Origin of the sequence: Rosettibacter primus (assembly GCF_036860675.1) — a bacterium.
GTDB classification, from domain to species: domain Bacteria; phylum Bacteroidota; class Ignavibacteria; order Ignavibacteriales; family Melioribacteraceae; genus Rosettibacter; species Rosettibacter primus.
Window position 1 is genome coordinate 1 of sequence record NZ_JAYKGK010000005.1, and the last position, 57671, is coordinate 57671.

The window sequence follows — 57671 nt, forward strand, 5'->3', positions numbered from 1 at the left end:
ATTGACCACATTATAGAAAAAATCTACTTTTTAATGTCCTATATCGGATTTTAGAGTTGAACATAAGATATAAAATTGGAATTCTTCTTGGAGTAATTATTTACTTCTTTTTAGACCCACGGGAATTAAAAGTATTTATGGTCTTTAATTTACTGCAGTTATTAATAATAGGTTATTTTGTTAATTTAATTATAAATGATATCTGGAATAAAAAAGAAATAAAATATTATTTACTAATCCTTGTTGTTTATCACTCTATTTTTATAATATCCCGTTACATTTACTATACAGATATTACTCTCCACCTTAAAGTATATAATTACAGATTAATGTTTGTTAATTTTCTTGTTCTTCTCAATACAGTTTTAGGACCTGAAAAAGGTTTTGTATTAAAAAGTAAACTTATCGACAAACTTATTAGAAAAAGAAAAGTTGTTGTATATGGTGACAGTGGTAATATTTTCAGTGTTAATGATTTGAAAAAGTATGGTTTAACAGATAGAGAAATAGAAGTACTCAAACTTATAAGCAGGGGTTATACCTCAAAAGAAATAGCCGAGCAACTTTACTTATCCAAAAAAACAATTGATTACTATCGCAGCAACATCAAAGCAAAATTAAATCTTTCCAAAAAGTCCGAAATAATCCATTTTCTTAAAGAAAAGAATCTTTTCTTTGAGCCAAATGAAATTTATAACACAAAGTAATCCTCTTTACTAACTTTAAAAATAACATAGAATTTTTTGTCAAGTCTTAAATGGACTTCTTTTGACTTTTCCATTCGATTTTTATTCAATTAGTATTTTTTTAGTATTAATTTCGCTTCAATTAGTATTTTATCCTAATGCGCAAGTGTCCTGCAATAATTAATTTTGCACCCAAGTTTTGAGGGCACCAATTGACCGGTCGAAAGCTAAGCAAGTAGACCGGTCTTTAATTGGTTAATTTCTAAACAACAACTATTATGCATAATACTTTTAATAATTTACATTTCATAAAATTTATCTATAGGCATATAAAACCTTTTAATATAACTAATTCAATACTTTACTGGTTATTGATAACGTTTTTGCTATACCAGGGAGTATCAAATCTGGCTTATCCTGAAAGTATCATCGAAAAGTTAAAATCTACTATTACTTTTAGTGATGATACATTAATATTAGTATCAATTTTTATCAATTTGCTACAAATCGTTATTGCATTAATGCTAATATTTAAATTACACTTTAAAGCATCTTTAACGACTACAATAATTTTATTAAATTTAATAAGCTTTATTTACTTTTATAATTCCGTTGAAATTATTCCTGTTGTTGAGCTTCTTCCTAAAATTATTATATTAAATTATAGCGGTGTAATTGAATCATTACTAAACATTTTATTCTTTATTATCGCTTTATTACTATTGAGAACTATAAAGAATAGCTAATATTTTGATAACTGATTTTTACTCCTTCTTCAATTTGATAATGAAATAAATAAAACCAAAAATGATAAAAAATTCTCCAATTAATAAAAATTCCCAGTGATACTTTACAGGTGAAATCGAATTAATACGAGTTTGAAAGTCCCACATAAATGAAAATAAAATAAATGCAACCCCAATTACGGATGCGATTATACTTAGTTTATTTGTTCTTAAAGAAAATCCTTTTTGCTGTAAATAAATACTTATAATTGAAAACACTATCATACTAATTGAAATAATAACAGGTGCATAGATTGGCGCAATCCATGGAACAGGAATTAAAAATAATATATCATCTGTTAAAAGAGAGACAGGCCAGTTCAGAAAAATTTTAAGCCATACATAATAAAAAATATCCCATGTTCCAAAAGCATAAATGAAATAGAAAAATCTTTCTAAAGATGATTTACCGCACAGATAAGCAATACATAAGAGCATTACAATAGTTGAAATTTCCCTGATAATTTCTATTAACAATATTTTATCAGAAATTAATTTTAATGGGAAAGCAAATCCTTCTGGATAGAAAATTTCTCTTAGATAAACAACAACAGCAGCTTCTAAGTTTGCCATAGCAATTGCAAAAATCATAAGTAGAATAAACTTTACGATTGGTTTCATATTAATACCCTCCATTAAATAATAGTTGAAAACTTCATATATAATTTTTATTTTTTCAGTGCCACTGCAATGCGGTGGCAATTTTTTTGATTTACACAAAGCGAAATCTTATTTCGCTTTTTTTAGCAACAAATAAGGAGTAAGTAAAGTGTCGAATTTTGTTTATCTAAGTAAAGAACGAATTAGAGAACTCGAAAAAGAATTAGCAGAACTCAAAAATAATGGTCGCAAAAAAATGGCAGAACGAATTGCAGAAGCAAGAGCACACGGCGACCTATCCGAAAATGCAGAATATGATGCTGCAAAAGAAGAACAGGGATTACTCGAGTTAAAAATTAGTAAACTCGAAGACCTACTTTCAAGAGCAAGAATTATAGATACATCAAATATGCCAAAAGACCAGGCTCATATTCTTTCTAAAGTTAAAGTAAAAAATCTAAATAACAACAAAATATATGAATATATTCTTGTATCTCCAGAAGAAGCTGACTTAGAAAAAGGGAAAATTTCTATAACTTCACCAGTTGGCCAAGCTTTAATGGGTGTAAAAGTTGGTCAAACAGTGGAAGCAAAAGTTCCAGCAGGCATAATAAAATTTGAAGTGCTGGGGATTGAGTAAATTGTTAGATGAATCTTACATACAAATTACATTAGAACTTGCAAAGAAAGGAAAAGGTAAAGTAAGTCCTACGCCTCTTGTTGGTACTTTGCTTGTTAAGAACGATAAAATTATTGGAGCAGCTTATAGAAGTTCTCCAGACGAAATTAGCACAGAACTTTTAGCTATAAAAAATTCTAAAGAAAATCCTGATGGTGCAACTCTTTATACAAATTTAGAGCCCTGCTCGCTATCAACTGATAAGCAGGATTGCATTGAGTCAATAATCAAATCCAAAATAAAAAAAATTGTAATAGGAACACTCAATCCTCAGCCTGAGCACAATGGTCAGGCAGTAAAAAAATTCAGGAAAGCAGGTCTGGAAGTTAAAACTGGCTTGCTGGAAAAAGAATGCATTGATATAAATAAATTTTACTTCAAATACTGCACTAAATCATTGCCTTATGTTACTCTTAAAATGGCAATAACTATTGATGGTAAAATTGCTGATAGCAGTGGTAATTCAAAATGGTTAACTTCTGTTGAATCAAGAAGCTTGGTGCATGAACTTCGTTCTGAATATGATGCTGTTATGGTTGGTTTTAATAGCGTAAAAATTGACAATCCCGAATTAACAGTAAGATTGGTTGAAGGAAGAAATCCAAAAAGAATTATACTTGATACAAATCTTCAGTTAAGTCTTAATTCTAATCTGGTCAAAAAAAATTCTGATAAAAATTTTATAATAATTACTTCTACAAAGAATAAAAATAGAAAAAGAAAAATTAATACATATCTAAAGAAGGGCATTGAAATTATATTTGTGCCTGAAGAAAGAAACGGGAAAATTGATTTACTCAAAGCATTGTCAATTCTTGCTGAAAGAAAAATTATTTCTGTTCTTGTTGAAGGAGGCAGTAAAGTATTTTCAAGTTTTATAAAGCAAAAACTTGAAGATGAGATTTTAATATTCTTATCACCAAAAATTTTAGGAAATGGATTGCCTCTTTGTTCCAATCTTGGAATAAAAAGTTTATCAAAAGCTATCAATTATTCGATAAAAGATGTAGATAAAATTGGTGATGATGCACTTATAAAATTTGTGAGAAGATAATATAATTGGGCATTCCTGCATAGATGAAAAAATTAGAACAAAAAATCATTAACTTCATTAATCAACATAATCTAATTGATAAAAACGATAGACTTCTAATTGCATTCAGCGGTGGACCTGATTCAACATTTGCACTTTATTTCTTAAATAAATTCAAAAAAAAATATAAAGTAGAAATTGCTGCTGTTCATTTTAATCATCAATTAAGAGGAAAAGAATCAGACGACGACGAAAAATTCTGCTATGAATTTTGTCAATCATTAAACATTCCTTTTTTCTCATGTAAGTTAAATGTTAATGAATATGCTAAAGAAAATAAACTTTCGATTGAAGAAGCCGCAAGAATTCTACGTTACAGTTTTCTTGAGAACTTTTCGAAGAAGAACAATTTTAATAAAATAGTCACAGCTCATAATTTATCTGACAATACCGAAACTGTATTAATTAATCTTTTCAGCGGAACTGGTTATACAGGCATTTCAGGAGTTCCAATAAAACGGAGAAATATTATTCGTCCTTTTCTTTTTATATCGAAAGAAGAAATTTTAGATTATCTCAACAATAATAATATCAACTATCGAATTGATTCTTCAAACCTTAAAATTGACTTCAAAAGAAATTTTATTCGTAATAAAATTCTTCCTTTAATACGAGAAAGGATTAATCCAAAAGTTGATGAGGCAATATTTCGTTCATCAAAAATTTTAGAAGTTCTTGCATCAATAATTGATAATTATATTAATGGATTAATCACTAAGCACACCCGCATCTCTAAGGATTGCATTTTCATCAAATCATCTGCAAAAAAAATTGAAAACGAAATTTTTGGTGAATTCACTAAAAAACTTTTAAAAGATAATTTTAATTATCATATTGAATACAACGACGTATACAGAATAAAATCTTTATTTGAAAAACAAAAAGGGAAAAAAATTTTTCTTACAAAGAAAATATTTGCCTTGAGAGAAAAAAATGGAATTGAAATTTTTTCTTATAAAAATGATAACAGCTCAATAACAATTATCAAAGTCGGGGAAAGTGCTGTATTAAACAGCAAGACTTTAAAAATTGAAGAAGTTAGCAGAAATGAGATTAAATTTGGTAAATCCAAAAATGTAGAATACATTTCTGCTGATAATTTAAGCGATGAATTTATTTTAAGAAAATGGCAGCCGGGTGATAAATTTATACCACTCGGAATGAAAAAACCTAAAAAAATTTCTGATTTTTTAACCGATGCAAAAGTTAAATCTTCAGAAAAAAAAGATAAATTTGTTCTTGAGAATAATAAATTTATTGTCTGGCTTGTGGGCTTAAGAATAGATGATAGATTTAAAATTACTTCACAAACAAAGAGGATATTAAAGCTGTGGATAAAATAGGCACACAAAATACTGATGAATTGTGGATAGGAACAGAAAAGTTTATTCCTTACATTACTGAAGAGCAAATACAAAAAAGAGTAGCTGAATTAGGAAAAGAAATTTCGCATGACTATAAAGCTAAACTCCCAATTTTTATTGGCGTGCTAAACGGCTCGTTTATGTTTATGGCAGATTTAATGAAACATATCACAATAAACTGCGAGGTCGATTTTTTCAAGTTATCAAGCTACGGAGATGCAAAAATAAGTTCCGGAAAAGTAAAATTAGTAAAAGATTTGAATGCTGATATAACAGACAGACATTTAATAATTGTTGAAGATATTGTAGATACAGGTCTATCAATTAAGTATATTGAAAAGTTAATTGAAGAGCATAAACCAGCAAGCATGAAAGTGGTTTCACTACTGGTGAAAGAAGATAGTATAAAATATGATGTTAAAATTGATTATATTGGATTTCGAATTCAGAATAAATTTGTTATCGGATATGGCCTTGATTATGCTCAAAAATACAGAAATTTAAAATCCATATATGTTTTAAGTGAATAAAAAGGAAGGTGAAATTCTATTTTATGGCAAACAACGAAAATCGACATAAAAACAACAAATCCAAGCCGCCATTTGGAAATGGTCCTCAAAAACCAGATGGAGATTTTGATTGGTCGAGAATCATTAAAAGTGTTATAAGCTGGGGGACTGTAATAATTGCCGCAGTAATCATTATGCAATTCATGAAATCTGGTTCTCCTAATGTTGTTGATGTTCCATATGATGTATATGAAAAATTTCTTGACGGCGGGAAAATAGCAAGTGCCAAAATTATTAAAACTGATGTAAATGATTATAGATTCGAAGGAAAATTAATTCAAAAAGAAAAAATTTTCTTAAACGGTGCTTTCATTGATGTTCAAAATTTCAGTGTAACACTTATAGAACCCGTACTTCAGGATCAAGTTAAGATTTGGAAAGAAAAAAATATCAAGTTCACATTTGTAAAAGAATCAAATGAATGGACTTCAATTTTATTTGGACTTTTGCCATGGCTGATAATTTTTGGAATTTGGATATTAATTTTCAGAAGAATGCAGGCTGGTGCTGGGGGAACTAAAGGAATATTTAATTTTGGAAAAAGCAGAGCTAAGTTAATAACAGAATCGGCAGTTAAAGTTACATTTAAAGATGTTGCTGGTGCTGATGAAGCCAAATTAGAACTTCAGGAAATAATTGAATTTTTGAGAGAACCAGCAAAATTTCAAAGACTCGGTGGAAAAATTCCGCGTGGTGTTTTATTGTTAGGACCTCCTGGTACTGGTAAAACACTTCTTGCCAGAGCTGTAGCGGGCGAAGCAGGTGTTCCATTCTTTTCTATTTCTGGAGCTGATTTCGTTGAAATGTTTGTCGGTGTAGGTGCAAGTCGTGTTCGTGACCTATTCGAACAGGGCAAGAAGAATGCTCCATGCATAATTTTTATAGATGAAATTGATGCTGTCGGAAGGCATCGTGGCGCAGGTTTAGGAGGCGGACACGATGAACGCGAGCAAACTCTAAATCAACTGCTCGTCGAAATGGATGGATTTGAACAAAACAGTGGTGTAATTATAATTGCTGCTACCAATCGTCCTGATGTTCTCGACCCCGCATTATTAAGACCCGGAAGATTTGATAGACAAATCGTTGTAGACCGACCGGATGTAAAAGGAAGAGAAGGAATCTTAAAAGTTCACACAAGAAAAATTCCTCTCGATTCAGATGTTGATTTAGAAGTTCTTGCTAAAGCCACACCAGGACTCGCAGGAGCTGAGTTAGCCAATATGGTTAACGAAGCTGCTCTTCTTGCAGCACGTAAAAACAAAAAGAAAGTTTCTATGGAAGACTTTGAAGAGGCAAAAGATAAAGTAATGATGGGAATGGAAAGAAAAAGTTTAATTATTTCAGAAGAGGAGAAAAAGATTACTGCTTATCACGAAATTGGCCATGTTCTTGTAGCAAAAATGCTTCCTGAAGCTGACCCTGTTCACAAAGTAACTATTATTCCTCGCGGAAGAGCACTTGGTGTAACAACATATCTTCCTGTTGATGAAAAACATACCTATTCAAAAGAATATCTCGAAGCAATGATTACTTATGCACTTGGTGGAAGAGCAGCTGAAAAAATTGTATTCAAAAGATTTACTACTGGTGCTGGCAATGATATTGAAAAAGCTACAAATATAGCCCGTAAAATGGTATGTGAATGGGGAATGAGTGAAAAACTTGGTCCGCTTGCTTATGGTTCAAAAGAAGAAGAAATATTTTTAGGACGTGAAATTACCAGACACAAAGACTATAGTGAAAAAACAGCTCAAGAAATTGACGAAGAGGTTAAAAAAATTGTTATGACCTGTATGGAAAGAGCTGAAAAGATTTTACTTGAGAATGTTGACTTACTGCACAAACTTTCAAAAGAACTGCTCGAAAGAGAAATTCTTGATTCTGAAGAAATTGATAAAATTATTAAAGGAGAAGAACTACCCCCTGTTAAACGAAATGGCTCTGGAAATAATTCTAACAAAGATCAGGAAATACCAGAGCATGTTCAAAAATTATTAGAAGAAAGAAAGAAAAAAGAATCCTCCAAAAATTCCGATAAAGCTGATGGTAGCAAGTGAACACGCAACTATTGATTATCAAAGTGAAGTTTTAAGAAAAGCAATTCACCTTTGTTCTCTTTCTATTCCTGTTATCTATTATTTTATTACAAAAGAACTAGCTCTAAAAATTTTAATTCCGCTACTAATCTTATCCCTGATAATAGATTTAGGAAGATATTATTTCAAACCAATTCAGGATTTCTTCTACAGCATTTTCGGTTTTCTTTTAAGACGACATGAAAAAGACCATAAGAAAAAAAATTTAAATGGTGCTACTTATGTATTGATATCTGCTGTAATAGTTATTCTTATTTTCCCCAAAATTTTTGTTGTTACATCATTTTCAATACTTATAATAGGAGATATTGCTGCTGCTCTTGTAGGCAGAAAATTTGGAAAAAGAAAATTTCTACTAAAAAGTCTTGAAGGAACCATAGCATTTTTTCTGTTTTCCTGCATTGTAATTCTTTTCACACCCAAAATTGAAGGAAATTTAATTGAATTTATAATTGGATTTGTTTCTGCAGGAATTGGAGCGATAGCAGAAAATATATCAATTGGCTGGGCTGATGATAATCTTGTAATACCTATTACTGTGGGAATCTCAATGTGGATTCTTTATACAATTTTTTTACCTCATATGCCCCTTGTTCTTCCAAATGTCCCAAACTAATGAAACAAAAAAAATTACTTAAAGTATAAAAACCAACAATTAAGATGAATAAGATGAAACTACAAAAATACTTTTTAAGCTTTTTGTTATTAACATTTATAATTTTTCTTGCTGGATGCAATGCCAAAAAAACTGCAACTGGAAATGAAGATGATATTTATGTATTTGCTGATTCAACAGAATATTATAATCTCGAAGGTGCTTTGCTAACTGTATTCAATAAAATAATTTACACTCCTCAGCCAGAAAATCTTTTTAACCTCATAAGAAAAGATATTTCTTCGCTCGAAAAGTATAAAGAAAGAAAGAATATAATTATTATTGCTCCTTTAAACTCTCAATCAGAAGTTGCTAAATACATAAACAGCATGCTAACCAACGATGTAAAGAAATTGGTTTATGCTGATTCAATTAGTGTTATTAATAAATATAATCTCTGGGCTAATGACCAATTGGTCATGATAATTACTTCTCCTACTATAGATCAATTAAACAAAAATATTCTTAAGGAAAGTGAAAATCTTCTCTATTATTTTCAAAAAATATCGAATGATAGACTTTATAAAAGTCTTTATAATTCCAGATACGAACAAAAAAATATTGAAGCAAGATTTTTGAGAGACTATGGCTGGATGATTTATGTTCAAACAGACTTTTTGCTTGCAATTGATAAACCTGAAGATAAATTTGTATGGTTAAGAAGAGCTCCCGGGACAGACATGGAAAGATGGATTTTTGTTCATTGGATTGATAATGCCTCGCCGGCTCTTCTAAATCGCGATTCAATTTATGCAATTAGAAATAAATTAACAGAAAAATTTTATAGAACATCCGACGATTCAAGTTATGTTGAAATTTCTGATGACTATAGAACAACGAAAGAAGTTAATTTCTTAAATCGCTATGCTTTAATGACACAAGGCTTGTGGCGTATGAAAGACGGCTCGATGGGAGGTCCATTTATCAATTATACATTTTATGATGAACCAACTAAAAGAATTTACATGCTCGATGGTTCTGTCTATGCACCAAAATATTATAAGAAAAAATTAATTCAACAGCTCGATGTTTTATTAAGGTCATTCCTCACAAAAAGAGAAGTTGACAAAGAAAGATATGAAGAATTAATGGAGGAACTTGAATAATTAGTTGATAAACTTAAGTATACTTTCTGGAATGTGAAAATTTTTTAAATCACTTTTTATTTTATCGATATACATCTTGGCTTTATCAATTTTACCATATTGAATTTCATACATTGCTCTATATGTCAACATTGTTCCTATAACATTCTCAATAAAATCAATGTATTTATTTCTTTTCTCAGCAATTCTAATTTTAAAATCAGGAACTGGAGCCGGCACATATTCATTCCCCTTCACAACTTTGAACATAAAAAGATGAGGCACTATTTGATAATTTTCTGGTAGCTGTAATTCCCCTCTTTGCATTTCATTCTGAAATAATTCTAACCCAATGTAAACATTTTCTTTATTCTTGGATATTAAACCTGTTATAATTTTTCTATAGTATTTTTCAAGTATCTCAGAATCATATTCTTCAGAGCGTTCAAAAGGTCTTAATGCTATTAAAAATTTATTAACATCTTCTTTTACATTTTTAATTACATCAGGATAATTTCTTTCAAGCTGATTGTAATACCACGACCGTCTGAGTAATTCCTTGTCGATAACAGCAACATCTCTTCTAAAATTTTCAACATATTGATAATAGTAAGAAGGCGAGACAAAATAGTCCCATTGATAAGTTAATATTATTGAATTCTTTTCCACACTTTTAAGAATGGATTTCGTGTAATCTTCAAATGTATATATATCTGATTGATTAACTTGAGAATAATTTGAAACAAAAACATAAATCAAAATCATCAGAGTGAAAGAAATTGAGTAATAAATTTTACCAGCTTTTTCGATTATGAATTTAATTCCATAAGCTCCAAAGAAGGATAACATTATAAAGGAAAGAAGAAAGTAAGAATCAATATCAACAATATCATAATTAATTACATACAGAAGAGAAAATAAAAATGTTGTAAAGAATAAATAAAAAAATCTTTTTGAAACTTTTAGACTACAAAATATTCCAGCAAGAATAAAAATAAAGTAAGCATAAGTAAACTCATCTGGTAAATTTTGTAAATAGTAATTAAACTGCTTTTTAGCTGAATCAAATGAGGAAAAGAGCCACACCTGATATTGTTTTCCTGTAAAATGTCTCCAGAAGTTTTCAAAGTTTACTGGATTTCCCCAGTTTATTACTGGATTTGAAAAAGCACGCAATGGGAGATAAAGATAAATTAATATCATTACACAAACAGAAATAAGAAATGTAATTATGATTTTTTTAAGAGCAATGCGATTGAAATTTTCTTTCATAAAAAATAAAATCATAACAAAAGGCAAAACAAGAAGTGTAGTCATATGATTACAAAAGCCCAATGCTATTGCTATGCCAGCTTTTATCCATTCATACAAATTATTTTTGATTTCATAAAATGTTTTCAGTGTCAAATAAATTATCAAATTGAAAAGAAAAACTTGAAGTGAATAAACTTCGACAGATGTAGATTGAAACCAGTAAGTTTTGCTAAATGCAAGAAATAATCCGCTGATTGATGATGCTAAAATATTTTTATAATCAAGAATAGAAATTTTATTTAAAGAATTATTCTTAAACTTTCTTTTCCGAACAAAATTTATATCATTCTTTATATTACTTAAAAGCAAATTAACAGACTTAACAAAAAACACAATACCAGCTGCACACCATATTGATGCCAACAAATTAGCCTGAAATATTTTTGTAAATGGCAGAGGAATTCTAAGAAATAAATAACCAATCAATGTAAATAGTGGATAACCAGTTGGATGAGCAACTCCAAGTGTTGATTGAACTGCTGCTAATTCTCCTGAGTCAATTTGAATTACTCCTGGAGCTATAGTAGTCAAATAAAATATGAAAGCTACTACACCGGTAATTTCAGCATAGAATTTTTTTAGAAAATCAAATTTTGCCAACATATTTTTCAAAAAGTAATATGTTCGATTTTATGACTGATGAAAGTTTTTTCTGAAGTTCTTCGGTTGTTATTTTGAAAAATGATGCAACCATTGACTTTCTTTCTTCTGTCGCAGGAAATATTGCACTTGTTGTGTTAAAAATGCACTGTAGTGCAAATTCAATTTTCCTCAAAAACAAATAATTATCAAGTATTAATTCATAATCTTCTTTCGGAAAAATTTTTTTAAGATTTTTAATGATATTAATCGTCTTCTTCCCTTGCAATCTAGGATTATTAAAAAATTGTGATTGAATCAAAAAATCAATTGTAACTAATCCACCATTTTGCTTTTTAATATTAAAAGTGGAATCATAATGCGAAATATTTTCTTTCATTATTAATCTATACATGTGAAGCATTTCTTTTGTAACATAAGTCATATCAAGTGATTTAATATGATTAATCAGAATTGATTTGAATTTCTTAAAAAGATTTTGATTGCCAGAGATAAATCTTATTTTTGATAATGACTGAAATTCCCAAATTCTTGCTCTCGTTTGAAGATAATTCTTATAGCTTTCTACACCCCAGACAAGCGGAGAACTTTTTCCTTCGGGTCTTAAGCGAACATCAATATCAAATGGCTTTAATTCATTTTGCAATAATTTCAGCAGTTTCTGAAAATCATCCTGTATTTCTGAATATTTATTTACATTGTCTGTTATTATAATTAAATCAATATCAGAAGAAAAATTAAGCATGTATGAACCATAACTTCCTAATCCTCCAATAAAATAATTATATTTTGAATTGTATTGTGATGACAACTTACTGATTCTTAAATCAACATATTTACAAATTAAACTGGAAATTTTTTCAGTTGAAATTAAACCCAGCGTGTACTGAACTGAAAGTAAAAATATAATTTGATTGATTTTATAGTTAGAAATATAATCTTCAACATTTTTTATCAATATATCATGTGATAAAAAAATTTCTTCAACCGATTTATCGAGTATCAAAATGTCTACAGCTTTTGAGCAGAACTCACATACTTTTAGAAAACTTTTGAAATAATGTTTATTCAAAAATTCTGAATACCAGATAGAAGGAAATTTTGATGCTCTTATTACCTTAACAAAATTATCCAGTGTAACATCAGGCGACGAACATTTTTCTAAATATTTTATGAGTTCAGGTTCAATATGATTAAATAACTCAATTGTTTTGGAATCAAATTCTTTTTGTTCAAAATATCCCAATCCGCTTCTTAAATATTTCAGATTTTTTTCAGCACGGTTATAATCCTTAAAATGAATTTTCCCTAAATCTATCTTTTCATTTTTATCATCGCCTCCCAATATATTATTGTAAATATTTCTAACTCGTTTTCTTATTTCACTTAATTCTTTTTGAAATTTTTTTTCGTCATCGTATCGAAGGTAACTGCATAATTTATAAAGCAGCTCCCCTTCTGATGGAATAAGATGTGTTTGAGTATCATTCATTAATTGAAGGAAATGTTCTATTCTTCTGTAAAAAATATATGCTTTAATTAATAAATCTTTTTCATCCTGTTTAAGAAGATTTTTTTCATAAAGCAGTTCAATTGCCTTTAATGTATTTCCTGTTCTAAGTTCTTTAAATCTCCCTCCATTTAACAATTGCAATGCCTGTACAGTAAATTCTATATCTCTTATTCCACCTTGAAACAACTTAACATTTTCTTTTTCTCTGTTATGAAGTTCAATGTTATATTTCATTTTTTTTATTTGTTCCTTAAGAGATGTGGAGAAAGATGCCGGAAAAATATACGGCTGAAGAAATTGATAAAATTTTTGATACAAATTATAATTGCCACAAACATAATTTAGCTTTATTAGCATCTGTCGTTCCCAATCTTCGCCTCTTGTTTCGTAATATTTTGTATAATCACTGTATGCTTTACACAAAGGAGAATACTTACCATCAGGTCTTAATCGAAAATCTATTCTGTAAATGTAACCTCTGTCTGTAATTTCGGTAGACGATTTTATAAACAATAGTGCGGCTTCGGAAAGTATTTCGTGATATTCTTTTTTAATTTCTTTTATGTATTCATTTTCATCATAAAATAGAATTAAATCAACATCTGAACTGTAGTTTAATTCATTTCCCCCCAATTTCCCTAATGAACATAGACAGTATTCTCTACAGGTCTTTAAATCATATTTCAATAAAGTTTCCTGATAACACAATTCGAACAGAACAGAAAGAATTGAATTTGCAAGATAGCTTAATTGTTCTGTGATAGTTTTAAGGTCGCTAAGATAAAGTATATCATTAACCCCGATTTTCAAGATGTATCTTTTTTTGAACTGTCGTATAAAATTTAATTTTGCATTGAATGTAGAATATCGATTAATTCCATTTTGAAGTTCTTTTGTTAAAGACTCAGAAGAAATATTTAGAGCAAGATATTCCTGGTCAAACACTTGATAAAGATACTCCGGATTTCTTACAACAATATCTGTTAAATAATTACTGCTTGCAGTAATTGCTATTAAAATCTCTGCATGATGAGGATATCTTACAAGCTCGTGGAAAAAAGTGTGTTTATCATAAAGAGAGTTAAATATTCTAAGCAAGTTTGCTTCTGAAGAAGAAGAAAAATGGTACTTGCCTGCTTCTAGCTCCATCACTCTAAGAGCTTTATCAAAAACATCAGAAGAAATTAATCCCTGAGTAAATTCAATCAATTTCGAAACAAAATTCTCTGAAAAAGAAAAATGATTTTTTTGCACCTTATTTTTTCAATTGTTTAATTGACAAAAATAAATTAACTAATAATAAATAGCATAATTTTTATTATTGGTATATTTGCATTACAAATTATTATTGAAACTATAATTAATCACAATTTTATAAGTTACAGCAAATTATGATGTTCGTTGAATTTCAGAACCTCATTAATTAACTTTCAAACCTGAAAAACTGGAGAGATAAATGATTAGCACACTGCTTAAAAAAATATTTGGTGATAAGAATACTCATGCATTAAAGGAACTCTGGCCTATTGTTAACCAGATTAATGAAGAATTTGAAAAACTGAAAGAACTTACAGACGAAGAATTAAAAGCCAAAACAACTCAGTTCAAAGAATATATTCAAAACGAAACAGCAGAGTTAAGAAATAAAATTGATGAATTAAAAAATCAATTAACTCAAATTCAATCTGCCGAAGAAAAACATAAAATTTATGATGAGATAGAAGGACTTGAAAATGAGCTTGATGAAAAATATGAAGAAATATTAAATGAACTTTTGCCTCAAGCATTTGCTGTTGTAAAAGAAACATGCAGACGTCTTGTTGGTAAATCGTGGGAAGTTGCTGGAAATAAAATTACATGGGATATGGTTCCCTATGATGTTCAACTGCTGGGGGGAATTGTACTTCATCAAGGCAAAATTGCAGAAATGGCAACGGGAGAAGGTAAAACACTTGTTGCAACTCTACCTTTGTATCTCAATGCTTTAACAGGCAGAGGTGTTCATCTTGTAACTGTGAATGATTATCTTGCCAAACGTGACAGTGAATGGATGGGTGAAATTTTTAAATTCCACGGCTTAACTGTCGGCTGCATCCTTAATACAATGGATACAGAAGAAAGAATTAAGCAATACCAATGTGATATAACTTATGGAACAAATAATGAATTTGGTTTCGATTATCTACGCGATAACATGGCAGTATCTAAAGACCAATGTGTTCAACGAGGTCATAATTATGCAATTGTAGACGAAGTTGATTCTGTTTTAATTGACGAAGCAAGAACACCGCTTATAATTTCAGGACCAGTTGAAAAGACCGAACACAAATTCGATGAAATGAAGCCAAAAGTTGAAAGACTTTTCAGAAAACAAGCTAACCTTGTTGCATCAATCGTAAAGGAAGCTGAACAACTTTTACAATCAAATGACCCAAAGGACAGGGAAAAAGCAGGGATTCTATTGCTTCGTGCACACAGAGGATTCCCTAAAAATAAAGCTTTGATGAAAATCTTAGCTGAGCCAGAGAATAAAAAACTGCTTCAACAAACTGAACTTGAATTCTTGAGAGAAAATGCCAAAAGAATGCCCGAAATTGATGAAGAACTTTATTTTGCAATTGATGAAAAACTCAATCAAATAGATTTAACAGAAAAAGGAAGAGAAGAACTTGCGCAGGGCTCTGGTGAAGGAAAAGAATTTTTTGTTATTCCGGATTTGGGAACCGAAATAAGTAAACTTGAAAACGACCCGAATCTCACATCTGAAGAAAAACTTCGTAAAAAAGATGAACTTTATCATTTATACTCAGAAAGGTCAGATAGAATTCATACCATCAATCAATTACTAAAAGCGTACACATTGTTCGAAAAAGATGTTGAATATGTTGTAACAGAAGATGGCAAAATTGCAATAGTTGATGAATTCACTGGTCGAATTTTGCCTGGACGAAGATATTCCGATGGATTACATCAAGCCATTGAAGCAAAAGAAAATGTTAAGGTTGAAAGAGATACTCAAACACTTGCAACAATTACTCTACAAAATTATTTCCGTCTTTACAAAAAACTTGCAGGAATGACAGGAACAGCTGAAACAGAAGAAGCAGAATTTTATGAAATTTACAAACTCGAAGTCGTTGTTATTCCCACAAATAAACCTGTTATAAGAGTAGATGAGGATGATGCAATTTACAGAACTAAGCGCGAAAAGTATAATGCAATTATTGAAAAAATAAAACAACTCAGAGAACAACGCCGCCCTGTACTTGTTGGTACTACAAGTGTAGAAGTTTCAGAAACATTGAGCCGAATGTTAAAACGACAGGGAATTCCACACAACGTATTGAATGCAAAACAACATCAGCGAGAAGCTGAAATAGTTGCACATGCAGGTCAACCTGGTGCTGTTACAATTGCTACAAATATGGCTGGTAGAGGAACCGATATAAAATTAGGAGCAGGAGTAAAAGAACTTGGTGGATTATATATTCTTGGAACAGAAAGACATGAATCAAGAAGAATTGACAGACAATTAAGAGGACGAGCAGGGCGACAGGGAGACCCCGGAACATCTAAATTCTTTATTTCACTTGAAGATGATTTAATGCGTTTATTCGGTGGTGACCGAATCACTTCTATTATGAGTCGACTTGGCATGCAGGATGGCGAAGCAATTCAACATCCTTTAATTAGCCGTTCTGTTGAAAGAGCTCAAAAAAAAGTTGAAGAAAATAACTTTGCTATCCGTAAACGTCTGCTTGAATTTGATAATGTAATGAATCAGCAACGTGAGGTAATTTATTCGAGAAGACGTCAAGCACTCGAAGGTGAAAGACTTAAAGGAGAAATTTTTGAGTATCTCGATGAATTTGTTCAAGATGTGATTGATAAATACTTTGATGATGGTAACTTTGAAAAAATTAAAGAGGAAATTTTTCAGCATACACTTGTAGATATCAAAATTGATCCTGATGTAATTGACAAAATCGGAAAGGACGGATTTAGAGATAAAATTCTTGAGGCTGCAAAAGATTTCTATAATCGAAAAGAAGAAATGCTTGGTTCTGATTTAATGGCAAGACTTGAAAGATATGCAGTGTTGAGTGTAATTGATGAAAAGTGGAAAGAACATCTCCGAGAAATGGACGATTTAAAAGAAGGAATAGGCTTACGTGCTTATGGTCAAAAAGACCCATTGCTTGAATACAAAGCCGAAGCTTATAATCTTTTTATTCAATTGCTCGAACATATTAGAAATGAAGTAATTTCATTTGCATTTAAATTCTGGCCACAAGCTCCTGTTGAAGTTCAGGGAAGAAGACCAACTCCTCAACAAAGATTACAAACAATAAAAGATAGTGCAGATAATCTTGGATTGAGAGCACAACCGCAGGAAAAAGTTGCACAGGTTAAACAAAAACCAATCCGTGTAGAAGAAAAAGTAGGAAGAAATGACCCTTGTCCCTGCGGTAGCGGAAAAAAATATAAAAATTGTCACGGAAAAAATGTATAGAGGATTTTATGAAAAAAATCGAAGCAATTATCCGTCCTTTCAAACTCGATGAAGTCAAAGAAGCTTTGCTTGAAATTGGTGTTCATGGAATGACAATTACTGAAGTCCGAGGATATGGCAGACAAAAAGGGCATAAAGAAACTTATCGCGGTAGTGAATATCAGATTGAATTTGTCCCAAAATTAAAAATAGAAATTGTTGTTGATGATTCTATTCTTGAAAAAGTTGTAGATGCAATTCTAACTACTGCTAAAACTGGACAGGTTGGTGATGGCAAAATTTTTATTTCAGATATCTCTGATGCAATTAGAATTAGAACTGATGAATCAGGGCCAGAAGCATTATGAAAATTTATAAATCAATACTTATATCAACTCTATTTATAACTCTCATTATTTTCCTTTCGGGCTGCGGTCTGTGGAGAGATTTCACTACTTATTTTAATACTTACTATAATGCAAAAACAATTTTTGATAGAACTGAAGAAGAAATTCTAAAGAAAAGAACTGATTTATTTGCCTTTCGACTTGATGCATTAACTTCTCAGCAAATGAATGATCTCACAAAAGTAATTGAAAAGTGTTCGAAAATTCTGCAGTTCGATAAAGAATCCTCATTCTTTGATGATGCAATTTTTTTAACTGGGAAAGCATTTTATTATCAACAGGAATATGCAAGAGCACAAAGAAAATTCTTAGAACTTTCGAGTCTTCCAAAATCAAAGTTTGCACTTGAGAATAAATTATGGCTTGCAAAAACTCATCTTCAACTTCGAAATTTTGATGATGGAATTAAACTTATAAATGAAGTTCAAGCCGAAGCATTACAAAAAGATGAAGAAGATGTTTTCATCGATGCTTCTATTTTTAAAATTGCATTTTATCTTTTTAGACAGGAATATCAAACTGCTGTCGATGAATGCAAAAAATTCTTAAGCAATCTCAAGAATGATGAAACTGCAGCACTTGTTTTCTATCAAATGGGGAAAATTTATAATCTTCTTAATGACTCGGAAAATGCATTAAATGCATTTGCATCAGTTCTCAAACACTCACCTACTTTTGAAATTGAATTTGAAAGTCGTCTTGAATACGCAAAATTACTAAGTGAGACAGGCAAGGTTAATGAAAGCGAAGCTGTATTAAATGCATTGTTGTATCAGGGTAAATTCAAAAATCAAGAAGACAGAATTTTACTTGAGCTTGGACAAATATACGACACCAAAAATGAGACGGATAAAGCAATCAGTATTTTTATGCAAATAGATTCAACTTACAAACAAAAACCTACAGCTGGTTTTGCCGATTTATTTCTTGCAAAAATTTATGAATACAAAAAACGTGACTACGATAGTTCATATAAATATTACAATAAAGCTGCTTCATCAATTATAAATAGAGATATAAAAAGTCAAGCAGCATCCCGTAACAGAATTTTCGATAAATTTTTTTCCTACAAAAAGAATCTTGCCGACCTCAACCTTCAATTAACTTATTTAACTGATAACGATAAATTTATACGCGACTCAGTTGATTACGATATTGCATATAATCAATATCTCGAAGAAACAAAGAAAAAGCAGGAACAAGCTGCACAGTTTGGAAACCTTCCTTCTTCTCAAAGACCATTTCAAAGAGATGCTGAAATTTCTCAACAGAAATCTCAAAAGCAATCTGCAGATACCTCAAAGTTCTCAAATAAAAAACTTTCTCTTGTTGAATTGATTGCTCTTGGCAAAGTAAAAAAACCAGTTAGACCAAAAATTTCAGTGGATTCTATAGGGACATTAATTTCTCAAAATCTTTATAATATTGGCAATTTGTTCTTAACCGAATTAGAAGTTCCTGATTCTGCTACTTTTTATTTTAATGAAGTAATTAATAAATATCCAGATAAGCCTTATAAGGCAGATGCTCTTTTTGCATTAGGCACTTATTATGAAACTAACAATCAAAAAGAAATTGCTGATAGTATCTTCAAAATCATTTATGAGAATTATCCAAATCACAAGCTTTACACAGAAGCCGGCAAAAAGTTAGGATTAATAAAATCTGAAGATAAAAAACTTACTGCTACTGATCCTGCAGAAAAATTGTATATCGTGGCAGAAGAAAAATATTACAATAAAAAATATAAAGAAGCTATCAATGAATTCAGAAATATTTATCTAAATTATCCTCGTTCTAATTTTGCCCCGAAATCAATTCTATACATTGGAATGATATACGAAGAACAAAATCAAAATGATTCAGCTGCATTTTTTTATGGGATTCTTTCTTCTAAGGAATATGCATCAACTCCTTACGGCAAGGCTGTTCTTGCAAAATACACTGAGTATAAAAATGAAAAAGAACGCATAGAAAAAGAAGAGGCAGAAAAGAAAAAAGCAGAAGAAGAAAAACGAAAACAGGCTGAGATGGAAAGTGCAAAAGAAGAAAAACCATTAATAAAAAATGAAACTAAAGTTGATGACAACATTTCAAATCAAAAAACTAAATTAGATTCTACAACTCAAAAAACAATTGAAGAGTTAAAAAGAAATTCCGATAGAACGGACACTTTAAAAACAGATTCTTCAAAAAAGAAAAATGTCAGATTAGAATAATTTTTTGTTCTTAAAACTATGAACCGCAAAAAAGTTCTGGAACTGATAGAAGAAGGCGAAAATGTTCATGTTGAATTCAAACAAAGATTTTCTTCTTACGAAAAAATTGCAAAAGAATTAATAGCATTTGCAAATACAGGTGGTGGGTATTTGCTCCTTGGAATTGACGACAATAAGTCAATCTATGGAATCGAAAGTGAAAAGTCTGACTATGAATTAATAAAAGAAACTGCAGAAAAATATTGTGAACCTCCCATAGAATTCAAAACCTATCTTTATGAAATAGAAAACAAAGAAATAATGGTTGTTCAAATTGAAGAATCAAAAAGAAAGCCGCATCGTATTCAAGATTATAAAAAGTATCTCGATATCAACACCGCACAGGTTTATTTGCGTGTAAACGATAAAAGTGTTCTTGCAAGCAAAGAAATGATAAAAATATTGCAAACACAAAGCAGCGAAAAATCATTAATAAATTATACAATAGGAAAAAATGAAAAAATTGTTTTTGATTACCTCGACAAACATGAAAGTATCACGGTAAAAGAACTGAGTCGCATTGCTAATATTTCAGAAAGAAGAGCTTCTAGAACTCTAATTAAACTTGTAAGAGCTAATATTCTTTTTATACATATCAAAGATAATGGCGAAAGTTATTTCACTTACAGAGGAAATCACTGAGTATCATAAATTCTTCTCAAATCAAAAATTGCTATACCGTAAGCTACAGCAACATTCAAGGATTGTTTAATTCCATACTGAGGAATTTCTATTGAAAAATCACATAAATCAAGTAAATCCTGAGAAACCCCAGTAATTTCATTCCCAATTAAAAGGCAAAGAGGAAAATCATTTTTATTGACTTTGTAATAAGGAAAACTTTCGTCAGTTAATTCTAATGCACAAATTTTAATGCCTTTCGATTTTAATTTTAGAATTATTTCTTTTGGGTCTTTTATATATTCCCATGAAACACTATCCTGAGAGCCAAGAGCAGTTTTTAAAACTTCTTTTTTTGGTGGATGTGGAGTATAGCCACAGAGATAAAGTTTTTCTATCATTGCTCCATCTGAGGTTCTGAAGATTGAACCAACATTATAACTGCTTCTAATACTGTTGAGTACAACATAAACTGGTAATTTTTTTACTGTATGAAGTGTTTCAAGAGTACTTCTATTTTTAGAAATTTCTTCGTGTGAAAGTTTTTTCATGTCCCTAATTACAGATTGGTTTTATATGTAAGTCTTAATCCAACAATTCCAATAATTATTAGCACTATGAAAGATATGCGGATTAATTCTTTTGGTTCATTAAAAAATAGAATTCCGTATAGAGCAGTTCCTGCAGTCCCTATTCCTGTCCACACTGCATATGCTGTTCCAATTGGAATATATTTTACACCAAGCGATAAAAAATAAAAACTAAGCAGCATTGTAATAATTGTAAAAATGCTTTCTTTTAATTGAGTTAAACCCTGACTGTATTTTAATCCAACAGCCCAGCTAATTTCAAATATTGATGCAATTAAAATATAGAGCCAGCCCATAATTTTTCTTTTTTTTTGTTTCTGCAAAATTAACAACATTTTATTTAAGAACTTTGATATAAACTGTATCGGCAATGTAAGAACCAAAAATACCAATTCCATCATCTGTAAGATTTAATCTTGGTTCATGGAAATTGCCATCCTGTTCTTGAATATTTCTATAAGTAAGAGTAAATAATCTAAAATTTTCATCTCCTGCATAAGCAATTAAACGATAATAACCATAAAACCAGATATGAAACCATTCAATTTCATAATTAATTTTATTAACAGTTGAATTTACATTTTCAATCCATAATGCTCGATAACGGTAATAATCAAAATTCTTTTTAAGGTCTTCTAATTCTATATCAAAATAAGGATTATCAAAAATAAATGTGTTCTCAGAAGCATTTTGAGCTACAAGAGAGAAAACATAAAAAGTTGTTCCCTCAGAAGGCTTAAAAGCAATCTTAAACTTCTTTAGATTATTATTACCTGTCTCCCGATATTTCAAGGAATCAAGAATTGATTCTTCTTTAATGATTTTAAATCCATATTTAGGTGTGTGTGTAATTCCTGTGGTTTTTAATTTTTTACCATCTACATTTACTTCAACAAATAATTTGTATGATTTGTCATAGTCAATTATCAATTCATTACTTTCGTAAGAAAATTTTTCTGGATTATATTTCAAATTATATTCTCTATTAGTTTGAATGTCGATTATTTTAACCAGTGCATCTGTAATTAAAATTGACATCGGATTTGGCTTTGAATTAATCGGAAAGTTTTTTGTAACTCTTATATTTTCAACTTTCTTGCCAGGTACGAGATAACCTTCCACAACTATCTTAGGAGAATATGTATTTTCTCCAATTTCAACTGTGCCTTCCCCGCAGGATAAAAGAATATAGGTTAATAATATTGTAAATATTTTATTCATTGTTTTCATATTAAAATTTTGCACTTATTCCAATACTTGGAATTATAGGAAGCATATTAACATTCTTTACTTCTAACTGAATAATACCATTATCTTTAATCTTCTCATCATAATAAATGAACCAAACATTTTTTCTATTCAGCAGATTAAATATTTGCAAGTAAGGTGAAAGTGACCAACTTTTGTATTGAATTTCATAGTTAATACTCAAATCTAATCGTGCATAATATGGCAATCTATATTTATTTATAGAAGATGGATAAAGAGCAATGCTGTATAAATTTATATTCCAATCTGGAACTGGATTTGCGATGTAAATTGATGATGGAAGAGTAATTGGTTGTCCTGAAAAATATGTAAGGTTAAATCCAATTAACCATTTTTTATTTGAGTAATTTGATTTTCCATTAATTTCATTTAATAAATCATTTACATTAATATTTGCAACAAAGTTTATGGCATGAGTTCTATCATGTCTTGGCGGATATGGATTGCCTTTATTTGTATTATCAACTTTATATTTTGTTTTAGAAAAAGAATAAGCAAACCAGCCTGTTAAAGCCCCTACATCTTTTCTAATTAACAATTCAATTCCGAATGAATTTCCATCGCCTCTGAAAAATATATTTTTTTGTGAGCCATAAACTGGATAGTTTTCTTGTGTATAGCCGATGGGCTCAATATCAACATACAAATTGGGATTAAGTGAATAAATATTATGATAAGTTTTATAGTATGCTTCAATTTCTAATTCTGCTTTACCAAAAATTTCTCTTTGATAGCTAAAAATATAATGCAAAGAATTCGAGCCTTTAATATATTCATCTGCACTTGTCCAGATACTTGTCATAAAAACCCTTGGAATTCTGTGTGCATACTGATGATACAAGCCTGTGGAGAATTTAACATTACTTTTACTGTCGATTCGATATTTAACAGAAAATCTCGGGTCAAAACTATCATAGTTTTTTGTTGAAATATAATGGTCGTATCTCAATCCGGTTTCAAGATTCAGCAATGGTGAAGGGCTCCAGCTATTTGTCACATAAAAAGAATAAAGTTTAGGATGCCTCGATACATCAATTTTATTTCTGAATATGGTTTCCTTAAAATATCCTGAAGCATTTTTCAATTCAAATCCGAACTTAAAGTTAAGTTTATCATTGTGAAAATATTCAAGTGCGCCTTTCAGTGTTATATCATCGATATGATTTTGTTCATTCAGTTCGGCTTCATTAAAATCAAAATCAGAAAAAAATTGACTGTATGTTAACCAGAAATTCCCAAAAAGTTTGGGATTAATTATAGTTCTCCAATTTATGCTACCTGTTCGATTTCCCCATTTGTAATTAAATCCAAAAGATTCAGAACGACTTTTATCAAAAACAAAATTGAGATTATCAACACCACCATAAAAACTTATGCTCAGTTTATTAGATTTATCAATATCAAAAAAAGCTTTCAGGTTTCCATCTAAAAAATAATAATCAGGAATATCATCAAATATTTTTGCCACTGTCTGGTCAAGATAAGTTCTTCTCAAAGAACCAGAAAGCGAACCAAAATTCCCAAGCGGCGTTTGAAGTGTTGTATTTAATGTTAACAAACTTATTGAGGCTTTCCCTTCAAAATTATTTCTGTTGCCATCATTATTGGTAATGTTTATAACAGAAGATAATCTGCCTCCGTATTCTGCACCAAATCCACCTTTGTATACTTCTACTTTTTTAATTGCATCTGTATTAAAAGTTGAAAACAAACCGAAAGCATGTTCGGGATTATAAACATCAGTTCCATCTAAGAGAAAAAGATTCTGGTCTGGTGTTCCACCTCTTACATAAATTGCTGACGAAAAATCTGATACAGGCACTATACCGGGTAAACTCTGCAATGTTCTAAGTAAATCAGCTTCAACTACTTGCGGCACTTTACTTATTTGAACAGGAGTTATTTCAATTTTTGAAACAGGCTTGTTGTATAATTTATCTACAATATTTATAGAATCTGCAGACACAACAACTTCTTCGCTTAATATTGCAGTTGGAGTTAATTTTATATCAAGTCTTTTAGATTCATTAGCCCTGAACAAAATTTTTTGACTATAAGTATTAAAACCGACATAACTTACTATCAATTCATAATTCCCTGGTATGATACGAGGAATTACATAATAGCCGCTCAGATTTGTACTCGTTCCTAGATTAACTCCTTTGAGATACACATTAGCACCAATTAATGCTTCGCCGGTAGAAGAATCATAAACAAATCCGCTCAAAGAAGCATAACCAGCTTGAGCAAAAATATCATTAAATATAAAACCACATATAACAAAAACAAATATGAACTTTTTCATAGATGAAAATCTTAAAATAAACGACTTATAAAATAATAAATTAATCACAAAGCTTGGTGAGGTCAATTTTATTACAAAAAGTTAATAAATATCTAATGCAAAAAATCTAAAATTAATCTCTTTTTTGTGCAAAAAATATTTGTAATTTATACAGGCTGATTAATATCATAATGGAATTAAAATATATAGTTCTTTTATAATTACTTTATTAGGTGAAATATGAAAACTATAATTGAACCTTTCAAAATCAAATCTGTTGAACCAATTAAATTTACTACCAAAGAAGAGAGAGTAAAAATTTTACAGGATGCTGGATACAATACTTTTTTAATTCGTTCAGAAGATGTGATAATTGATTTACTTACCGACAGCGGAACTTCTGCTATGAGTTCAGAACAATGGAGTGGAATAATGAAGGGAGATGAATCATATGCTGGTGCTAAAAGTTTTTTTCGATTCGAAGCAGCGGTAAAAAAAATTACAAATCATAAATTTATAATTCCTACTCACCAAGGAAGAGCAGCAGAAAAAATTTTATTTTCTATCCTTGGCGGCAAAGGAAAATATTTTATAAGTAATACTTTTTTTGATACAACAAGAGCAAATATCGAATTCACTGGAGCTGAAGCTGTTGATTTGTTATGCGAAGAAGGAAAGCACCCAGAATTAAAAGCACCTTTCAAAGGTAACATGGATGTTAATGTACTCGACGAATTTATTCAAAAAGTTGGAAAAGAAAATATTCCACTTGTAATGCTTACAATTACAAATAATTCGGGTGGCGGACAGCCTGTATCAATGCAAAATATCAAAGAAGTAAGAGCAATTTGTAATAAACACAACATACCTTTCTTTTTCGATGCATGCCGTTTTGCTGAAAATGCTTACTTCATAAAATTAAGAGAAGAAGGTTATAAACAAAAATCGGTTCCTGAAATTGTTCAGGAAATGTTTTCTTATGTTGATGGTTCAACCATGAGTGCAAAGAAAGATTCACTTGTAAATATTGGCGGCTGGCTTTCATTAAATGATGAAGAATTAGCGATGAAATGCCGAAATCTTTTAATTGTAACTGAAGGTTTTCCAACATATGGAGGTTTAGCAGGCAGAGATTTAGAAGCTATAGCTCAGGGTTTAGAAGAAGTTGTAGATGAACATTATCTTCAGTATAGAATTCGAAGTATTGAATATCTTGGTGAAAAATTATTGAATGAAGGCGTCCCGATTATTGAACCACCAGGCGGTCATGCCATTTATCTTGATGCAAAGAGATTTACCCCGCACATTCCTCCAGAACATTATCCCGGACAATCAATTGTCTGTGAACTTTATATTGAAGGAGGTTTAAGAACAACTGAAATTGGTTCTGTTATGTTTGGCAAATATGACAAACAAACTGGGAAATTAATTCCAGCAATGATGGAACTGGTTCGTCTTGCAATTCCAAGACGAGTTTATACTCAAAGTCATATTGATTATGTCGCAGAAGTTGTAACTGAAGTATACAAGATGAGAAATAAATTAAAAGGATACAAAATTGTTTATGAAGCACCAATACTCAGGCATTTTACTGCAAGATTTCAGCCTCTGTAATTTAAGATGGAGTTATAATGAAAATAATAAAATATTTTTCACAGGATTTTCAAAATCAAATATGGAGATTATTAATTTCTGACAAAGATAAATTAATTATCGAAACCCGTAATCCAAATACAAAGGAGGCTTTCTTCGATTGCTTTGATATTAATGATAAGAAATTCTTGTTTTCAGATTTTCAACTTGATGAAAAATATTATGTTGGAATAGAAACTATCTACAAAGAAATTATTTACTTCCATAAATTTCCTAAACCTGATTTACCAAATCACAAAGAAATAATTGCTTTCGATATTAAAACTCAAAACATTTTATGGACAAACAATGAACTTAGTTTTCTGTTTGCTTATGATGATAAAATATTTGCATACAAACAGGGATTTGAAGAAAGATATTTCTTTGCACTTAATTATCTTGAAGGAAATATAGTCAATGAATATGGAGCTGATTATATAAAAATAAATTCGTTAAGACATGAATCCGAAAATTTAAAAGATTATAGTCATTTCATTTTCCCTCAAGTGTATTTAAGTGAAAACCAAAATATTTCTAAAATTATTAACGATTATTTCTCAAGAATAAAATTGATTGGAGATATTGAATATGGAGTTTATAATAATTTACTTCTTTTAAGTTATCACTCACAAAATCAATTTGGAAATCTAAAAAATAATTTTGCTGCTATTGACATGCTTAATAATTCGACTAAAATTTCAGTAGTTCTTAACGAAAATACAAAATCGTTTATGACGGATTCATTTTTTATGTATAAAAATTTTTTAATTTTATTAAAAGAAAAAAATGGATTGATTATTTATAAAATGGAATAGCAAAAATGGAACTATCATTAGAAGAAAAGAAAATTCTTCTTAAAGCAGCTCGCACAGCAATCAATTCTATTTTCACAGGCGAAGAAATTCCACAACCTGATTATGAAAAATATCCCAAGCTAAAAACGCATGCTGGGGCATTTGTTACTCTAACAGAATTAGGAAGACTGCGCGGTTGCATCGGTTATATAGTTTCTGATAAACCTCTTTACGAAACAGTTTGTGATGCAGCTGTAAGTGCAGCTTTAAATGACCCAAGATTTCCACCTGTCCGTCAACCCGAGCTTGACAATATTGATATTGAAATATCTGTCTTATCAGAACCATTTCAATTGAACAGTTACGACGAAATAATTGTTGGTAAACATGGCTTAATACTCGAAGAAAAAGGGAGACGCGGATTATTATTGCCTCAGGTTCCAATTGAGCATAATATGAACAAAGAGCAATTTCTTGATGCTATTTGTCAAAAAACCGGTTTTCCTGCTGGATACTGGAGAACTAAACAATTAAAATTAAGTGGTTTCACTGCTCTTGTATTCAACGAGAAAGAACTGGAGGAAAAATGAAACAGGTAAGAGAACCATCAGTTGCAGGTATGTTCTATCCTTCATCACCTTCTAAATTAAAAGAAGAGGTTCAAATTCTTCTTGATACATCCAAACCTTCAGAAAATATCGATAATGTCATAGGCATAGTTTCGCCTCATGCAGGATATATTTATTCAGGAAAAACTGCCGCTTATGCATACAATGTTATAAAAAATAAAGATTACAAAACAATTATAATTATTTCTCCAAGTCATCGAGAATATTTCGCTGGAATTTCAATTTACAATGGTGATGCTTACAAAACACCCCTTGGAGAAGTTGAAATTGATAAAAATATGGTGTCACAATTAATAAGTGAAAGCAAAATAATTTTTGAAGGGATTCAAGGGCATCGTGCCGAACATGCAGTAGAAGTTCAAATCCCCTTTCTCCAGATGGTACTTCATGATTTTAAAATCGTCCCGATTGTTATGGGGGATCAAAACCGCATATTTGTATATGAACTTGCTGAAAAACTTTCCAGAGTTATTAACAACCAAACATTAATTGTAGCAAGTTCAGATTTATCTCATTACTATTCAAAACGCACCGCAGATGAATTAGATTCAGTTGTTGAAAAACATATACAAAATTTTGATTACGAAGGATTACAAAGAGACCTGGAAAATAACAGATGTGAAGCTTGCGGTGGAGGTGCTATTGTTGCATTAATGAGAACAGCAGATTTAACTCAAAAGAGGAAATCAAAAGTCCTTCATCGATCAGATTCAGGTGATGTATCGGGCGATTATTCTGAAGTAGTGGGTTACTTATCTGCTGTAATTTATAATTAAATATATAATCATTTTCATTTTCTACTGATTTAATTAAAGGGGTAAATATGAGCAAACTTGAACATTTATTTACAAGAAATCTTAAATGGGCTGAAAGAATTAAAAAATCAGACCCTGACTTTTTCAAAAAGCTTTCAAAACAACAAAAACCGGAATATTTATGGATTGGCTGTTCGGATAGCCGTGTTCCTGCTAATCAAATTGTTGATTTATTACCGGGCGAAATTTTTGTCCATCGAAATATTGCTAATGTAGTGGTGCATACAGATTTAAATTGCCTATCAGTAATTCAATATGCAGTTGAAGTACTTGAAGTAAAACACATTATCGTGTGTGGACATTACGGTTGCGGAGGTATCAAAGCTGCTCTTGGAAATAATGAATTTGGATTAATTGATAACTGGCTAAGACATATCAAAGATGTATATCGATTTCATCAAAATAAATTTAATGATATAACCGATGAAAAAGTTAGATTTGACTTATTATGCGAATTAAATGTAATCGAACAAGTGACAAATGTATGTAACACAACGATAGTTCAAAATGCATGGAAGTCAAAAAAAGAGCTTACAGTTCACGGCTGGATTTACAGTATTGAAGATGGATTATTGAAAGATTTGAATGTAAGCATTTCAGACAACAATCAATTAAGTCCACTATATAAAATTTGATAAACAAAGGAGTGTTGTAATGGAGCAATTTGAAGGAATTAATCTCGAATCACAATCCGCTGAATTTAAACCAGTTACACCATTTCAGATGATTTTTGATAAGATGGTCAAGGATATGCGTTTTGTAGGAATGTTTACTATTATTTATGGTGCTATTACTTGTCTATCAATAATTGGTGCAATAATTGGAGTTCCAATTATTATAATTGGTTTAAGAATACGCGAAGCTGCTGACCAATTTGCAATCTTTAAAGCCACCAATGAAGCTGCTGCACTTAGAATGGGATTTGAACTGCAGGGAAAATTTTTTCGCATTACAAAAATTTTAATAATTATTGGAATAATACTAACATTAATCTGGATAGCATTAATTATTATATTTTTAGCTTCTGGGTTGAATACTTTGATGCAAATGAGAGAATTTGAATATAACACAATATAATTTGTTTTATTAATTAATAGAATCATTCATTTTATTTTGGAGTAGTTATGAAAAAAATTATAGCAGTTCTTTTTATACTTGCAACTGTAATAAAAGCGCAAGATCAACAGCAAATAATGAATGCATGGATGGAGTACATGACTCCTGGAAAAATGCATGAATTATTATCAAAAAACATTGGCAACTGGAATGTAGAGATGACAATGTATGATGTATATACCTCATCAGAAAATAAAACAGAAGGAACCGCTACAACAGAATCTCTACTCGACGGAAGATATTTTAAAACAACCTATAGTGCAAATATGATGGGAATGCCATTTGAAGGAATTGCAATAGATGGATACGATAATAAAGAAAAAAAATTTTACAGCTTCTGGATTGATAATATGGGAACCGGGATGTTAATTATGAAAGGGAATTATGATGAAAATACCAAAACCTTCACATATACCGGTGAATCTTTTGACCCTATAACCGGAAAAACAGTAACCATGCGTTCAATTACAAAGATTATTGATGTAAATAAATTTACAAACGAAATATATTCCACTATTGATGGCAAAGAATACAAAATGTTTGATGCTGTTTATACAAGGAAGTAAGTTCAATTCATAAATAAAATTTATGGAACACAGATAAAATACTTAAACAGAATTTCCCCAAATTTAACTTATGATAATTTTTTATCCGTGTTCCATTAGATAATTTTATTTCTGATTAAAAGTGGCAGTTTATAAAAGGAAGAACTTTCGATATTCCACTATTATTTTTTGCAATATTTATTAATCCAAGCTGAATACCTTTTAACTCCTCAGCAACATTCAGAATACCAATGACCAATCCTTTTTGAGTTCCTTCAATTCTATTATAAGATGCGATTGAAATTCCAAAGAGATTATTAACCTCAATCCAGCCTGGTGTAATATTTAAGCCATAAAATTCTTCTGCTTCCATCTTGTATCCAGAAAAATTAATTCCTTTAATCGCTCCTTTAGAAAATGTGGCTAAAATTGCTTGATTTAATCCATAAATATCACCTTTGCTAACTAAAGCTAAACCTCCGACATTAATTCCTTTGATACCTTCCTTTGATACAATCGCAAGTCCACTAATGTTAATTCCATTAACGCTTCCATTTGATACAAGTGCCAGACCACCAATGTTAATTCCATTAACATTACCTTTCGAAACCAGAGCAAGTCCGCCAATACTAATTCCATTGATATTTTTACTATTAACAAGGGCAAAACCACCAAAGTTAAATCCAGATATATCCCCTTTTGATACGGCTGCAAAACCGCCAAAATTAAATCCTGCCATTTTATCTTTTGATACAATTGCAAGACCACCAAAGTTAAATCCTTCTATTTTGCCACCAACTGTTGCAATAGTTCCAATATTAATACCTCTTAAATTTTTCTTACCTAATAATGCAGCTAACCCGAAAGATAAACCATTCAAATTTTTTGCAGCTGGTGCAAGTCCAATGGAAATGCCATTAATAGTTGATGATGAAATTTCTTCTGGTTTCCACAAAGTAATATTAATCCCATTTATAATTCTAACATCACAATCTGAAATATTAATTCTGATTCCATTCCAGCATTCAGAATTCCCAAAACTAATTCCAGTTGATTTAATCCCGATATCTAAACTTTTGTGTGAACATTCTACTTCTGTTGTGTCTTCATCACTAAAAAATTCCTGTGCATTATTACTTATTGAATACATAAAAAAAATTAATATAAGTATGGCCGCTTTTTTCATCTCTCTATCTCCAATTTATTTGCAATGCTTTAGACTGACAAAACCCTCAAAGAGTTACATTAATGTGTTATTTCTTTTTTAAGAAGCCATACTTTTTTAAATGAAGATATGCAAGGTATCCTACAGCACCAACTTGTACTGATTGAAGGACCATTTTTAATGGAGCATATTTTTGTGATTCATAATATTTTGTGAGTAAATGAGAAGTTATTTGTTCGATATAATTTTCTGAATAAAAACTGCACTCGTCAAAATTACCAAGTAAATATTTTGTTCGCATCCAGACAATTGATGAATCATATAAAAAATTTTCATTTAACTTAATTCCATTCAATCGCTTAAATAAAAATGCATCATTAAACTTGAATTCATAAATTTCCTCAGGAAGAAAACCATTAAAACTTTTCGAAGAATCTAATACAGTTTTCCCTTGAGAATAAATTAATAGTGATGAAAATAAAATAATAAGAACAGATTGTTTAATAATCGTATTCATCATCTTCATTATTTTCATTAAATAAATCATCATCAAAGCCGAAATCATCCTCTGTAAAATCTTCAGGTTCTTCTATATCTTCGTCAATATCATCTTCATCTTCATTTTTATTTTTCTTGTATGAAGGTTCTTCTGGTTCAATGAAAAAAGAATCGCGTGATGAATATTTTTCATCCATTCTATCCATTACCCTGCCGATTAAATCATCGGTAATATCTGCTTTCATTTCCTTTACATCAGGTTTTGATGTTATATCAAATTTTTCACTGCCATTTGGAGTTTCTTTCCACATCTCTGTAAGTGATTTTTTATCCAGTTTGCTCAAATAATTATCAATTTCTCCTTCTATGATTTTAATATGCTCAGGATCCCATTGTGTTTCTTCGTACAATTGACTTTTCATAAAATTCCAGAATGAACCTGTTTTTTTTCCCGGCTCGGGTAACTTCTTTAATGATGTTATAATTTCTTCAACAGCTTTTTTCATTTTGTAAGACACTTTTTTTCTCCTTATCTAAAAATTCTCATTGATAAATTAGTAAAATCTTCTAAAAGTCAATATAGCAATTAATTTTATCTTTCTTTTTATTAAAACTGCACAAAAAATTAATAACAAAATATTTTTTATTTTTATTATGAATATTATTTAATGTATTCATCAATGCTAAGCCCCCGTAGTTCAATGGATAGAACACAAGCCTCCGGAGCTTGTAATGTGGGTTCGACTCCCGCCGGGGGTACAAATTTTATTCTCTTAAAAAATGTGGAATATTTTCAGATTGTTCAACTGCTAATTCTATTAGACCTTTCATTTCATTATTTTCAAATCATGGAGCTTAATAAATAATTTTCTTTTCTCATCCGTTTCAATCGTATAAATATTTTCTTTCTTTTTATCAATTAGTTCTTTATTATCATTTTCGATTTTTCATTATGACCTCCAGATAAATTTTCCCCGATTAAGTTGAATTCATCTTTGTTTTAAACATCTGCATAGTTTTAGCTTTCATATAACTAATTTTACCAAATTCAGTACAAATTGTAACTGATGCAGGTATTAATTGCCTAATCCAATATTCCATTTTTATTAAATTAATTATAAATACAATTGTAAATTAATTGAAACATTTCTTAATGGAGCAAGATTGCCGATAAATTCAACATAGTAATAATTAAAAATATTTTTTGCATTCAAATAAATTTTTGAAGGTTTGTTCATTATAAAAAAATTATATCCTGCTGTAACATTTGTAACATAAACAGGAACTCTCTTATCGCCATCAATCACCAGAGCTAAAGGAGGCTGAGTAATTTCGTAATCAATTTCCTCTACCTTACTTGCATATCTAAAGTCAATACCAAATTCAAAAGGTAATGGGCTATAATTTATCTGAACATTAAAAGAATTTCGAGGACGATACTTCATTGCTTTATTTTTTTGAATATCTCTTGCCCACATATAATTATAACCAATCATTAATTTTAATATTGATGGAATAACATTCCAATCGCCAATAAATTCGAGGCCTAAAATTTTAGCTTTGCTCAAATTTATAAATTGAATTTTCCCTTCTTTAGTCAAATTGGGTTCGATAAAGTTGTTGTACTCCGTTCTGTAAAAAGCAATATCGAAATTCAGATTTTCGTTGTATTGATACATTGCGCCCAATTCAAGAGAAAAACTTGTTTCTGATTTTAAATTTGGATTTTCTTTAACATCAATCCCGCCACCAACACCGGCTGTTGTAAATACTTCAGCTGGAGTTGGTGCTCTGAATCCTGTTCCAATTGAAGCTCTCAATATAAAATCAGGATTCAATTTATAATTTAATCCTGCTCGCGGTGTAATTGCATTTTTACCACCAATTGTATCTTTACCGCTGGAAGGAAATAATTTTATATAATCATAACGAATTCCTAATGTGGCAATAAAATTTTTTATTCCCCGGTATTCTGTTTGGAAGTAAGAAGCAAATCCTCTGAACTTAGTATTTGAAAATATATTTGATTTAACATTTGAACCAGAAGCTTCGAATCCTGTAGTAATTAAGAATTCTCTGGAGAGATTATAATTAATCAATGCCTCACCTCGAAATAAATCTGCATCAGAAGTTGTAACTTCAATTCCATAACCATCAAACCTTGTATGATAGTAACTAAATTTAAAGTCACCTGTGAGATTATCATTAAATTTGTTGTGATAAATCAACCCTGAAAAAATTCTATTTGATTTAACTGTTTTATTTGTATCTTCATCTTTAGGCACAAGAGCATGACGTGAATCTTTCCAGTATAAAAAATTACCACGGTTCATATTCAAATAATCTGCAAAAAAAGTTATATCGCTGTTTTCTGAATAATGATAATTTACTTTAAGATATCCTAAATACTTCTTACTGAAATTATCGCGCTTGTAACTCAGGTCATCAAATTTTTTTATTGAAATTGTATAACCTAAATTTCGATAGGAATTCGAATGTGTAACTTCCAATCCATAAAAGCTTCTATAATTTTTATTCCATCTCCATGATTCATAAACAGGTTTATCGTACAATCCATAGTATGAATTTATATTTGTGACTGGAGATTTTACTGATGGTCTTGTAACAATATTAATTACACCTCCAATAGCTGATGTTCCATACAATGAGCTTGCAGGACCTTTTACTACTTCAACTCTCTCAATATCAGACATAGGAATCATTTCCCAAACTACATCACCATTATCACCGGAATAAAATGGGATACCGTTAATTGCTGCTAAAACACGCGCTCCTACTCCTTTACTATAACCACTCGACCCACGAATGCTTACCTGCTCAAGATTCATTTGAATACCAGGAATGTCTCTAAGCAGCTCATCGAATGTTTTATAATTTTTCTTATTAATTATTTCAGGTTGAATTACCGTTGTGCTTACTGTAACATCCTCTCTTTTTTGTTCATATTTTCCTGCTGTTACTATCACTTGCTGGGTTTCTATAACAGAAGTTTTCAATATAACAGTAATTGATTTAAAACTTTGATTGAAGTTTATTTTGATATTTCTTTTTTCGTAACCAATTGCAGAAATTATCAATACATAATTTCCATAAGGAACATTTTTAATTTCAAAAAAACCATTATCATCAGCTGCATCGCCATAAAATGTTCCTTCAATAACGACATTAGCACCAATTACTGGCTGAGCATTTTCATTTATTACTCTTCCTTTAATTGAGCCGCTTTGTGCATATAGATTTGATAAAACCAATAAAAATAAAACACATAATTTTTTCATATCATTTCTCCTCAACATTTATGTATATTACATGGGCGGCTGAGGTGGCGGATTGTTAAAATCAACAACAATATTAATATCCGGTGTAATTCTGCCTGCTTGAATTTTTAACTTTGCTGGCTTAGTCTGGTCTCCATTAATGCAATAAACTCCCACAACAAACCAATCTTTTCTATCAAGTGAAATTTCTGGTGATTTAGATTGTGCTACAACAACATAAGAATATTCTCCCTCGCCAAGCTGCAGTATTGGCAAAAAATTATTTTCTACTGAGTTATAATAAAATTCTTTTGAATTATATGGAATTGAATCAGAAACAAATGAAAGATTAGGCGGGAAAAAATCTTCACTTTTTGTAATTGGATTTTTGAAAACTACAAGATGAGTCCTTTTTATACCTTCATGCCATTTACCAATAAAAGTAATTTTGCCTGAAAAACCTGTAGGACCAGATGGTTTTTCAAGTTCAGGTTCAATTCCTTTATCGCAGCTATGTAATAAAAATGGAGATGCAACTATTAAAAACAATAAAAATTTTCTTATCATCATCTACCTTTTTTTGTTATTAAAATAAAATAATATTACATAATCAACAATAACCTTGTAATTCTACATGCTATAAAATGAAGAATCTCTTTGTTAAGGAAGAATGTTACTTTTTCATTTTTACTCTAATAATCTTAATTTTGTATAAAAAATACGGGGTTTGTCATATGAGAAAAATGTTCGTAGTATTATTGTCTGTAACCCTTTCTTTATTTGCACAAGAAAATAACAATGATGAGACAAAAGCAGAGGTAAAAGAATTAATTGAATTCCACAATGTAATTTATCAACTATGGCATACTGCATGGCCTGAAAAAAATATTAGTATGATGAAATCATTAATGCGACCAATTGATGAAGGTTTTGAAAAAATAAAATATGCTGAACTTCCAGGAATTTTAAGAGATAAAAAAGAAAAGTGGGATGAAGGTGTAAGAAAGCTGGATGCAGTTATTGAAAGATATAGAGCTGCACTTGTCAAAAACGATACATCTGCAGTACTTAAAGCAGCAGAGCAGCTTCACTCTCAATATGAATATCTTGTTAGAATAATCAAGCCAGTCATTAAAGAACTCGATTCTTTTCATCAAGAATTATATATGCTTTATCACTATTATACTCCAAACTATGACTACAATAAAATCAAAAAGTCTGCAGAAATTTTAAAAACAAAAATGAATGAACTGATGAATGCCAAATTGCCTGTAAGACTTGAGAATAAGAAAGAAGAATTCAACAAGTGTAAAAATGAATTAAATAATGCAGTAAATAAATTAAATTCATCAGTAAAAAAAGGAAATGTAAAGAAAGACATTATTAATGCAGTTGAAGAAGTTCATTCAAAGTATCAAAATCTTGAGAAGATTTTTGATTAACAAAATTAATGATTACAACTGCAGTTCTTTCCCGTTTTAACTTTTTCGAATGCTTCTTTTCCTTCTATAAAGGAAAACCAGGCAATTGCTAAAGCTCCTATGGAGTCCAAACCACCGGCATTTGTAATTTCGTATCCCAAACTGGAAATGAGCAAAATAATTGATAAATACAAACATGTTTTTGTACAATTTGCATCAGCAATAATAGCATGTGATTTTAGTTGTTTTCCTATTTTCATCTTGTAAAAAATTAAAAATGACATTGTAATAATTGATATTAAAGAAATTATAATCCCCCATATTGTAGTATCAGGTTTATGACCAATAATGAAGTTATAAATTGCAGTCACTACTAATCCAATTGTAAGAAGATAAAATGATGTCCCCGTTATTTTCAATGCTGTATTTTCAAATTCATCTCTTGTTTCGCTGTCATTATTTCTAATTCTAATAAGCATATGAAATATTCCAACACCTGATATTACTTCCACAAAAGAATCTACTCCAAAACCAAACAGCGATAATGTTTCATCCTCTAAACCGAAAAAAACTGATACCAGTCCTTCAAGCATATTATAGATTATTGTAATATACGCAAGAATAAATGCAAACTTATATAAATCTTTTCTGGATTTAACTGAAGTTACATCGTTCATGACAGTTTTACTTTTTATTAAATTTTATTTCAATACAAATTTATTTTAAATAAAGTTCATATATTTTGTTATCATACTATATAATTATTTTACTTCGAAATAATTTCCCAATTCATTAAGTTTCATATGCAAATTTATTGCGGAGGTATAAAATGAGAATATTTAAGTACTGTATGATTATCGTTGTCTTAATAATTATTTCTGGGTGTGCAGCAGTTATATTACGTCCCGCAGATTTTTCCTGGCCTATCGAAAATGCTATAAAAATTAATGAAAAAGGATTTATTAAAGAGGACCGTTATACATTTTCAGTAAATGTTAAACCAATATTTTATGAAGAATTTAAAGACTCAAATCTTGCACTTGGAAAAGAAATTAGAATAATTCGTAGTCAAGCAGGCTATTATTTTTTGACTGCATCTAATTTCAAAAATGTTTATGTATTAATTCCAGTTGAAGGTGGAATGAAATTGATAAATAAAATTAAAATATCAGAGACTGAACCACTCACATCTCCCGCATTTAACCAGAAATCACCTAATATTGAATTAATAGATGGAAATAAAAAATATTTATTGAATCATAAAGGTATTGTGAGGTAATGTCATGAGAACAAAATTTTTACTCAATTCTATTTTATTTCTTACAATATTTTCGATTGCATATGCACAATCAGATTATGAAAAAACACAAACTTTTAAGAAGCAATATAAAATTTATGAAGATGCAATAAAGGGAGCTTCAAGCCTTGAAGAATGTAATTTAATCGCAGAAAATATTGCCAAATTCAAAAATGATTTTCTTGCTGATAAAGAATTATTAGATAAAGTTCTTTATCCGGAAAATTTTGAATCTGCTTTTGCAAAACTTGAGCGTGCTCTTGAAGTTCGCAAAAGTGATTTTACACAAATTACAGAATTGAAAACTGAGATTGGAACATTAAAATCACAGGTTACAGAACTGAGCGAAAAGAATGAGGATTTACTTGCACAGATAAATGCATTAAATCTTCAGGTAAAAAAAGATGCTGCTACAATTGCTTCACTTCAAAAATTAGTTGCTCAATTGAAAGCAAATATTCAGCAGAGAGATTTACTGGTAAGAGATATAATTGATAGTCTATTGACTGAATTTCTAAAAACACCGGGCACATTAAACGAGGCAGAAAAACAAGCAATTATTACTAAAGTTGATAGCCGCAATTTATTTTATAACATTGAAAGAACTATTGTAGATAATATTCAGTTTATGAGGGTAACACAACTCACACCTCAAGATTTAGGCGAAATGAAAAAACAATACCGAGATTTCAATAAACTATGGAAACAAATTGGTCCAAAGCTCAGTGATGTTTATTTGACAAAGCAGGATAAAGCATCACAAATTGCGAATATTGATGGAATGTTTTTCGAATGGAATTCAAGATTAAACGAAGAAATATGGACGCAGATTAATCAATTATTTAGAGAAAAAAAATTAGCATTACTCCCTTTCAGAAGCGGAGAGCAGTTTGTTAATAGTGTTTATTCTTTCATTGATGATGAAATCAAAAATCTTGGTATAAAAAGTAAAGACGAATCTCTAAATACTTACTATGCATTTACAGATAGTGTGTATTTCAAAACTGTCCAGCCTGTATGGATTCCAATTTTAATTGAAAACAATATGATGACTGAAGCTGATAAAGATTCCATAGAAGCTCATATTGCTATGTGGAAAGAAAAAGTTTCGCCACCATCTAAATTCAATTGGGTTTATGTTGCAGGAGGAATAATAATCATTGCTCTTATTGTTGCTCTTTTTATGAAGGGCAGAAATAAACAAAAAGTTGTTATTGAAGAAAAGAAAACAGAAGAGTTATAAAAATATTTAAATCAAGTTAAATAATACGCAAAGCTTAGCTTCGTGTAACTTAGAAGAATCTCTTTTATTAAGATCAAAAGCTATGAGTATAACAAGGAAAGAGTATTTTACTATCTGCGACATTCTGCGTTATCTGGGTGAAATTTATCTATCGCAGATTTTGCAGATTGACGCTGATTAGTATTTCAACAGTTTATAAATTCTTTTCCACCTAAGTGTATTGCTTCAGTAATTTTAGCAATATGTAAATTTTTCTATCCTTCTTAAATTTTAATCGTCACTTATATCATATAACTTTTTTACAATACATTACTAAAAATTTTTTCTCTTGAGGTAAATTCACAGTATAAGATTTTACACATAACAATTTCTCTTCCCTAAAAAAATTTTCAATTTCATTAACATCAATCAGCTTCATAATAGAGCTTAATGATTTTAAAGAATGATAAGGAGTATCAGATACAGGATTAGATTTTTCACATGGAAGTTGAAATACTGCACTCAATATTCCATCTGGTGTAAGCCATTTTGATATTTTTCTTAATAGATTTTGAGCATCAACATATTCAAATATTAATGCTGCATGGATAAGGTCAAAAATATTACTTTGTAATTCAAGCTCATTCAAATCTGCACATATTAATTTTAGCTGCCGTAATTTATCAGAAAACCTCTCGCTGCATTCAGCTAAATAATTTTGATTAATATCAATTCCAATTATTTTTTCAACATCACGATTAATCAAATGTTCAAAACCATTGCCTGTGGTACAGCCCAATACACAAATTGATTTTGGGTTGAATTCATCTAAAACATCTTTGAATATTTTGTTGAGAACTTGAAGCTGTCCAACATTTGATGCTGACATGTGATTTTCATAATCATCGGCAGGAATTCGGAGCCAGGGATTCTGTAATTTCATATTTAATTCCATTATTACTTTATATAAAAACCTATCGTGAAAAATCCAACCCAGTGTTTGAGTGAAAATGGTGCTGTCAATCCCATAGAAGATTTTCTAAGCGGCAATACTTTTTCTGTAAATGTATCTGAATATTTTATCAACTTTCCTTCTACATTTTTAATACCAAAATTATTTGCAACTTTATTTAATGTGAATAATCCAAAAATAACTGGATACCTTCCACACCATAATGGGATTGTTTTTTGATTAGCTTCTTCAGGCAATATTTCTTTTGCAAGATTTTTTATTCTCTCAGGTTCAACAATCCCAATTAAATATTCATTAATAATCCGCTGATCATTTTCTATTGCCATTTGATGTGCATTTAAATCCAATCCATAAGGTGAATTGTTGAAATCTTCTCCATAATGATTTGCATCGTTCGAAATAAGTATGAAAATGTCTTTACCCAATTTCAATTTATTTACTTTGATGTAATCAATAATAATTTTTGAAAGCTGAAGTGAAACTTCTTCCATTTTTTCTACTGACATTTGAGTAACCATAATTGGAGTAATTTTAACATCGGGATTATAAAATTGAAGAAAAGGAATTAATGCTTCTATTGAATGTTCAACTTCGTGTGCTTTATTATTAACTGTAAAATATTTCTTATCAAGTTTTGATTTTATTATTTCTCTCAATGGTGAAATTTTAACATCATTATAAATTCCTTTCCACGAATCAAAATTATCTAATATCAAAACATCTGCAGGTAGATTTACTTCTCTCCTAACTGTGCCGTGTGTAACACCAAATATAATTACTTCTTTAGCATTAATTAATTTGAAAAGCGGGTAATAGACTTTTCCAGCATATAAATAATCATCGTGGACAGAAATTCCTGCTATTAAATTTACTTTGTCGAATTCTTTTTTATCAGAAGAATTTTCTAAATATTCGATAAAATCTTTCATTTCATCAGCATTCCAACAAAAACCAACATTATCACGAATGGGACGAACTCCTTGAGAGTAATATGATCTCACAAATACAAAAATTAATAGCAATAAAAAATTAATTATGACTTTCATAATTCATTTCAAAATATATTTACTATAAAAACATTTGATTTAATTTACTTTAAAAAAATAATTTTTTTTATATCAACAAAATTATTTGCCTGAAAAGTACAGAAATATACTCCACTCGAAATATTTTCTAAATTGAAATCAATCTGATAGTAGCCTGCCATTTTATATTCATCTACAAGTGTTTTAATTTCTTTCCCTAAAATATCATAGATTTTGATTTTTACAACCCCATCTTTGGGAATTTGATATTTAATTATTGTTGAATTATTAAATGGATTTGGGAAGTTTTGCTCGAATTTATATTCAAGTGGAATATTATTCTTCTGATTAATTTTAGTTGATATTCCACTTCCATACTTTTCAATACCAAACCAGAGTGTTTTATAAATTGACTGGTCGATATCGAAAAGAAAATGATTTGTTTGAAAAGGTTTTATTACAAATGATTGTGATAAAATTTCTTTCCCTTTATTATCAAGCGGAAATACTCTGATGGAATCTGCATAAATCATTAAATCTAGTTTGATTCTAATTGGATAAATTTGAGTTGGAGAATGTCCCCAATTATTATTTACTGTTTTATTTCCATTCCAAATCATCCCAGTATTTTGAATTTTAGAACCGATTGTAATCAAAGATTTATCAGAACTTGAAACTGGATATTCTGTTAAAGACAACCATGTTAAAGTTCCGAAATCATCTGAAGAGAGAACATCAGCCACATAAATATCACCAACTCTTTTGCCTTTTAATTTAGAAAGATAGCCGGTTAATCCATTTAGTTTTGGTGCAGCTATTGTTAATGTTCCATCATTTGTATTCCAAATAATTTCTTCTGTGTCTGTGATAAACGAGGATCCTGCAACTTGAGGCAGCTGATTAAAATTAGTTGTGGTTGTGCCAAAATAATTTTCTGTTTTAATCGAATGAATAAAAGAAATTTTTCTGTCATAATATGAAGGACCATACCATCCAGAAGCATCATTTTTGGGTAAGGCATACAAAGTATCAGCAGTGTAGCTAATATGAATTGGATTTAATGAGGACTTAATTAAACCATTTCGAAATGCATAAGCAACAGTTGGATAGAACGACATTAAAACAGAGTTACGATTAACTCCAAAAAATCCTGCAATAAAATCTTTTTCCCATTCGAAAGCTTCACTATAATCAAAATACATAAATGCATCTGCATCATTAAATGAAGCATAACCCACACTAAATAGAATTGACTCTACTTGATATCTGTTCGGGAATGGATGATTGTATTCACTAACTGTAAATGGTTTTCCAACCATCGGAACCCCAGCAAATAAACTCGGTATAGTTCCCCCGTTATTATCCTTTACCATTGGAGTATTGTTAATTAGCCAATCAGTTGAAGACCATGCAACTGATGGGAACTGCGGATGGTCCCAGTAAGCATGATTATCAACATAATCTGCATCTGACATTGCTGCTAAATCTGCCGGACCAACATTCCAGTTTGTACCAACAATTGGTACTTTCACACCAAGTGTATCTTTCAAAAACTTTATCATCTCTTTAAAATAATTTCTTTCAAGATTTATGTAGAACTCAGACATATCTTTAACTCTTTGATTTGTATATTGAACACATTTTGAATAATCGATACGAGCAACATTTTTTAATTCGAGCAACTCATTTTGTTCTAAACCAACAACCCCGGCTTTTGTAAAACTAATTTCATCAAACCAATATGTTCCTTTTTCTTTGCCAAGACTGAATGACAATCTTGTGTGACCTTTATTATCTTCAGGAGCTTTAATGCTGAAAGAAAATATCTGCCAGTTTGTTGTCAATTTTATTGAATACCATCCATAAGAATTCCATGGCGACTGGTCATTCATTATGTTAACAGCAATTTCTCTTGGTGAATCTGAACGAGCGGCAAATGAAAATGTATATGAAGAATCTTTTAGAATTGTAGCAGAAGGCAATTTGAATTGAATATGCCAATCTGTTCCAGTTGCATTTTTTACAGCAACTTTAAAACTGTAATTTCCTGAATAAGAAACTGTATTATCACGTGAAGTATCTGCATCAGCTCCATTATGTTCTTCCAGTGCCCAATAATTTCGAGGATTAGGATTTTCAAAACCTCCATTTTTTACCTGTTCATTTTGACCAGATGAAATTTGTCCTTTATTCCATGCAGTTTGTAAATTTTGGGTTGCATGGTATTTTTTTATCAAAAATTCAATCCATAAGCTATCAAGCATTTTAGAATAACGATATGGCAGTCCCCCGCCTTTTGATATTGGTTTTAATTGATTATCTCTCCAAAATCTGTAAAGAGAATTTTCATTAGTAATTTCAACCATTGCCATTACTGGATCATTAACCAAAGCTTTTCCGGTGTATGGATTAACATGAGTAAGAAGTTGACGTGCATATTCTTTATGCAAACTTTTTATATAAGGGTCAAAAAAGTTTACACCCTTCCCAAATTCTGGCAGTGAATCGTAATCAGGAACCTGATCAAATATTCTAAAGGTTCTTGAAACATGAAGATTCATATTCACATAAATTCCATTTTCTTTGAGTTTGGAAATTATATATTCGAGAGTATCAAGATAAGCAGGATTAATTTGGCGTGTTTCACTTTTGCCAACAAGGCTTCTATTTGACCATGGATTATCAAGGTGATGCATACGAACAAGATTGAAACCATATTTTCTCAAACGTCCTGCTAAAAGTCCGGCTTTATCTCTTGGAGGGAATGCGTTATCAGCTCCAAAGTTTGTACCCCAGAATCGTATCCTTTTTCCTTTAACACTAAATTTTCCTTCAGAATCAATTGATACAAATTCATCATCTTCAATTTTATCAATCGGAAATGCAGGTAAAAATTTTTGTGTGCTTGTATCACTCGATGGCAAATAAAAATTAAATCCACCGGAAAAATTTTGAGCGTATAATGCTAAGGAGAAATAAAAGATTATAAAAAAAATTTCTTTTCTATACATAGTATTTCCGCAATAAATGTAAAAATTTTACAAAAATGACATCATAGAATTAAACAGAACAATTCATAATGTCAAATTATGGAAATTAGAAAATCAATTAAGTAAAATATTTTTTATGAAATTCTTCTCTACCCTGTCATATGAGAATGACAATTATATTTTCTCTGTCATTCTGAGGAGTCCGCCGATAGGCGAACGACGAAGAATCTAATCCCATTTTTTGTATTAATGAGATTCTTCATTCCGCTTCGCTCCATTCAGAATGACTTTTTATTTTCAAACAGCTTTTATTGACTGATGAAATATCTTTAAAGCTGAACCTATTTCTAAAGAGATTCTTTGCTTTAAGAATTTATCACAATTCAATCATTATAAAAAAACTCTCCCTAAATCCCTCTCTTAAAAAGAGAGGGACTTTAATCCTCATACACTTTTTTTGTTCTGATTATTCTCTATATTTTTCATTCATCACTTAGAATGATTCCATCATTAAATGATATATACTTTTCTGTCATTCTGAGGAGACCGCCGAATGGCGGTCGACGAAGAATCTAATCCCAATTTTTGTATTAATGAGATTCTTCATCCCGCTTCGCTCCATTCAGAATGACTGTATTGTTTTTTTCTCTGTTATTCTGAATAATTCCACCAAAAGGTGGATGACGAAGAATCTAAAACTTAATTCTACATTTATAAAAAAAGATTCTCACTTTGTTCAGAATGATTTTTATTTAATCCAATAAAGAAATTATACTCCTTAATTTAATATCACGAGAAGAACTTCCAATCAATATTTCATAATCATCTTTATCAAGTTTCCATGAACGAGATGCTTCGTCATAATATGAAAGAGAATTTTTATCGAACTCAAGGATAACTTTTTGAGTTTCGCCAGGATTTAAATATACTTTTTTGAATGCTTTTAATTCTTTAATTGGTCTATCAACTTTTGGATTTTTTTGACTTACATAAAGTTGAACTACTTCTGCTCCTTTCATATTACCTGTATTTTTTAAATTAATACTTACTTCGCATTTATCTCCTTTATTTATAACATTAATGTCAGAATATTCGAAAGTTGTATATGACAATCCAAATCCAAACGGAAAAAGTGGTTCAATGTTATATTTATCAAAATGGCGGTAACCTACATAAATATCATCTGCGTAATAAGTGCGTGCCGGATATTTTCTGTAAGTTTCATATGCAGAACAATCTTCCCATCTTTTAGGAAATGTAACTGGTAATTTTCCACTTGGATTATAATTGCCGAGTAACACATCAGCAATAGCATTTCCACCTTCGCTGCCGCCAAACCACATTTCAAGGAGTGCATTTATTTTGTCAATCCATTGATCCATTAAAATCGGGGCTCCTGTATTTAAAACAACAATTGTGTTTTTATTAACCTCAGCAATTTTTTGAATTAAATTATCCTGTTCAGATGGCAAAATTAAATCTGCTCTATCCATCCCTTCAGATTCAATTCTATCTGAAGTTCCAACAAAGAGAAGAACAACATCAGATTGTTTTGCCAATTCAATTGCTTTATTCAACAAGTTATCATCTGGAGTTTGCCATCCAAGGATTGCCACAGCTTCGCCGCTTTTTTAATAATATTCCATTTTAATCTTGTACAATTTTCCTTTTTCTAAATTAATTTTTCGAGAGATTGTCATTACGCCGTGGTCTGTCCAATCATTGATTATAAGATTATCATCAATCCATAAACGAACACCATCATCAGTTGCAGTGTTAACAATAAATTCACCGCTTTGAGGAGCTTTCAGATAACCAGTGCATCTAACTGAAAAATTATTAACATCTAATTCATTCACTGGTTTACCATCTGCCCAGTTGAAAGAAATATTTTTATCAATTCTTTTTACCTTTGGTTCGCCTAAGAGATTAACATTATCAAAATATTCTGCATTCAATCCATTTGTTTTCTGATTTTCATCTGTAAATAAAAATTCAGATGGAATTGCCTGAGCATCACCTTCGAGTAAAACTCCTGGTTCATAATTAATTTTTATATTCTTTGGTAATTTATTTTTCAGAGCATCGAGAGGAGATACAGGATTAATTGGAGTAACATAAGCACTGCCTCCTCCCCCAGTTCTTGCTATTTTTGCAGCAGGACCTATTACAGCAATTGACTTTATTTTATCCTTATTCAATGGCAAAATATTTTTTTCATTCTTCAATAAAACAATTGATGCAAGTGATGTTTCGTATGCAATTTTTCTATTTTCTGGTGAATCAATTAATGAAGGATTTTCTTCCCATTCTGGTGTATCAAATAAACCGAGTTTAAATATTACTGTTAAAATTCTTCTTACTTTATCATCAATTTTTTCTATTGTTAATTCTCCATTTTCAATTGCAGGCAAAAGGTTATTTTTATTTAGAAAAGTACCAAAAGGCATTTCAAGGTCGAGACCACCTTTTGCAGTTGGAATGGAAGAATGAACCGCACCCCAATCACTCATAAGTAAACCTTTAAAGCCCCATTATTTTTTAAGTTTTTCAATTAGCAAATAATCATTTTCGCTTGCAAAATGTTGATTAACCTTATTGTATGCACACATCACACAGAGAACATCAGCTTCTGTTACAGCAGATTTAAATGCCGGCAAATAAATTTCGTTCAACGCACGTTCGCTAACCATAACATCAATAAACATTCTTTCATGTTCCTGATTGTTGGCTGCAAAGTGTTTTACAGTTGCAGCAACACCCTCTTTTTGAACACCTTTGATGTAATCTACCGCCATTCGAGATGCAAGGAATGGGTCTTCACCAAAAGTTTCAAAATTTCTTCCCCATGTTGGAAGCCGAACAATGTTCACACAAGGACCAAGAATTACATGACGACCTTTACCTTTAACTTCTCTTGCTATAGCACTCCCAATCCCATTGATTAAATTTGGTTCCCATGTTGCAGCCATTGCAATTGATGCGGGAAATGCAGTTGACGGATTCCATCTCACTCCAACTGGTCCATCTGTCATTCGCAGTTCTGGAATGCCTAATCGAGGTATTGGTTTCGTTGCAAATCCAGTTCCACCTAACAATTCAATCTTTTCATCGAGAGTCATTCGTGTAAGCAAGTCCTCAACTCTTCTTTCAATTGGCAAATTAATATCTTGATATGGAAATTTTGTTTGCGCTAAAATTGCTGAAGCTGCCAAAAATAAAATCATTACATGTTTCATATTCCCTCCTAAGCTAAAAAATAATTTTATTAAAAAATCACATGAATATTTACACGAATTCAATGAGAAATTTTTAATTGCTTAATCCAAGTGCTTTCAGATAATCATTATTGATTACACAATTCTTGAACTTGATGTTTTCAATTAAATCGTTCAGTGCTTTTATAACAATTTCTCTCGATGGTTTATTTTTTCTAATTTCCTCAAAATTTTTTCTTGAATCTTCAGCATATTTAATTATTTCATCCCACTCTTTAGTTTTTTTGAATGAAATTACACCGCGTGTTGATTCCATTTTTTTATAGGGCCAGAAACACCATCCAATTTCATTTTTCTCTAATAATTTTCTAAATGATTTTATCCATTCATTATCATTTTCACCTGATTCACCTAACCAAACAGGAACATTATATTTATCTCTAAAATCTACATACTGCTGAATTTCTTTTTGTTCTGTTGGCATCCAGTATTTATGAAATGTGTAAGCTAAATTGGAGTCAAAAGGTGAAGTAAAAACATTAAAATTTGTATTCCATTGTGAACCACCTAAAAAGATGATATGATTTTTATCAACGGTTCTGATTGCACTTGCAATTTTTTTGTAAAGCGGTTCTAACAATTTGTTTAGTTCTTCTTTATTATCTAAATAATGAGGAATAGGTTCGTTCAATAAATCATAACCAAGAATAATTGTTTCATCTTTGTATCGCTCTGCTATTTTTTTCCACAAGTTAATTGTAGCCTGCTGCATTAAATAACTTTCAAACAAAAAAGGATAACCCCAGCTGTCATCAATGTTGTCTCCTGTTTGTCCACCTGGAGCTGCATGCATATCAAGTATCACAAACAAATTAAATTCTTTGCACCAGTCAATAACATTATCAAGTCTTTTAAATCCTTCTTCGAGAAAAATTTCTGGATGGTCTTCAATTAAAAAGAGTCTAAAATTAAACGGTACACGAATGTGATTGAAACCAACTTTTTTAATAAATGCAATATCTTCTCGGGTTATATAATTATTACGAAAAGATTTCCAGAACTTATTTGCTTCTTCTGGTCCAACAAGTTCTTTAATCAAATTATCAATTAAGCGATATGAGTTGACATCTTTGAGATGAAACATATAACCTTCGGGATTAAGCCAGTTACCAAGATTAATCCCTTTAAGAAAAATTTTATTCCCATTTTCATCTACAAAATTTTTGCCTTCAACTCGAACAAAATTTTTTGGTTGAGCAATTAATGCAAAATTAAGAATCAAAACCGCACTCAAAAATTTTAAAAATCTCATTTCCACCTATTATTTTTAATTGATAATTGAATATTGAACATTGATAATTGGATATTGAACATTGAACATTGAGCGTTGAACATTGAACATTGAGCGTTGAACATTGAACATTGAGCGTTGAATATTGAGCGAATTGAGAATTAACAATCAAAAGTTGAAAGTTCATAATTATAGTTCCAAATTGATAAAAAATTTTTATTCTGCTATTCTTCCTTCTCAATTCATAATTTTCATTTATTCCTATTTTCTAATGATTGATTCAGAAGCCACTCATAAATTTCGGGATTGTTATAGGTTTCTGTCCATGAATCATGATTTGCTTCTGGATAAACAGTAAACTTAACATCGCCGCCGCAGCTTTTTAGTCTTTCAACTAATTCTTCAGATGCACTAACAGGAACTACTTGGTCTTTAGCTCCATGAAAAGCCCAAACAGGCAATTTTCCCATCATACAAACAGCAAAAGGGTCACCCCAGCCGCAAATGGGAATTATTGCCGCAAGTCTATCTGGAATTTCCGCAGCTAACCGCCATGTTCCATTTCCACCCATACTTAATCCTGTCACATAAATTTTATTTTTATCTACTTTATAATTTTCAATCAAATAATCTAATAATGCAATCAGGTCTTCAGTATTCCAGCGCTTATTTAAGGGGCATTGAGGACTTACAACAATAAAAGGAAATTCTTTTCCTTCTTCAATTAATTTTGGCGGACCATGTTTTTTTACGAGTTGTAAATCATTTCCTCTTTCTCCTGCACCATGAAGAAAAAGAAGCAATGGAAATTTGTCTTTCAACTCATAATCTTTTGGAAGATAAAGTAAATAGTTGATGTTTACCGATTTTCTAAATTCTGTTTTTAAATTTTGTTCAATTTGACTGCCTAACTTTTCTTTTACAACAATTTGAGATGAACATGCAGTAACTAAAAGAAATAAGAATAAACCAATAAATAATTTTTTCATAATTACCTCATTCAACTATTGTGAAAGATGATTCGAGTACATCAACAGAATTAGTTCCTACAAAAACTTTAAAATCACCAGGTTCAACAACATAATTCATATTGATATCGTAGAACTTAAGTTTATCTGGAGTAATAATGAATTCTACTTTTTTAGTTTCGCCTGGTTTTAATTTTATTTTCATAAAATCTTTTAATTCTTTAACAGGTCTTGTCACGCTGCCCACCAAATCACGAATATATAGTTGAACAACTTCTTCCCCTTCGTATTTGCCAGTATTTTTAACATCAACACTTACTTTTAATGATTCATCTTTTTTAATCTGATTTTTATTGAGATTTAAATTGGAGTATTCGAACTTAGTGTAACTTAATCCATAACCAAATGGATAGAGAGGTTCAATCGTAAAATCATTATAGAAAGAAGTATATTGAGGCTGAACGTGATTATATGGTCTGCCAGTATTTTTATGATTGTAATAAAGAGGAATTTGACCAACATACTTAGGAAATGAAACTGGTAATTTGCCGTTTGGATTATAATCACCAAACAAAACATCAGCAATAGCATTCCCACATTGAATTCCTAAAAACCATGTCTCAAGAATTGCCGGAATATTTTCTGAAATCCAATTTATAGTTAATGGTCTGCCATTCATCAACACAACAACAATTGATTTTTTTGTTTTATACAGTTCCTTAATTAAATCTTCTTGAACACCGGGTAAATCGAGCGTAGCTCGGGATTGAGCTTCGCCGCTCATATCTCTCGATTCACCAAGAACAACAATAGCAACTTCAGAATTTTTAACTGCTTTAATTGCTTTTGAAAATCCACTTTTATCTTTTCCTGTAATCGAGCAGCCTTCAGCAAAATTAATTTTTACCTTATTACCTAATTTATTTTTAATTCCTTCAAGAACTGAAACAACATTTTGTGGTTCGCCTTGCTGAGCCCATGGACCAAGCGGGTCATCTTTTGAATTTGCAAGAGGACCTATGACCGCAATTGATTTTAAATCTTTTTTTAATGGCAATAAATTATTTTCATTTTTTAAAAGAACAATTGATTCGAGAGCTACTTTTTTTGTTGCTTCGATCATCTCTTTGCTGAGGACAATTTTCTTTTCACGATTTTCATCACAATACTTGAAAGGATTATCAAACAATCCAAGTTTAAATTTGGCAAGCAATACTCTTCTTACTGCATTATCAATCAGTTTAACATCAACCTTCCCTTCTCGAACAAGTTCAACAAGATGATTGAAATAAGCATTTCCTTCCATATCCATATCGACTGTAGCATTAATTGCAAGTTCTGCAGCTTGTTTCAAATCTTTTGCAATTCCATGAGGGACTAATTCACCAATTGAGTTCCAGTCACTTACAACGAATGCATCTGAATTCCATTCATCGCGCAGAACTTTAGTCATCAAAAATTGATTAGCAGAAGAAGGGACTCCTCCAATTTCATTAAAAGAAGCCATCAGCGAACCAACATTTGCTTCAACAGCAGCTTTGTAAGGTGGCAAATAAATTTCTCTCAAAGTTCTTTCTGAAATATCTACAGTATTATAATCTCTTCCACCTTCAGCAGCACCGTATGCAGCATAATGTTTTGCACAGGCAAGAATTGTATTTTCAGCAGATAAATCGTCACCTTGATAACCTTTTACACGAGCAGCAGCCATTACAGAGCCGAGATATGGATCTTCGCCACTTCCTTCAACAATTCTACCCCAACGAGGGTCTCTTGCAATATCTACCATCGGGTTAAAAGTCCAATGAACACCTGCAGCCGAAGCTTCGATTGCCTGCATTCTTGCAGAAAACTCAATTAGTTTGGGATTCCATGAACTTGCTTCTGCAATTGGAACTGGAAATGTTGATTTAAAACCATGAATTACATCGAGACCGAATATCAAAGGAATTTTTAATCGTGATTCTTCAACTGCAATTTTCTGTAATCTTTTTGTTTCTTCTGCACCAAAAATATTTAGAAGAGAACCAATTTTACCCTGTCGAATTAATTCTTCGTGACCTTCTTTGGGCTTTGGAGTTTTTGTTCCTGTATCAGTTCCACCAGTAAATTGAACAAGTTGACCAACTTTTTCTTCAAGCGTCATTAAAGATAAAATCGAGTCTACTCTTTGTTCAAATCTTTTTACTTGTGCATTCATTGAATATGCTATAAAAAATAAAAAAAGAATTTTTTTCATTATGTCCTCATAGAATTTAATCAATATGTTAAACCGTAACCGTATGGGAAGAGCGGGTTGTAATTATTATCACCAATATTAATTGGAATTTGTGACATACTTCTGGGCCATGAATGAGATAGTTTACCGGTTGGTTTATAATCACCAAAAATTACATCAGCAATTCCATCACCTTCAGTTCCTGGCAGCCAAGCAGCAATAAATGCATCACAGTCCTCAATTATATTTGTTATAATCATTGGCCTGCCTGAAATTAATATGACTATCAGAGGAATTCCTTTTGCACGAATTTTTGAGATTAGTTCTAAATCTTCTTTAGATAAATTCAAATCTGTTCTATCTCCCTGTCCTTCTGCATAAGGTTTTTCTCCAATTACTGCAATGGCAACATCTGCATCAGACAAGTTATTTCCATCAATTGAATAAGTAACAGAACTATTTTGTGAAACAGCTTTTTTTATTGCTTCTAAGATTGTAGTTCCTTTTGTAACATTTCCTTCGGCACCCTGCCATGCAATTGTCCAGCCTCCGCATTGAATTCCAATATCATTTGCGGCTTTACCTGCAACCAGAATCTTTTTATTGCTTTTCGACAAAGGCAAAATTTTATTATTCTTTAACAATACTAAAGATTGTCGCACTGCTTCTCTTGCAATTGTTCTATGTTCCTGACTTCCAACTTTTGATAATAATGAACGATCAGCAAAAGGTTTTTCGAACAATCCAAGTTGAAATTTAACTCTCAAGATTCTTCTTACTGCATCATCAATTCTGCTAATAGAAATTCTATTCTCGTTTATTAGCTGCTTCATATTTACAAAAAAGTTTTTATAATCATAAGGAAGCATAACCATATCGATACCAGCATTAATTGCTGTTTCAAGTTTTGTTTTATAATCACCAGGCAGCTGGTCTACTCCACCCCAGTCACTCACAACGAATCCCTGAAATTTTAATTCACCTTTCAGAACATCAGTAATCCAATATTTATTTCCATGCATTTTTTGGCCAAAAATGCTGCTGTAGGAAACCATAACACTTCCAACTCCAGCATTAATTGCTGAAATATATCCCGGAAGATGAACTCTTCTTAATACTGATTCATCAACCTGAGTATCTCCCTGGTCTTTGCCGTCTTTAGTTCCACCATCTCCAAGAAAATGTTTTGCACATGCAAGAATAGAAGAATTACTGCTTCCAAGAATTTCTGTTTGATATCCACGAACTGCAGCAGCAGCCATCATTTCAGCTAATTCAGATGTTTCTCCAAAACCTTCATAAGTTCGTCCCCATCTTTCATCTTGCGGGACAGCAATACAAGGTGCAAAAGTCCAATCAATTCCAGTAGCTGCTACTTCAATAGCAGTAGCTCTTGCAACTTGCTCTACAATATCCGGATTTCTTGTGCATCCAAGTCCAATGTTATGAGGAAAAATTACTGCTCCATAAACATTATTATGTCCATGAACTGCATCAATTCCATAAATTATTGGTATTTTTAATCTTGTTTGAAGAGCATAAGATTGAAACATATCATACATATTTGCCCATGCTTCGGGTGTATTAGTTTCAGGAGCCGAACCACCTCCACTTAAAATTGAACCTATAAAATAATTTTTTATATCCTGTGGATTATTAATTACAGCACTTCTGTCTACCTGAATCATCTGACCAATTTTTTCATCAAGTGTCATCTTTGAAAGAAGTGCATCAACTTTTTTATTTATTTCCTCTAATTCATCCTGATTAAAAGAATTAATAGAACTATTTCTGCATGAAATTAATGCAAGAAGAATTACAACAAAGTATAAAATTCTTTTTCTCATATTTTTTTCTCCAATTCGTTCCAGATTAAAGCTGCTGCTCCAAGGACAGCCGAATTTCTTTTTATTAATGATGATTGCAAAATTTTTACTTTGTTCTTAAAAATATTCAATAAATTTTCTTCTAAGTATTTCTTTGTTGGTTTAATTAATAAATCACCTGCTACAGCTAATCCTCCAAAAAGAATTATAGCTTCGGGACTGAGGTGTGCAACTGTATCGGCTAATTTAAATCCAAGTATTCTAGCTGTGAAATCAAAGCATTCGAGTGCAAGTTTGTCCCCTTTCTTTGCAGCATTGTAAATATCCTTTGATGTAAGTCTTTCATAAGGTATTTTTCTTAATTTACTCGGGATAGAAGTTGATGCCATCAACTCAAATGCAGTTCTTTTAATGCCACTTGCTGATGCATAAGTTTCAAGACAGCCTTTTCTACCGCATCCACATTGGCGGCCATTTGGGTCAACAATTGTATGTCCTAATTCCCCAGCAAATCCATCGGAACCATAAACTAATTTTCCATCTACAACTATTCCGCTACCCAATCCTGTTCCTAAAGTAATAACAACAAAATTTTTCATTCCTTTTGCAGTTCCAAAAAGCATTTCTCCAATTGCTGCTGCATTTGCATCATTAGTAATAGCTGAAGGCAGAGAAGAATATTTTTTTATTTCTTTGAGAACATTAACCATTCCCCAATTTAAATTTGGCGGTTGTTCAACAGTTCCTTTGTAATAATTTGCATTTGGAGCTCCAATACCTATTCCCGTGAGTTCTAAATTGTTTTCAAATTTTTTATATGCTTGATTGATTTCTAAAAAAAGTCTTTTAAATAATTGTTCAGATTTTTCTTCTGCTCGTGTGGGAATTGATTTTTCATAATAACATTTCCCTTTTTTATCAACAAATCCAAATTTAGTATTGGTGCCCCCTATATCTACTCCTACAACAACTTTAATTTTAGACATTAAATTCCTCCTTCATTACAGATGAATACATATTAAGACAAAAATTATGCCTCACAAAATTTGATATATGAATTAAATTGATTAAACAAATAATAAAAGCTCTTTCCAATCTAATCTTTAACAATGAAGAAAAAATCTTATTATTTTGATAAAGTTTGTTATTAAAATAATAATGATAAACATTTAATTATAATTAAGACACAATTACTTCAAACAACAAATTTGATTATGAAATATTCATTAATTAATCATTTATCTGGAACAACAAAAGAGGCAGAAGTTTTTTCTGCCTCTCTGAAGACATGAAATTCGAAATGCAAAGTCAATTTTAGAAATTAATTCCAAGAGAAAATTTTTGAACATTTGTTAATCTTCCAAAATTGCCATAAGAATAATCTACTTTAACTGCTATATTGCCAAGCAATAATTGTTTTACACCAAACCCAAAAGTAAAAGATTCCTCAGAATCTTTAAGGAAAAGGGATTTGTAGCCACATCTTAAAGAAAACATATCATTAAATATGTACTCAATTCCAGCATTTATGCTTTCATAATTATCACTTGGATGCATAGCATCGACAGCTAGATTCAATTTATACATATGAGTATCAATAGGACGATATGCAATGCCAACTCTGAAATTTAGCGGGAGTTCCCATCCTTCAGTTTGAAGGTAAGCAGGAATCTGTCCATTGTTACCGCTGCTGTAAGGGTCAAGGTCAACAAGAACAAGTGCAGTATTTCCATCCAATTTCATTTTAGTTCCAAAATTAGAAATTGACATTGCAAGAATTGCTCCGTCAAAAGGAGTAACATATTGAACACCCATATCTATAGCAATTGCAGTAGCTGTCATCTTCCATATTTTTTGCATTACAAATTTAGGATTAAATCCGATAGCAAAATTATCAGTCAGGTTAATCGCATAGGCTAAGCTGACCATAGCATCAGAAACACTAAAAGTTTCACCTGTGCCTTCAGGTTCTTCGATAGTTGTTACTTTCATTTCATCCATATTAGAAGTAAGAAAGCTTAAGCCAACAGTTCCAAAATCTCCGAGATTATAGGTTGCTGCAAAGAAATTGTAATCTATGTCTGCAATCCATTTTGTATGTTCAACAAGAATTCCGACGCCCGATAATTTTGCCAGACCAGCGGGGTTCCAGTAAATTGCACTCTGGTCATCTGCGATTGCAACAAATGCGCTTCCCATTGCTGATGCACGAGCTCCTTGACTAATTGAAAGGAATGGTGCTGCACTTGTTCCTCTCTTTGACACATTTGAAACAAAGCTCTGTGCATAAATTGAGCAGCTCACCAAATAAACAAGTAATGAAATAAATATTATTCTTTTCATATCTCTTCTCCATCCTATTTAATTACAGCAAATTTACCAATGTACTCACCTACACCGGGTGCATCAACATGATAGATATACAAGCCATAAGCTATTTCCATTCCATCTTCAGAAATTAAATTCCATGATAATGAACCATCTTCTGGTCCAGAATCTTTATGCAATGTTTTCACCAAAGCTCCATTGACAGTATAAATTCTTATTGTGCATTGTGCAGGAAGATGAATGAAATCAATTCTTCTCTCACCTCTTCCTGTTTGATTGAGATTTCTTCTTTCCCAGATATTTGCACTTATGTATGGATTTGGCACAACTTGAATTCTGCTTAACTGTGAATTTGCAAGTTCTTTATCTACAGAAGAAGCTTTCGTCTTAAATGTGAAATAATCTCCCGTTCTAAAAGGTTTAGTTGTTGACAGAAGAAATTTATCTCCAGCACTTGGTTCAATAACATTAACACCTGCTGGTGCATTATAACTTATTCGCCATGTAAGTTTATATGCTGTTCCAACATATTCAATAATTACAATATCATCACCAAGATCAAATTTTTTATTATTGTTGTTATCGAATACTTCTGCTTTAACAACATCACCTCTTGTTAAATTGTGTACCTTGAAAGGAACACTGATTTTTGTAAATGGGGTTATTTCAGTTGGAGAACTTAACCATTCAATCATATAATCTGCAGGCCATGCAATATTTCTTGCAGGTGAACTTTTATCTGGAGTAACAAGCATAACTACATTGCTTTTCCCAACAAGCCATCCAGAACTTTCTGGTCTATATTGAATTACATTATCATTTATAACAGAAATCGAAAGACCATCAAAAGGAGGGCTGTACTTACCAGCACCTATATTTGATGAATCAACAGATGCTAATAATGTATCGACCTTGTTGTTTGAAGTTCTTATAACAGAATAAGAAATTGTTTTATAATCATATTCAGTTCCCGAAGAATTAAATACAACTTTATATTCCGTTCCTTCTTCAATAATATTTGGATTAAGAATTTCTACTGAAACTTTTCCTGTTCCAACACCAGATGATACTTTGTTCAAATCTCCAACAATTTGAGGAGGAATATATCCAGCTGCAGGTGCATTTGGAACAACGACTGCACAGTTGATATCAACAAATTGAAGTGCACCAACTAAATTTTCTGTAATTATTTTTGTTGTTTCGGATGGGATTAATCCTTTAGTTCCAAAGTTTGGGTCACCCTGGTCGTATGCTACAACAGCATAATAATATTTTTGGCCATTTACAACATTTGTATCAACATAAGAATGTTGTAATCCTGTATCATCGCCTCTCCAGAAATGAGCACCATTAATTCCAATTGGGTCAGGACCTTTAATTCCATCTTTCAAATCGAATTGAGCAATTGGTTTCCAGTATTTTGGTTCTCCTTTCGAATCAGTAATTACTTTTATGTCAT

General features: G+C 30.9%; 48 protein-coding genes and 1 tRNA gene (1 of these 49 running past the window's edge). 23 read left to right on the forward strand and 26 right to left on the reverse strand.

Annotation, left to right across the window (positions count from 1 at the left end):
- Window positions 1-56 precede the first annotated feature (56 nt).
- Entirely contained in the window at window positions 57-707 is a 651-nt protein-coding gene (locus tag VJY32_RS07725) for a response regulator transcription factor (RefSeq protein WP_353677334.1), read from the forward strand.
- A 743-nt stretch (window positions 708-1450) separates the two neighbouring features.
- Here the strand turns inward: VJY32_RS07725 and VJY32_RS07730 are convergent.
- On the reverse strand, window positions 1451-2092 hold the full coding sequence (locus VJY32_RS07730; protein WP_353677335.1) for a hypothetical protein: 642 nt from the start codon (window positions 2090-2092) through the stop codon (window positions 1451-1453).
- Between the two features lie 148 nt (window positions 2093-2240).
- On the opposite strand from VJY32_RS07730, the gene greA reads away from it, so the two are divergent.
- Genes greA through VJY32_RS07765 form a run of 7 tightly spaced genes read left to right on the forward strand, consistent with a single transcriptional unit; the run spans window position 2241 to window position 9636 of the window.
- Window positions 2241-2711, forward strand: coding sequence for a transcription elongation factor GreA (greA, locus tag VJY32_RS07735; RefSeq protein ID WP_353677336.1), 471 nt, complete (start codon window positions 2241-2243; stop codon window positions 2709-2711).
- A complete protein-coding gene (gene ribD, locus VJY32_RS07740; RefSeq protein ID WP_353677337.1) occupies window positions 2704-3804 on the forward strand; it encodes a bifunctional diaminohydroxyphosphoribosylaminopyrimidine deaminase/5-amino-6-(5-phosphoribosylamino)uracil reductase RibD in 1101 nt (366 codons plus the stop codon). The genes greA and ribD overlap by 8 nt, the downstream gene beginning before the upstream one ends.
- 23 nt (window positions 3805-3827) lie before the next feature.
- Window positions 3828-5186, forward strand: coding sequence for a tRNA lysidine(34) synthetase TilS (tilS, locus tag VJY32_RS07745; RefSeq protein WP_353677338.1), 1359 nt, complete (start codon window positions 3828-3830; stop codon window positions 5184-5186).
- On the forward strand, window positions 5174-5737 hold the full coding sequence (gene hpt, locus VJY32_RS07750) for a hypoxanthine phosphoribosyltransferase (RefSeq protein WP_353677339.1): 564 nt from the start codon (window positions 5174-5176) through the stop codon (window positions 5735-5737). Before tilS ends, hpt begins: the two co-directional genes overlap by 13 nt.
- Before the next feature lie 23 nt (window positions 5738-5760).
- Complete coding sequence (gene ftsH, locus VJY32_RS07755) at window positions 5761-7836, forward strand: ATP-dependent zinc metalloprotease FtsH (RefSeq protein WP_353677340.1); 2076 nt, start codon at window positions 5761-5763, stop codon at window positions 7834-7836.
- Window positions 7823-8491 carry a diacylglycerol/polyprenol kinase family protein gene (locus tag VJY32_RS07760; protein WP_353677341.1) on the forward strand — a complete coding sequence of 223 codons (669 nt, stop codon included), beginning with the start codon at window positions 7823-7825 and terminating at the stop codon, window positions 8489-8491. The genes ftsH and VJY32_RS07760 overlap by 14 nt, the downstream gene beginning before the upstream one ends.
- Before the next feature lie 53 nt (window positions 8492-8544).
- Entirely contained in the window at window positions 8545-9636 is a 1092-nt protein-coding gene (locus VJY32_RS07765) for a DUF4837 family protein (RefSeq protein WP_353677342.1), read from the forward strand.
- On the opposite strand, the gene VJY32_RS07770 is transcribed toward VJY32_RS07765, so the two are convergent.
- Both VJY32_RS07770 and VJY32_RS07775 read right to left on the reverse strand, forming a co-directional pair.
- Window positions 9637-11529 carry a protein O-mannosyl-transferase family gene (locus VJY32_RS07770; RefSeq protein ID WP_353677343.1) on the reverse strand — a complete coding sequence of 631 codons (1893 nt, stop codon included), beginning with the start codon at window positions 11527-11529 and terminating at the stop codon, window positions 9637-9639.
- Window positions 11516-14251 (reverse strand): [protein-PII] uridylyltransferase family protein, encoded by a 2736-nt coding sequence (locus VJY32_RS07775; RefSeq protein WP_353677344.1) that lies wholly within the window; start codon window positions 14249-14251, stop codon window positions 11516-11518. Before VJY32_RS07775 ends, VJY32_RS07770 begins: the two co-directional genes overlap by 14 nt.
- A 250-nt stretch (window positions 14252-14501) precedes the next feature.
- Between VJY32_RS07775 and secA the strand changes: the two genes are divergently transcribed.
- Genes secA through VJY32_RS07795 form a run of 4 tightly spaced genes read left to right on the forward strand, consistent with a single transcriptional unit; the run spans window position 14502 to window position 20841 of the window.
- The gene (gene secA / locus VJY32_RS07780) at window positions 14502-17555 is read left to right on the forward strand and encodes a preprotein translocase subunit SecA (protein WP_434968534.1); all 3054 of its coding nucleotides are present in this window, start codon (window positions 14502-14504) and stop codon (window positions 17553-17555) included.
- A gap of 8 nt (window positions 17556-17563) precedes the next feature.
- Window positions 17564-17902 (forward strand): P-II family nitrogen regulator, encoded by a 339-nt coding sequence (locus tag VJY32_RS07785; RefSeq protein ID WP_353677346.1) that lies wholly within the window; start codon window positions 17564-17566, stop codon window positions 17900-17902.
- Entirely contained in the window at window positions 17899-20160 is a 2262-nt protein-coding gene (locus tag VJY32_RS07790; RefSeq protein ID WP_353677347.1) for a tetratricopeptide repeat protein, read from the forward strand. The genes VJY32_RS07785 and VJY32_RS07790 overlap by 4 nt, the downstream gene beginning before the upstream one ends.
- 18 nt (window positions 20161-20178) lie before the next feature.
- Entirely contained in the window at window positions 20179-20841 is a 663-nt protein-coding gene (locus VJY32_RS07795) for an AlbA family DNA-binding domain-containing protein (RefSeq protein WP_353677348.1), read from the forward strand.
- Here VJY32_RS07795 and VJY32_RS07800 read toward each other — a convergent pair.
- The 4 genes from VJY32_RS07800 to VJY32_RS07815 are packed head-to-tail and all read right to left on the reverse strand — an operon-like array spanning window position 20835 to window position 24984.
- Window positions 20835-21371: an RNA methyltransferase gene (locus VJY32_RS07800; RefSeq protein ID WP_353677349.1), complete on the reverse strand. Its 537-nt coding sequence runs from the start codon at window positions 21369-21371 to the stop codon at window positions 20835-20837. The genes VJY32_RS07795 and VJY32_RS07800 overlap by 7 nt on opposite strands.
- Window positions 21372-21379: 8 nt before the next feature.
- On the reverse strand, window positions 21380-21706 hold the full coding sequence (locus tag VJY32_RS07805; RefSeq protein WP_353677530.1) for a DMT family transporter: 327 nt from the start codon (window positions 21704-21706) through the stop codon (window positions 21380-21382).
- A gap of 40 nt (window positions 21707-21746) precedes the next feature.
- The gene (locus VJY32_RS07810) at window positions 21747-22640 is read right to left on the reverse strand and encodes a DUF4249 family protein (protein WP_353677350.1); all 894 of its coding nucleotides are present in this window, start codon (window positions 22638-22640) and stop codon (window positions 21747-21749) included.
- A gap of 1 nt (window position 22641) precedes the next feature.
- Window positions 22642-24984, reverse strand: a complete 2343-nt coding sequence (locus VJY32_RS07815; RefSeq protein ID WP_353677351.1) for a TonB-dependent receptor — start codon at window positions 24982-24984, stop codon at window positions 22642-22644.
- 219 nt (window positions 24985-25203) lie between these two features.
- Between VJY32_RS07815 and VJY32_RS07820 the strand changes: the two genes are divergently transcribed.
- From VJY32_RS07820 to VJY32_RS07850, 7 genes are read left to right on the forward strand one after another with little or no spacing between them, the layout of a single operon-like run.
- Complete coding sequence (locus tag VJY32_RS07820; RefSeq protein WP_353677352.1) at window positions 25204-26577, forward strand: tryptophanase; 1374 nt, start codon at window positions 25204-25206, stop codon at window positions 26575-26577.
- Window positions 26578-26594: 17 nt separating this feature from the next.
- On the forward strand, window positions 26595-27410 hold the full coding sequence (locus tag VJY32_RS07825) for a DUF4905 domain-containing protein (protein ID WP_353677353.1): 816 nt from the start codon (window positions 26595-26597) through the stop codon (window positions 27408-27410).
- Between the two features lie 5 nt (window positions 27411-27415).
- Complete coding sequence (gene amrA / locus VJY32_RS07830; protein WP_353677354.1) at window positions 27416-27979, forward strand: AmmeMemoRadiSam system protein A; 564 nt, start codon at window positions 27416-27418, stop codon at window positions 27977-27979.
- On the forward strand, window positions 27976-28794 hold the full coding sequence (gene amrB / locus VJY32_RS07835; RefSeq protein WP_353677355.1) for an AmmeMemoRadiSam system protein B: 819 nt from the start codon (window positions 27976-27978) through the stop codon (window positions 28792-28794). The genes amrA and amrB (VJY32_RS07835) overlap by 4 nt, the downstream gene beginning before the upstream one ends.
- 47 nt (window positions 28795-28841) lie before the next feature.
- Complete coding sequence (gene can, locus VJY32_RS07840) at window positions 28842-29468, forward strand: carbonate dehydratase (protein WP_353677356.1); 627 nt, start codon at window positions 28842-28844, stop codon at window positions 29466-29468.
- A gap of 19 nt (window positions 29469-29487) precedes the next feature.
- Window positions 29488-29910, forward strand: coding sequence for a DUF5362 family protein (locus VJY32_RS07845; RefSeq protein WP_353677357.1), 423 nt, complete (start codon window positions 29488-29490; stop codon window positions 29908-29910).
- A gap of 47 nt (window positions 29911-29957) precedes the next feature.
- The gene (locus VJY32_RS07850) at window positions 29958-30515 is read left to right on the forward strand and encodes a DUF1579 domain-containing protein (protein ID WP_353677358.1); all 558 of its coding nucleotides are present in this window, start codon (window positions 29958-29960) and stop codon (window positions 30513-30515) included.
- A gap of 115 nt (window positions 30516-30630) precedes the next feature.
- Here VJY32_RS07850 and VJY32_RS07855 read toward each other — a convergent pair whose 3' ends face one another.
- From VJY32_RS07855 to VJY32_RS07865, 3 genes are all read right to left on the reverse strand, one after another.
- On the reverse strand, window positions 30631-31680 hold the full coding sequence (locus VJY32_RS07855) for a hypothetical protein (RefSeq protein ID WP_353677359.1): 1050 nt from the start codon (window positions 31678-31680) through the stop codon (window positions 30631-30633).
- 67 nt (window positions 31681-31747) lie between these two features.
- On the reverse strand, window positions 31748-32194 hold the full coding sequence (locus VJY32_RS07860; protein WP_353677360.1) for a hypothetical protein: 447 nt from the start codon (window positions 32192-32194) through the stop codon (window positions 31748-31750).
- The gene (locus tag VJY32_RS07865) at window positions 32160-32675 is read right to left on the reverse strand and encodes a hypothetical protein (RefSeq protein WP_353677361.1); all 516 of its coding nucleotides are present in this window, start codon (window positions 32673-32675) and stop codon (window positions 32160-32162) included. Before VJY32_RS07865 ends, VJY32_RS07860 begins: the two co-directional genes overlap by 35 nt.
- Window positions 32676-32844: 169 nt before the next feature.
- Here VJY32_RS07865 and VJY32_RS07870 point away from each other — a divergent pair.
- Window positions 32845-32916 (forward strand) — tRNA-Arg (locus tag VJY32_RS07870).
- Window positions 32917-33272: 356 nt separating this feature from the next.
- Here the strand turns inward: VJY32_RS07870 and VJY32_RS07875 are convergent.
- Together VJY32_RS07875 and VJY32_RS07880 are read right to left on the reverse strand one after the other, a co-directional pair.
- Window positions 33273-35456, reverse strand: coding sequence for a TonB-dependent receptor (locus VJY32_RS07875; RefSeq protein WP_353677362.1), 2184 nt, complete (start codon window positions 35454-35456; stop codon window positions 33273-33275).
- Between the two features lie 27 nt (window positions 35457-35483).
- Entirely contained in the window at window positions 35484-36002 is a 519-nt protein-coding gene (locus VJY32_RS07880; RefSeq protein WP_353677363.1) for a hypothetical protein, read from the reverse strand.
- A 167-nt stretch (window positions 36003-36169) separates the two neighbouring features.
- Between VJY32_RS07880 and VJY32_RS07885 the strand changes: the two genes are divergently transcribed.
- Window positions 36170-36877, forward strand: coding sequence for a hypothetical protein (locus tag VJY32_RS07885; protein ID WP_353677364.1), 708 nt, complete (start codon window positions 36170-36172; stop codon window positions 36875-36877).
- 5 nt (window positions 36878-36882) lie between these two features.
- On the opposite strand, the gene VJY32_RS07890 is transcribed toward VJY32_RS07885, so the two are convergent.
- The gene (locus VJY32_RS07890) at window positions 36883-37533 is read right to left on the reverse strand and encodes a cation efflux transmembrane domain-containing protein (protein WP_353677365.1); all 651 of its coding nucleotides are present in this window, start codon (window positions 37531-37533) and stop codon (window positions 36883-36885) included.
- A 152-nt stretch (window positions 37534-37685) separates the two neighbouring features.
- Here VJY32_RS07890 and VJY32_RS07895 point away from each other — a divergent pair, with 152 nt between their 5' ends.
- On the forward strand, window positions 37686-38135 hold the full coding sequence (locus VJY32_RS07895; protein ID WP_353677366.1) for a hypothetical protein: 450 nt from the start codon (window positions 37686-37688) through the stop codon (window positions 38133-38135).
- A gap of 4 nt (window positions 38136-38139) precedes the next feature.
- Window positions 38140-39396, forward strand: coding sequence for a coiled-coil domain-containing protein (locus VJY32_RS07900; RefSeq protein ID WP_353677367.1), 1257 nt, complete (start codon window positions 38140-38142; stop codon window positions 39394-39396).
- Between the two features lie 286 nt (window positions 39397-39682).
- Here VJY32_RS07900 and VJY32_RS07905 read toward each other — a convergent pair whose 3' ends face one another.
- From VJY32_RS07905 to VJY32_RS07965, 13 genes are all read right to left on the reverse strand, one after another.
- A complete protein-coding gene (locus tag VJY32_RS07905) occupies window positions 39683-40318 on the reverse strand; it encodes a class I SAM-dependent methyltransferase (RefSeq protein WP_353677368.1) in 636 nt (211 codons plus the stop codon).
- 14 nt (window positions 40319-40332) lie between these two features.
- Entirely contained in the window at window positions 40333-41394 is a 1062-nt protein-coding gene (gene amrB / locus VJY32_RS07910; protein ID WP_353677369.1) for an AmmeMemoRadiSam system protein B, read from the reverse strand.
- A gap of 44 nt (window positions 41395-41438) precedes the next feature.
- Window positions 41439-44384 (reverse strand): T9SS type A sorting domain-containing protein, encoded by a 2946-nt coding sequence (locus VJY32_RS07915; RefSeq protein WP_353677370.1) that lies wholly within the window; start codon window positions 44382-44384, stop codon window positions 41439-41441.
- Between the two features lie 731 nt (window positions 44385-45115).
- The gene (locus VJY32_RS07920; RefSeq protein ID WP_353677371.1) at window positions 45116-45979 is read right to left on the reverse strand and encodes a glycoside hydrolase family 3 C-terminal domain-containing protein; all 864 of its coding nucleotides are present in this window, start codon (window positions 45977-45979) and stop codon (window positions 45116-45118) included.
- Between the two features lie 15 nt (window positions 45980-45994).
- Window positions 45995-46876 carry a PA14 domain-containing protein gene (locus tag VJY32_RS07925; RefSeq protein ID WP_353677372.1) on the reverse strand — a complete coding sequence of 294 codons (882 nt, stop codon included), beginning with the start codon at window positions 46874-46876 and terminating at the stop codon, window positions 45995-45997.
- A 21-nt stretch (window positions 46877-46897) separates the two neighbouring features.
- The gene (locus tag VJY32_RS07930) at window positions 46898-47602 is read right to left on the reverse strand and encodes a glycoside hydrolase family 3 protein (RefSeq protein ID WP_353677373.1); all 705 of its coding nucleotides are present in this window, start codon (window positions 47600-47602) and stop codon (window positions 46898-46900) included.
- A gap of 73 nt (window positions 47603-47675) precedes the next feature.
- Window positions 47676-48893 (reverse strand): glycoside hydrolase family 5 protein, encoded by a 1218-nt coding sequence (locus tag VJY32_RS07935; protein ID WP_353677374.1) that lies wholly within the window; start codon window positions 48891-48893, stop codon window positions 47676-47678.
- Window positions 48894-49123: 230 nt separating this feature from the next.
- Entirely contained in the window at window positions 49124-49861 is a 738-nt protein-coding gene (locus tag VJY32_RS07940; protein ID WP_353677375.1) for a carboxylesterase family protein, read from the reverse strand.
- A 7-nt stretch (window positions 49862-49868) separates the two neighbouring features.
- Entirely contained in the window at window positions 49869-52079 is a 2211-nt protein-coding gene (bglX, locus tag VJY32_RS07945) for a beta-glucosidase BglX (protein ID WP_353677376.1), read from the reverse strand.
- A gap of 20 nt (window positions 52080-52099) precedes the next feature.
- A complete protein-coding gene (locus tag VJY32_RS07950; protein WP_353677377.1) occupies window positions 52100-53905 on the reverse strand; it encodes a glycoside hydrolase family 3 protein in 1806 nt (601 codons plus the stop codon).
- The gene (locus VJY32_RS07955) at window positions 53902-54870 is read right to left on the reverse strand and encodes an ROK family protein (protein ID WP_353677378.1); all 969 of its coding nucleotides are present in this window, start codon (window positions 54868-54870) and stop codon (window positions 53902-53904) included. Before VJY32_RS07955 ends, VJY32_RS07950 begins: the two co-directional genes overlap by 4 nt.
- A 328-nt stretch (window positions 54871-55198) precedes the next feature.
- The gene (locus VJY32_RS07960; protein ID WP_353677379.1) at window positions 55199-56227 is read right to left on the reverse strand and encodes a PorV/PorQ family protein; all 1029 of its coding nucleotides are present in this window, start codon (window positions 56225-56227) and stop codon (window positions 55199-55201) included.
- 14 nt (window positions 56228-56241) lie between these two features.
- Window positions 56242-57671: the 3' portion of a hypothetical protein gene (locus VJY32_RS07965; RefSeq protein WP_353677380.1), read on the reverse strand. 1660 nt of this gene lie beyond the right edge of the window; only the last 1430 of its 3090 coding nucleotides appear in the window; its start codon lies off the right edge, out of view — the gene reads right to left on this strand; the stop codon is at window positions 56242-56244.

Bases quoted from the DNA above. Each gene is read 5' to 3' on its own strand.
- VJY32_RS07765 (WP_353677342.1), top strand. From the start codon at position 8,545: ATGAAACTACAAAAATACTTTTTAAGCTTTTTGTTATTAACATTTATA.
- VJY32_RS07900 (WP_353677367.1), top strand. From the start codon at position 38,140: ATGAGAACAAAATTTTTACTCAATTCTATTTTATTTCTTACAATATTT.
- VJY32_RS07880 (WP_353677363.1), bottom strand. From the start codon at position 36,002: ATGATAAGAAAATTTTTATTGTTTTTAATAGTTGCATCTCCATTTTTA.
- VJY32_RS07940 (WP_353677375.1), bottom strand. From the start codon at position 49,861: ATGAAAAAATTATTTATTGGTTTATTCTTATTTCTTTTAGTTACTGCA.
- VJY32_RS07790 (WP_353677347.1), top strand. From the start codon at position 17,899: ATGAAAATTTATAAATCAATACTTATATCAACTCTATTTATAACTCTC.
- can (WP_353677356.1), top strand. From the start codon at position 28,842: ATGAGCAAACTTGAACATTTATTTACAAGAAATCTTAAATGGGCTGAA.
- VJY32_RS07760 (WP_353677341.1), top strand. From the start codon at position 7,823: ATGGTAGCAAGTGAACACGCAACTATTGATTATCAAAGTGAAGTTTTA.
- VJY32_RS07845 (WP_353677357.1), top strand. From the start codon at position 29,488: ATGGAGCAATTTGAAGGAATTAATCTCGAATCACAATCCGCTGAATTT.
- amrB (WP_353677369.1), bottom strand. From the start codon at position 41,394: ATGAAAGTCATAATTAATTTTTTATTGCTATTAATTTTTGTATTTGTG.
- VJY32_RS07935 (WP_353677374.1), bottom strand. From the start codon at position 48,893: ATGAGATTTTTAAAATTTTTGAGTGCGGTTTTGATTCTTAATTTTGCA.
- VJY32_RS07800 (WP_353677349.1), bottom strand. From the start codon at position 21,371: ATGAAAAAACTTTCACACGAAGAAATTTCTAAAAATAGAAGTACTCTT.
- VJY32_RS07850 (WP_353677358.1), top strand. From the start codon at position 29,958: ATGAAAAAAATTATAGCAGTTCTTTTTATACTTGCAACTGTAATAAAA.
- amrB (WP_353677355.1), top strand. From the start codon at position 27,976: ATGAAACAGGTAAGAGAACCATCAGTTGCAGGTATGTTCTATCCTTCA.
- VJY32_RS07855 (WP_353677359.1), bottom strand. From the start codon at position 31,680: ATGAAAAAAGCGGCCATACTTATATTAATTTTTTTTATGTATTCAATA.
- VJY32_RS07875 (WP_353677362.1), bottom strand. From the start codon at position 35,456: ATGAAAAAATTATGTGTTTTATTTTTATTGGTTTTATCAAATCTATAT.
- VJY32_RS07890 (WP_353677365.1), bottom strand. From the start codon at position 37,533: ATGAACGATGTAACTTCAGTTAAATCCAGAAAAGATTTATATAAGTTT.
- VJY32_RS07925 (WP_353677372.1), bottom strand. From the start codon at position 46,876: ATGAGTGATTGGGGTGCGGTTCATTCTTCCATTCCAACTGCAAAAGGT.
- VJY32_RS07825 (WP_353677353.1), top strand. From the start codon at position 26,595: ATGAAAATAATAAAATATTTTTCACAGGATTTTCAAAATCAAATATGG.
- VJY32_RS07950 (WP_353677377.1), bottom strand. From the start codon at position 53,905: ATGAGAAAAAGAATTTTATACTTTGTTGTAATTCTTCTTGCATTAATT.
- VJY32_RS07955 (WP_353677378.1), bottom strand. From the start codon at position 54,870: ATGTCTAAAATTAAAGTTGTTGTAGGAGTAGATATAGGGGGCACCAAT.
- VJY32_RS07810 (WP_353677350.1), bottom strand. From the start codon at position 22,640: ATGAAAACAATGAATAAAATATTTACAATATTATTAACCTATATTCTT.
- bglX (WP_353677376.1), bottom strand. From the start codon at position 52,079: ATGAAAAAAATTCTTTTTTTATTTTTTATAGCATATTCAATGAATGCA.
- VJY32_RS07815 (WP_353677351.1), bottom strand. From the start codon at position 24,984: ATGAAAAAGTTCATATTTGTTTTTGTTATATGTGGTTTTATATTTAAT.
- VJY32_RS07795 (WP_353677348.1), top strand. From the start codon at position 20,179: ATGAACCGCAAAAAAGTTCTGGAACTGATAGAAGAAGGCGAAAATGTT.
- VJY32_RS07905 (WP_353677368.1), bottom strand. From the start codon at position 40,318: ATGAAATTACAGAATCCCTGGCTCCGAATTCCTGCCGATGATTATGAA.
- VJY32_RS07860 (WP_353677360.1), bottom strand. From the start codon at position 32,194: ATGAAAATAATGAAGATGATGAATACGATTATTAAACAATCTGTTCTT.
- VJY32_RS07785 (WP_353677346.1), top strand. From the start codon at position 17,564: ATGAAAAAAATCGAAGCAATTATCCGTCCTTTCAAACTCGATGAAGTC.
- VJY32_RS07820 (WP_353677352.1), top strand. From the start codon at position 25,204: ATGAAAACTATAATTGAACCTTTCAAAATCAAATCTGTTGAACCAATT.
- ftsH (WP_353677340.1), top strand. From the start codon at position 5,761: ATGGCAAACAACGAAAATCGACATAAAAACAACAAATCCAAGCCGCCA.
- tilS (WP_353677338.1), top strand. From the start codon at position 3,828: ATGAAAAAATTAGAACAAAAAATCATTAACTTCATTAATCAACATAAT.
- VJY32_RS07895 (WP_353677366.1), top strand. From the start codon at position 37,686: ATGAGAATATTTAAGTACTGTATGATTATCGTTGTCTTAATAATTATT.
- VJY32_RS07885 (WP_353677364.1), top strand. From the start codon at position 36,170: ATGAGAAAAATGTTCGTAGTATTATTGTCTGTAACCCTTTCTTTATTT.
- VJY32_RS07730 (WP_353677335.1), bottom strand. From the start codon at position 2,092: ATGAAACCAATCGTAAAGTTTATTCTACTTATGATTTTTGCAATTGCT.
- VJY32_RS07805 (WP_353677530.1), bottom strand. From the start codon at position 21,706: ATGGGCTGGCTCTATATTTTAATTGCATCAATATTTGAAATTAGCTGG.
- VJY32_RS07960 (WP_353677379.1), bottom strand. From the start codon at position 56,227: ATGAAAAGAATAATATTTATTTCATTACTTGTTTATTTGGTGAGCTGC.
- VJY32_RS07930 (WP_353677373.1), bottom strand. From the start codon at position 47,602: ATGAAACATGTAATGATTTTATTTTTGGCAGCTTCAGCAATTTTAGCG.
- VJY32_RS07915 (WP_353677370.1), bottom strand. From the start codon at position 44,384: ATGTATAGAAAAGAAATTTTTTTTATAATCTTTTATTTCTCCTTAGCA.
- amrA (WP_353677354.1), top strand. From the start codon at position 27,416: ATGGAACTATCATTAGAAGAAAAGAAAATTCTTCTTAAAGCAGCTCGC.